Origin of the sequence: Haloterrigena sp. H1 (assembly GCF_005938085.1) — an archaeon.
Taxonomy (GTDB): domain Archaea; phylum Halobacteriota; class Halobacteria; order Halobacteriales; family Natrialbaceae; genus Natrinema.
The window spans coordinates 721213-778326 of record NZ_SMZK01000001.1 but is presented as its reverse complement, the minus strand read 5'-3'; the positions used below and the strand labels follow the sequence as shown (position 1 = coordinate 778326).

Here is a 57114-nt window from a genome sequence, read left to right as displayed (position 1 = left end):
CGTCGGCCCGTGGAATTGACCCCGAGAAGGAACCACCGCCCTCGTTGACCACGACCGCACCGCTCGGTGGGTCGTTCGTGAGCCTGCCGGGACGGACGATCGTGTACTCCAGGCCCGACCGGCGTAGCGCCGTTTCGGCGTCCCGCTTGGCCAACAGCGAACCCCGAATCAAGAGCCGCGCTGGCAGCGCCAGCCCCGCTTTCGAGTTCCCGACGCCGATCGCGCTCTCGAGGACGAAGTAGGAGACGCCGGCGCCGACAGCGGCAGTGATGAGATTGATCACGCCGGTTCGATCGACCAGTTTGGCGCCGATCGTGTGGCGAATCCCCGGCGGCGTTCCGAGCGCACAGTAGACGATATCGCAGTCGTCGACCGCTGCGACGGCGTCGGCCGACTCGAAGAAATCGGCGACGTGCACGTCGTCGGCCCCGTGTCGCTCGAGCATGTCGACGTTCGCGTACGACCGCGTGGTCGCGCGCACCGAGAGGTCGGTCGGCCGCAGGACCGACAGGAGTTCCTGTCCGGTCTCCCCGCTGGCACCGGCAACGAGGGCTCGATCGAAAGTGCGTGAGCGAGTCATCGAGCGAGTTACCGCACGGACACGGAAAACGCTCACCAGCAGTTGCCGATCACGACTGTCGACGCACCCAACACGAACGGCTGTCGGCGGTCGTATAATCGATGGTGGGTCTATGCGTCTTTGCCGTCGTCACCGTCGTCGGACTGGAGTCGCTTCGTCGTCTGGACTAACGGATGTCGCGCGTAGTCGACGACGTCGATGTCGTCGATCTTCTCTAACTCCTCTTTTTCCGCCGTGCGTGCCATCCCGAGGTCGATCTCGTGGTCGATAACGATGACGTAGGCGTCCATTTCGTCGATTCCGAGCCGATCGGCCGCGAGCACGCGGTGGTGGCCGTCCGCCAGCAGTAGCGTCCCGCCGTTGTCGATGACCACCAGCGGCTCTGCCAGCCCGTGTTCGAGTTCGTAGCGCCGCCCCTCGAGCTCGTCTGCGTACACCCGACCCTGCGTGGGTGTCAGTTCCGAAAGGGAGACGGTTCGGCGTTCCTCGGTCAGTTCGATTTCGTGGATCTGCTCGAGAGTCCGCGTCAGTTTGCCGACCTTCTCGGGGGTCGCGCGTTCGATCTGGCTGCGAATGACATCGGCGTTCGAGATAATTCCCACGAGGTTGCCGGCGTCGTCGACGACGGGGAGTTTCTGGATACCCGACCGGAGGATAACCCGTGCGGCATCGTTGACCTTCATATCGGGGTGGGCGACTAGCAACTCCGTTGCCATAATCTTGAAGATCGGATCATCGTCGTCCGCGAGTAGCAGATCGCGGGCGCTGATAAACCCCTCGACGCGGCGGCGCTCGCAGACGGGGAAGCCGCTGTGCTCGTCGCTCTCGGCGATCCGCTGTGCGACCTCGCCGACAGTTTCATCCGGCGACACCGTCGCCACGTCGCGTGTCATGTAGTCTTTGACCCGGGGCTTAGTCCGGTCCGACACGACTTCCATAGCTGATTATATGGGTGCCGTGCGCAAAAGCACTGTCTTCTATCTTTAGACAGCGAGAGAATTACGCCGTTTACCGTGAAGAGAAGGTCACTCGACGATGCCGTTTGCAGATCCCGTCTCTGTCCTGACAAGCGAAAGCGCGATACCACCGGCAGTGAGCAGCAGTGAAACGACTCCCAGCCTGGCTCGAGGTGGGAAGACCACGGTAGTGGCTCCGAGGACCGGCGCGATCGAGACAAGCGTTTCGACGGAGAGGGGAGCGTTACTGGCGAGATAGGTGACGGCCGCGTACAGGCCGAGAGCAGTCGCATGGACCGCAAAGACGGTAGTGAACTGGAGTTCTCCGTTCGCAGCGAGAACGAATCCGCTGAGGCCGGTGAGCGTCGAGACACCCGCGATCGTGTCGGTAAGCCACTGACGTGTTTTCGCCATGTGATTTATCGTATGAAAACAACGACGAAAGACGTTGTGCACCGACCACGAGCGGCTCGACAGCTGTCGACTTGAGTCGGGCAGTCACGCCGACTCGCCGTCTTCCGACCCACTGCGCTGGGTGAATAGCCACTCGCTGGTTTGCGTGTAGGCCCCGACCGGGACCCCCGGCCGCGTCTCGAGCGCCTCGAAAAAGCGGTTGATAATCACCTCTTCGACGATGCTGACGATCGATTCGACCTCTTCTTCGTCGTCGGCACTGCCTAGAATGCCGATCTCGAGTTGTGCGCCGGCCATGTCGGCGTGGCCGCCGGCGCTGCCGATCCGATCGAACGCGTCCCGAAGCGTCTCGCCGAGATCGACGTCCGCCGCTCGCGAGCGGGCCGAGAGATACACCATTTCCTCGTCGAATCCGAAGACCAGCGTCGTCTCGATACCCTCCATTGCCAGCAACTGATCTGCGGCCTGTGGTAACGCGTCCCGGTTGCTGACCCGGTTGACGCTGGCAATGGCGACCGATTCCCGCTCGATCCGGTTTTTGATCGCCCGCGCGATCGTCTCGAGAGTCTCACCCTCGAGCGACGGCTGTTCGATCTGCTGTAAGATCGAGGTGTCGACGTGGGGTGAGAGCACCGACGCGGCCCGGAAGTCGGCCGGCGAGACTTCCCGCGTGAAGTCGTTCGTATCGACGCGAATGCCGTACAACAGCGCCGTCGCCGTCGCCGGCTCGAACGCGAGATCGAAATGCTCGAGATACTCCGTGAGGACGGTACTGGTCGCCCCCGCCCCCTGCCGGAGGTCGACGAACTCGCCGGGGACCGGCCCGCGGGGTGGATGGTGGTCGATCACGATATCGACGTGGAGGTCCGCCGGCAACTGGTCGTTGACGCCGGGCCGGGAGTGATCGACTAGCGCGAACGCCGAATAGTCCGTCAACGGCTCGTCAGCGGCCAGGTTTCGCAGGTCCAGATCGAGTAAGTTGACCATCGCCCGGTTTTCCTGATGCGAGATTTCGCCGAAGTAGCAGGCCTCGGCGTCGACGCCGACGGACTCGGCGACGTCGACGAGTGCGACCCCGCTCGCGATCGCGTCCGGATCCGGGTTGTCGTGCATCATGACTGCCAGCCGACCGTCGATCCCCGTGAGCTGCTCGCGCAGTTCGATCGCCGCTTCGGCCGACTGACTCGCCGTCCCCTCGAGGGCGCGGTCGGCCATCGCGTCCACCGGGTCGATGACGTGATCCGCCAGCGCTGTGAACCGATCGCAGTCCGCAGCCGTCGCGTTTCCGCCCAGATAGGCCACGATCGAGACGGCGGGGAACTGGTCACGCGCGATCTCGAGTACAGTCCGATTCCCATCGGTCCGGTTGCCTGCGACGAAGATCACATCCGGTTGATCGACACTCGCGATGGTGTCGGGATCGGTCGGATCCGCGTGCCGAGCGGGCACGCTCTCGTCGCGCAACGTCTCGACAGCGCTTTCGTCGTCGGTGATGACGAGCACGCGGCCGTCGCGCTCGGCGACCTGTTCGGTCACCTTCCGACAGACGGTCCCGCAACCGAGCACGAGCCGGAAAACCATTTATCGCGGCTTGCGACCCCGAGGGGTAAAAGCTACCGGGTCACGTTAGCCCACGACCGCCGCTGCCGCCTCGAGTGCGGCAGTGGCGATCGGGTCGAACGCCGGCAGGATGACGACGGTCATCACAGCGGCAGCGATGATCGCCGCGTAGAGCCCGGTCGGCTGGGCGAGACGATCCCGGTCGAGAAGCGGCTCCTCGATCCAGAGCGCCTTGACCAGCCGCGAGTAGTAGTACAGCGAGAGCGCGCTGTTGACCACGAGCGCGGCGGCGAGGACGAGCAAGATCGTGTTGTCCGCGGCCGCGTTGACCGTCTCGGTGTAGAGCAGGTACTTGCTCCAGAAGCCGCCAAACGGCGGCACGCCGGCGAGGCTGAACATGAACACGGCCATCGCCGCCGAGGCGAAGGGTGCCTGTTTCGAGAGGCCGTTGTAGTCCTCGAACGTGGGACCGACGCCCCAGTACTCGGCCAGCGCGACGAACAGGAACGCGCCCGTGTTCATGAAGCCGTAGACCAGCAGGTGCATCATCGCCGCACCCATGACGAGGTCACCGGCCTCGGTCGAGAGGGCTGCCAGCCCGATCAGCACGTAGCCGGCGTGTCCGATCGAGGAATACGCGAGCATTCGTTTGACGTTCTCCTGGGTCGCCGCCGCGAAGTTCCCGAGCGTCATCGTGACGATTGCGAGGATGACGAACACCACCGTCCAGTCGACGCCGATGACGGCGGTCGTCGCCTCGAGCGGGAACGCCGTCGTGAACACGCGGATCGCGAGCACGAAACCGGCGGCCTTCGAGGCCGAAGACAGGAACGCCGAGATCGGTGCCGGCGCACCCTCGTAGGCCTCCGGGGCCCAGAAGTGGAACGGGACGCTCGCGGTCTTGAACGCGACCCCGCCGATCAGCATCAGGATGCCGAGTCCGAGGAGGCCGCCCATCTCGCCTGCCGTACTGAGGTTCGTCGCGATGTCCTCGAGTTGCAGCGAGCCGGTCGCGCCGTAGACCAGCGAGATGCCGTAGACGAAGATCGCCGACGACAGTGCGCCGATCAGGAAGTACTTCAGCCCCGCTTCGACGCTGCCGCGGTTGTCTTTCAGGATCGCAACCAGCGCGTACGACGGCAGGCTCGTCAGCTCGAGTGCGATGAAGATCGTCACGAGGCTGTTCGAAGCCGCGATCATCGACATCCCGGTCGCCGCGAGGATGACCAGCGAGTAGTACTCGGCCTGATAGGTGTGATCGCGCAGGTAGTCGTAGCTCGCCACCGCGACGAGGGCGGTGACGGTCGAGATGATGATCATGAAGTACAGCGCCAGCCGGTCGACGATGAACTGGCCGTTCATCACGTCGATGACGCCGTAGTTCTCGATCCCGGTCGCACCGACGCCGGCAGCGGTAAACCAGACGGCGACGGCGAGCGAGGCCAGCGAGCCGGCGACGGCGGTGCCAGCAAGCAACGCGCGGTTCGTCGAACGCGGGTTGATGCTATCGAACAGGAACAGGACGAGCGCCGTCCCTGCCAGGATCAGTGCCGGGGCGAGCGCCGCCCACTCGGGAAGCTGAAAGAGTGCCATCAGAGCCCACCTCCCTGGATGATCGGATCGATTGCGTCGGTTATCATGGTGAAGATCAGGTCAGGGGCCACGCCAAGGGTGATGATGAGTCCCAGCAGGACGATCATCGACGCGACGTCGTGGACGGGGGCGCGGCCGACCTCGTAGTCGGTCTCGAGTCGATACGGTCCGAACACCGTCCGCTGGAGCGCGAACAGCAGATAGCCCGCAACGATGACGATGCCGAACATCGCCAGCGAGGTAAACAGCGCCGAGTATGCGAGCAACTCGGAGCCGAACGAGCCGAAGAAGATGAAATACTCGGCAGCGAAGCCGCTCATCAATGGCAGTCCCATGTAGCCGAACGCGCCGGCGATCAACACGCCGACGGCGATCGGCATTCGGTCTGCCATCCCGGACATGTCGGTGACCATCCGGGTGTGGGTGGCGTTGTAGATGACGCCGACCGACATGAACATCAGTCCGGAGATCAGGCCGTGGGAAACCATCTGGAAGGTCGCGCCGCCGACACCGAACTGGGTGTACGCGACCAGTCCGAGAATGACGTAGCCCATCGACGAGACGGACGAATACGCGACGATCCGTTTGAGGTCGGTCTGGGCGAGTGCCAACATCGCGCCGTAGATGACGCTGATGACGGCGATCGCTGCGATCGGCACCGCGTAGGCTTCGACCTGCTCGGGGAACATCGTGAAGTTGAACCGAAGCAGGGCGTAGGTCCCCATCTTCAGCAGAACGCCGGCCAGCAGAATCGACGCTGGCGTGGGAGCCTCGACGTGAGCGTCGGGCAGCCACGTGTGGAACGGCACTACTGGCACCTTCACCGCAAAGCCGAGGAACATGCCGATGAACGCGAGCGACGCGAGCGTCGTCCCGCTCAGGCCGAAGAAGCCCTCGGGGCCGCCGGCGAGCATCGCGGTCGCGATCTCGGGCAGCGCGAAGGAGGTGACCGAGTCACCGAGTCCGAAGACGAGCGAGATGAACGACCCGAACATCACCAGCGACGCCACGTTCGTGTAGACGAAGAACTTGATCGCGGCGTACTTGCGACGCGGGCCACCCCAGATCCCGATCAGCAGGTACATCGGGATCAGGACCGCCTCCCAGAAGACGAACCACAGGAAGAAGTCAAGCGCCGAGAAGACGCCGATCAGGTTCGCCTCAATAAAGAGGATGAGCCCGTAGAACTGGGACTGGCGCTCGTCGATCGGCGTCCACGAGCTGACGATCGCCAGCGTACAGAGGATCGTCGTCAGGACGACTAGCGGCAGGCTGATCCCGTCGAGGCCGACGAACCACGAGATCGAGTAGTCGCCGATCTCGAGCCACGCCGCCTGTGATTCGAACGCCAGTTCGCCGTCGAGCAAGGCGTTTCCGCTGCCATCGAAGGCTGCGAACAGCCACACCGATAGGGCCGCCGGCACGAGGCTGATGGCGAAGGCGAGCTTGCCAGCGATACGATTCGGCGCGACGAACGTCACCAGCGCGCCGACCAATGCAACCGCGATCAGTATTTCGATCATCATACGAACCACCCTCCGAGAGCGCCGAGAATCAGCAGTAAGCCGATAAACCCGGCCACCAACAACGCCGCGTAGTTAGTCACGATACCTGTCTGGATGCGTTTCACCCAGTTACTGCTGAACAGGCTCACCGTCGACGTACCGTTGACGAGCCCGTCGATGACCGTCTGGTCGAACCGGTCGGCGGCTCGAGCCAGCGGCAGTGTGAAGCCTTGCGCGAGCCAGACCTGGTACTCGTCCTGGTAGTAGTTGCTGCGCAGGAGGCTGTACGCGCCGCCGAGTTTCTGCATGTGGCGGGTCGGTTCGGGCACGTTGTACAGCGTGTGTGCGGTAAACGCACCCGCGAGTGCGAGCCCGAGCGACAGACCCGCGCTCAACAGCATCGTCGTCGTCTCAGAGCCGCCGATGACGCCTTCCTCGAAGGCCACCATCTCGTGGTAGTGATGGTAGGTGAGTCCCTCGACGGAGCCATACTCGCCGTCGAGCCAGAACTCGAGGTAAGTGATGTCGATGTGGAGCAGCTCCGCGACGGGTGCCATGTTCGCGAGGCCGGTGACCGTCGCGAGGACCCCCAGCACGATCAGCGGGGCCTTGATGGCCCAGCCGACCGGGTGTGGGTCTTCGGCAGTCTCCGAGCGGGGCTCGCCGTGGAAGGTCAGGAAGACCATCCGGAACGTGTAGAAGCCGGTGAAGAACACCGCCAGCAGTCCCATCGCGTAGGCCGCGAGGATAACTGGCTGCTCCAAGCCGATGACGAGCGCGTCGAACAGCACCTCGTCTTTCGACCAGAAGCCGGAGAAGGGGACGATCCCCGCGAGCGCGAGCGCGCCGGCGAGGAACGTGTAGTAGGTGACGGGGGCTTTGTCTTTGAGGCCGCCCATCTTCCACATGTCCTGTTCGTGGTGCATGAGGACGATGACTGCCCCGGCACCGAGGAACAGGAGTGCCTTGAAGAAGGCGTGGTTCAGCAGGTGGAAGACCCCGGCGACGTAGCCGCCGACGCCCAGTCCAAGCATCATGTAGCCGTACTGGCTGATCGTTGAGTACGCCAGCACCTGTTTGACGTCGTCTTTGACGACGCCCATCGTCGCCGCGAACAGGGCAGTGAAGCCGCCGACGAAGGCGATGATCGAAAGCGCGGTCGGACTGAGCGCGTAGTAGCCAAACATCCGCGCGACCAGGTAGACACCGGCCGCGACCATCGTTGCCGCGTGAATAAGCGCGGAGACGGTGGTCGGACCCTCCATCGCGTCGGGCAGCCAGGTATGGAATGGGAACTGCGCGGACTTGCCGAGCACCCCACCGAGCACGAGCAGTCCGGTGATCGTCACCCACGTCTGGGCGTCGAAGCCGAACAGCGTCGCGCCGTCGTCAATGGCCGTCTCGGCGGCGGTGACGAACGATCCTTCGCCAGCGAAGCCGACCGTGCCGAACGTCGCGGCGATGGCGACGACCCCGATCAGGAAGAAGTAGTCACCGAAGCGAGTGACCAGGAACGCCTTCTTCGCGGCCGAGGGGGCCGATTCCGTGCGGAACCAGAACCCGATCAGCAGGTACGAACACAGCCCGACGAGTTCGAAGAACATGAACGCCATCAGCAGGTTGTCCGCGAAGACAAAGGCGAGCATGCTGAAGGTAAAGAGGCCGAGTTCGGCGTAGTACCGCGGGAGCCCGGTCTCACCTTCGGCGTTCATGTAGCCGAGACTGAAGACGTGGACGAGCAAGGCGACCAGCGAGACGATCACCAGCATCAGTGCAGAAAGCGGGTCGATCAACACGCCGAACGTGAAGGCGATCCCGTCAGCGCCGGTCTCGCTTGCGGCCGCGCCGGCCGTCCACTCATACAGTGTCGTGTGATATGTGTTCCCGCCGCCGACTGCCGCGAACATCACGAGCGAGATCAGTAGCGAGCCCGCCGTCGCGATGATACCCGGAAGCGCGCCTTTCTTCGGCAGATGCTTCCCAACGAGCAGCGTGACGACGAAGGCCACGAGCGGGAGCACTGCGATCGCCGGTGCGAATCCGAACGGTCCTGTTGCTGTTGCTGCCATCTTACCACCTCATCGTCGTCGGAACCGTGACGTCGATGTCACGGAAGTTACGGTACAACACCAGGATGATCCCGAGTCCGACGGCCACCTCGGCAGCAGCCAGCGCCATCGTAAACAGCGCGAACAGCTGCCCAGTGAGGTTGCCGTGATAGAACGAGAACGCGATCAGATTGATATTGGCCGCGTTCAGCATGAGTTCGACGGACATCAGGAACAACAGTGCGTTACGACGCGTCAACACTCCGAAGAGCCCGATACAGAACACTGCCATCGACAGCAGCACGTAATACTGCACGTCGACGGTCATCGACCGTCACCTCCAGCGTCTGCGGACTGCCCGGTCGTGTCGGCACTCGAGCCGTCGGTCCCACCGTCAGTGACGGCCGGCGCCGGACCACCAGTCGTGCTCGAGTCCTCGCCGGCGCTTGCAAGTGCCGCGACGGGTTCGCCTTCCTCCTCGCGTTTCGCGAGGACGAGGGAGGCGTCGAGTGCGGCGTCGAGTGCGACGGCGACGAGCAAGACGGCGGCGAGGAACGGTTCGGTGCCGCCGATCTGCTGGAGTTCGTCGAAGCCGAACAGCGCGTAGCCGAGTTCGGCCGTGATCGAGATATCGTTGGGGAAGCCGGCCCCTGCGGCCGTCGTCATCGGCTCGAAGGCCGTATTCAGCGTAATCAGCGCCATCACGCCGAATAGCCCGACGGCGAGCAGTCCCGGGACCAGCGTCTTGCCGAGTCTGAGTTTCGGGCCGGTCGTCATGCCTGTACCACCTCGTCCGTGTCGGATTCGTCGCGCTGGGTCAGCATGACGGCGAACGTGATGAGGACGAGGACCCCGCCGACGTAGACGAGGACCTGCATCATGGCGACGAACTCCGCCGCCAGCATCACGTAATGGATTGCCACGCTGAGCAGCGCCACGCCCAGCAGGAGCGCCGAATGCCACGGGTCCTGCATGAGCACGACACCCACCGCGCTGGCAAGCGTGAGTAACGCAAACAGCGCGAACGCGATCAGCTCGTAGTTCATGTATTGGTAGTTACTGCCCGTTTGCGGGACGGGCGGACCCGTTATTGGTAATCGACCTCCCCTTCACCTTCACCGACCCACGCGTCCCGATCGGGTTCGCGGGCGGCAAGTGGGTCGATGTCTTTGTACCACGGTACCGCTTTCAACTGCTCTTTGTTGTAGACGAAATCGTGTTTCGTGTCCGCGGTGAACTCGAAGTTCTCCGTCAGCAGGATGGCATCGACGGGGCAGACCTCCTCGCAAAGCCGGCAGTAGATACACTGGCCGATGTGGAGGTTATACTGTTCGCCCTGTCGTTGATCGTTCGTGACGATCTGAATCGTGTCGTTCGGGCAGACGTTTTCACACTGGCGACACCAGATACACCGCTCCTGACTGAACTTGTGGACGCCGCGGAACCGCGGCGAGACGTCCGGTGCGGTCTCCGGATACTCCACCGTGAACGTAGAGCCATCCAGTGCGTGTTTCATCGTCGTTGCCATCGATTTGAGTATCCCGATCATGCTATCAGCCCCACGATTACCGCAGTCAGAACGAGATTAGCGAACGAAAGGACGAGCAGTCCCTTCCAGCCGATCTCGATCAGTTGATCGATCCGGACGCGTGGCACCGCCGAGCGCAGCCACTGCGTCGCGAAGAACACCGCCCAGATCTTGATGATAAACCAGACGATGCCCGGCAGGACGGGGCCTGCAGGCCCGCCGAGGAAGATCGTCGCGATGATCGCCCCGCCGAGGAAGATGTGGAGGAACTCACCGAGGTAGATCAACACGAAGTGAACCGAGGAGTACTCGGTCTGATACCCCGCAACGATCTCGGTCGGTGCCTCCGGCGTATCGAAGGGGTTGCGCCCGACCTCCGCGAAGTTCGCCACCAGAAAGAGGACGAACGCGAAGGGGTTGACGAACGCGTACCACGTCGGAATCGAGATCCCCGCGATCTCCACCAGCGTCTCGTGTTGGGCCGCGACGATCTCGCCCATCTGTAGCGTGCCGGCGAAGATCACGACTGACATCCCGGTGATGACCAGCGGGATCTCGTAGGCGATGTTCTGTGCCACCGCACGGAGCCCGCCGAGCAGCGAGTACTTGTTCGCCGACGCGTAGCCGGCCATCACCAGCCCGAGGCTGGCGATCCCGGAGACGGCAAAGACGTATGCAAGTCCGACTTCGGGGTCCGCGAGGTGGAGGCCGCTTCCCATCGGGATGACGGCAAACCCAAGCAGCGCCGACGCCGCAACGACGATCGGCGCGAGATCGTAGGCCGGTCGATCGGCGTTTTCGGGAATAATAAGCTCCTTCGAGAGGAGTCGAACCGAGTCGGCGACGATAATGAACAGCCCTGCCGGCCCGAGCCGGTTGACCGCGATCCGGTCGGTGAAGGCGGCAGTGATCTTTCGTTTCGCCCACGGCCCTGCGACTCCAGTCATCGCGAGCATCAGGTTCCCGATGAGGAAGGCCGCAAGGAACGTCGCGAGGAGTTCCCCGCCGAGACCGAACCCGTCGAGGCCGGTCAGTTCACCGATTCGCTCGGGGAGCAAGACCGTATCCTGCAGCGGGACCGCCGGCAGCCCCGACGCCGCGTCGGTCGCGGCGACAGTTGTACCGGTCATACTAGCGGTCCACCTCCCCGAGCACGATGTCGAGACTGCCAAGCGAGGCGACCATGTCGGGGATGTACTCCCCTTCTGCCATCTCGGGCAGCGCCGAGAGGTTGTGGAAACACGGGCTGCGGATCTTGAACCGACCCGGCTTGTCCGTGCCGTCCGCGCGGATGTAGATCCCGAGTTCGCCTTTCGCACCCTCGACGGCGCGGTAGATCTCGGTGTCCGCATCCGGCTTCAGCGTCCGCGGAACGTTGCTCTGGACGGTCCGTTCGTCCTCGGGCCAGTCCTCGAGCAAGTCGAGACATTGCTCGATAATCTTCGCGGACTCCTCGACCTCCTGCATGCGCACGAGGACACGGCTGTAGTTGTCACAGCCGTCTTCGGTGACGACGTCCCACTCCAAGTTCTCGTAGTAGCCGTAGGGGTCGTCTCGACGGAGGTCGTAGTCGATGCCGGAGCCGCGAGCGACGGGGCCGGTACAGCCGTACTGTTTGGCGACCTCGGGCTCTAAGACCCCGGTGTCGTGGGTCCGGATCTGGAAGATCTCGTTTGCGGTCAGCAGGTCGTGGTACTCGTCGACCTTCGCAGGGAGGCCATCGAGGAAGTCACGCGTCTTCTCGATGAACTCCTCGCGGGGTTCGGGCAGATCCCAGGCGACCCCGCCGAGCCGGAAGTAGTTGAACATGAGCCGCTGGCCGGTCAGGTCCTCGAGAATGTCCTGTACGACCTCTCGGTCACGCATCCCATACTGGAAGATGGCGGTGAAGTCGCCGTAGACGTCCAGTGCGAACGTCGCCAGCGCGAGCATGTGCGAGGCGATCCGGCAGAGTTCGGCACCCATCGTCCGGATGACCTGCGCGTAGTCGGGCACGTCGATGTCTGCAAGATCTTCGGCGACGCGTGCGTAGGCCCACTCGTTCAGGAGGCCGGCCGAGACGTAGTCCCAGCGGTCCGGATACGGCATGATCTGGTGGCGATAGGTGCCCTGCTGGCAGATCTGCTCCTCACAGCGGTGCAGGTAGCCGATGTCGGGATCGACGTCGACGACCGTCTCACCGTCTAACACCGTCTCGATGTGGAGCACGCCGTGGGTCGCCGGGTGGTGTGGCCCGATGTTGAGGAACATCGTGTCCGACTCGTCGTCGTGGTGGTCGGGCTGGATCGGATTGGCGTGTTCCGTCAGCGTCACCAGCTGGGGTTTCTCCTGATCGTAGCCCCGCGAGAGCGGATGACCCTGCCACGTTTCGGGCAGCAGAATCCGTCGCGGATCAGGGTGGCCGTCGTAGTCGATGCCGACGAGGTCGAACGCCTCTCGCTCGTGCCAGTCGGCGGTGCGGAAGACCGGTTCGGCAGTCTGGCTGACCGGCTCGTCGGTCGTGGTCGGCACGACGACCGACACTTCCTGGGTCGGATCGGCGTACTTCCGGAGGTGGTAGATCGATTCGTACCGGTCCGGATACTCCTGTGCGGTCAGATTGGCGAGGTGGTCGAAGCCGGCCTCGTCCCGGAGGTCTCTGAGAACGTCCTGAACGTCGTCCGGCCGGATGACGAATCCAGGCGCGTTCAGATGATCGTCGCGTGCGAGCGCGCGATCACCGACGATCGCCTCGAGTTCGTCCTCGGTGACCTCGACTGGCGGCTGTCGTTCGAGTCCCGTGCTCATGGTGAATCAGCCCAGTTATAGCGCATCACGAGATCGTCTTCGTCGATGTCGTCCGCGAGCTTCTGGACGAGTTCGTCTTTCGGCAGGTCGCCGAACTCCTCGAGTTCGTACGGCTTGACCACGACTGGCGTCGACTCGCCGTTGCGGATCCGCTCTTGGAGTTTAGCGATGCCGTAGACGAGCGCTTCCGGCCGCGGCGGGCAGCCGGGGACGTGGATGTCGATGGGGATGATCTCTTCGGCACCCTTGACGACGTTGTAGCCTTCCTGGAAGGGGCCGCCGGAGATCGTACACGAGCCCATGCCGACGACGAACTTCGGTTCGGGCATCTGGTCGTAGACCCGCTTCATCCGGGGGCCGAACTTGGAGACGATCGTCCCGGGGACGATCATCACGTCGGCCTGGCGGGGCGAGGCACGCGGAACGCCGGCCCCGAAGCGGTCCAAGTCGTGTTTGATCGCGTACGTGTGCATCATCTCGATGCTGCAACACGCGATCCCGAACTGCAGCATGAACATCGAGTTGCCCCGCACCCAGTTCATGAACTTGTCGAACTTCGTGAGGATGAACGGGGTCGATCCGAAGGCCTCGCGAAGCTTAGAGTTGAAGCGGTCGTCGGCACCCTCCCCGATGCGCGAGTCGCGGGTGTCCGTCGACGGTGCGGTGCTGTCGTAGATCTGTTGGCGTGGTTGTTCGCTACTCATGGTCTATCAGCGTCCAGTTGGCGAGGTGTCCGTGCCCACTGTACCGCGCCTGTGCGCCACGCCCACGCGAGTCCGACGAGCAGGATGGCGACGAAGGCCAGCATCGGTCCGAGCGCGCGGACGAGCGGAATATCCGCCGCGAGCGCATCCTGATAGGCGACCGCCCACGGGAACAGGAGGACGGTCTCGATATCGAAGACGACGAACAGCAGCGCAACCATGTAGTACTGAATATTGAACCGGATGCGCGTTCCGCCGGTCGGAATCTCGCCACTCTCGTAGGTGGCACGTTTACTCGTTTCGGGAACCGTGGGCCGCAGGAGATACGATACCGTCATCATCCCGAGCGGTATCAGTACCCCGACGAGCGCCAGTGCCCCGATGGCGATCCAATCATTCATCTCGGTAACGTTCGGGGCTTCAAACCGCACGCACATAAGGGTTGATCCTTCGTTTTTCGGGGAAACACGGGCCACAACGGGATTTCAGCGTGAATAACTCCCATGTGAATAGTCACATGATCCTATATATAGGTACCTGGAGAGGTGTCGGACCGGTAAAAAAATATTACTCGCCGTCGAATCAGTAACGTTGGGCACTCGAGCGGGGCCTTCTTCATCCAGCCGAAAATATAAGTGTTTTGACAGGTGTTCTGCAACTGGGGTCAGAATGTTATCATGTCTATCGCGAACGGAACCGCGCTCGTTACTGCTCGCGCTCCCGGAACGCCGGTGTCCCCTCGTCGTGGAGCGCACGGGACACAGCCCCGACGCCTTCGCGTAGTCCCTCGTGGTAGTCGACCAATCGGTCGCGAACGTCGTCGTGCTGGCGAGCGAGGATCTGAGCGGCCGATAGCGCGGCGTTGAACGATTTGCCGGCGTCGACGGCGACCAGCGGCGCGCCGGTCGGCATCCCGATGACGCTGTCGACGGATTTTTCCTGGACCGGGACGCCGATGACCGGCAGCGGATACGCGATCGAGGCGGTCATATTCGGGAGGTCCGCGGACTTGCCGCCCGCGCCGGCGATCAGGACCTCGAGACCGCGATCCTCGGCCGCCTCGGCGTAAGCCGTCATTAAGTCGGGCGTCCGGTGGGCCGAAGTGACGTAGGTCTCGAACGTGAACCGTTCATCGGGCGCGTTCTCGTAGTCGGTCTGCTCGGCGAAGCCGAGTTCGTCGACGAAGGCGTCGTAGGCACCGCGGCGGCGGCCGCCGGTCATCATCGTCTCGAGGTCGGAGTCACTGCCCATCACGATCCCCACATCGGGGGTTTCCGCAGCCGGGCGGTCCTGGTCGGCTTCGTCGTGCAGGCGGTCGATCAAGTCGCTAACGCTGTCGCTCATAGGCGATGCTGGTCGGGCGAGTGACTTGAAACAGTGGTAAACGAGACCGAGATCGAATCGATCGCAGTCGAGCGACTACGACTGGAACGTCACGGCGTCCTCGAGGTCGCGCGCGGTCTCGAGCAGCTCGTCGATGGACGCGTCCTCGTCGTGCGCCGACAGCGTCACGTGGCCCATCTTGCGCAGCGGTCGAGCCTGCCGTTTGCCGTACCAGTGGAGGTTCGCATTGGGCGTCTCGAGGATTTCGTCGATATCCCCTAACTCTGCTGGCCCCTCTTCCTCGACGTCGCCGAGCAGATTCGTCATCACGGTCGGTGAACGCAATTCTGTAGCGCCGAGCGGCCAACCCAGTACGGCCCGGACGTGCTGTTCGAACTGCGAGGTCTGGGTTCCCTCGATCGTCCAGTGGCCCGAGTTGTGCGGGCGCGGCGCGATCTCGTTGAGCAGTATCTCGCCGTCAGTCGTTTCGAAGAGTTCGATCCCGTAGACGCCACGCCCGTCCATTACTTCGAGCACGTCCCGCGCAACGTCATATGCGCGCTCGGTAACGGCTTCGCTCGAGCGTGCCGGGACGATCGTCTCCCGGAGGATCTCGTCTTCGTGGACGTTCTCGCCCAGCGGGAAAGTGGCGACCTCGTCGTCACCCTTGACCGCAATGACCGACACCTCGCGCTCGAAGTCGACGAAGGACTCGACCATCGCGGGACCGGCGACCGACTCGAGGGCGTCCTCGGCATCGGCCTTGGATTCGACGGGGACGTTGCCACGCCCGTCGTAGCCGCCGGTCCGTGCTTTGAGCATCACCGGTGCGCCGTAGTCGTCGATCGCTGCACGGACATCGTCGGCATCGTCGACCTCACGGAACGGCGGGACCGGAACGCCGGCGGCCTCGAGCTCGCGTTTCTGGACGAGTTTGTCGTGGATCGTCTCGAGCGTCGACGGCTTCGGGTGAACCGCCGTCCCCGTCTCCTCGCTGATGCGGTCCATGACGTTCTGGTCGGCGAGTTCGATTTCGAACGTGAGGACATCGGCGCGCTCGGCGAGGTCGCGGATCCCCGCTTCGTCGTCGAAGTCAGCAACGATCTGATCGCGGGCCACGAGCGCCGCCGGACAGTCCGGCGTCGGATCGAGCACGACCACCTCGACACCCAGCGGCGCGGCCGCCTCGGCGAGCATCCGCCCGAGCTGTCCCCCTCCGACTACGCCGATCGTTGGTCCCGGCGTCCGTAGCGTCGTCATTACGCCGCGGTTGTCGTCGCCCGCGCTTAAGAATTCCCAAACGGCATGCTCGAGGTGAGGGAGGGATCTCATCCACGTGCGTCTCGTGTAGTGTCCGATCGAACGGGGCGACTCGAGACACACCAGCAGCGACCGAGAGCCAGGCTGCCGGCTTCCTATAAAAATCTTCGCGGCGACCATCCACGTCGGAAACTGACGGCGCCTACATATGTCGGTAGCAATACACAGTTACTGGTATGCGACGTGATAGTTCGCGACGTCAGGTGCTCGCTGGGGGGAGCCTCGGTGTGCTTGGTGCGCTCGCCGGCTGTCTCGCGACCGGCAGGAGCGCAACCGAGACCGTGACGGAAACCTACGAAATCACCGACCTCAGTTCGCTCTCACTCGAGACGGTCAACGGTTCGATCACCGTCGACGGCGACCAGGGCGACGCGATCGAGGTTCGGGCCCGCAAAGCGGCACCGACCGAAGACGCCCTCGAGTCGGTGACCCTCGAATCCAGCCGGAGTGACGGCCAACTGACGCTCGAGACGAACCACGAGCAGCTGCCGTTTCTGTTTGGCCCCAGTCCGAAACTCGACCTCGAGGTGACAGTCCCCCCGGAGGTTCGCCTCGCGCGAGCGAAGACGACCAATGGTGACGTCGAGACCCGGAACGTGACCGGCGAACTCGTCGCCGGAACGACGAACGGCCGGGTCGACGTCGATGGTGTCGACGGAGGACTGAGCGCCGAAACCACCAACGGCGAGATTCACGTTACTGGCGTCAGCGGCGACGTGGACGCAAGTACGACGAACGGGGATATCGACATCGCGCTTGCGGACGACGGCGGCAACCTGAGCGCGGAGAGTACCAACGGCAAAATTACGATCCGGGCATCCGCGTCGCTCGGTGCGACCGTCAGCATCGAGACGACGAACGGCGACATCTCGGTCGAGGGCTTCGGCGATTCGACCGCCTCGAGCGACAGTTCGCTCGAGATGACGCTGGGTGATGGGACGCGTCGTCTCCGTCTCGAGACGACCAACGGCGACGTGACGCTTCGCAGTACCGACGCATCGTAGCGATACCCATCCGGCTCGAGCACGAGAATCGGGTGCCGTCGAGCCCTGACCCGGTCGGCAATCGATAGCACGCGGCCACCGCAGAACGGTACCTCTTTTACCCATCCTCCCTACCGCTCGCCTATGACCACGCTCGGACTGGTGGTCGCGGAGTTCAACCGGCCGATCACCGAGCAGATGGAGCAGGACGCACTCGAGGCCGCAACGGCCGCGGGTGCAGACGTATACGAGACGGTCCACGTGCCGGGCGTCTACGACGCGCCGCTGGCTGCCGACCGCCTCGCACGTCGCGACGAGATCGACGCCGTCGCCGTGATCGGCACCGTCATCACCGGCGATACCGACCACGATCAGGTGATCACCGACGCCACCGCGCAGCGGCTCTCCGACGTGAGTCTCGAGCGCGATACGCCGGTGACCCTCGGCGTGACCGGCCCCGGTATGTCCGCCGCCGAAGCGCGCGAACGCGTCGAAAACGCGGCGAAAGCCGTCGACGGCGCGCTCGACCTCGTCGACGAACTCCCAGCCCCCAGTCCCGCAGCCGATTCCCAACAATGACGATGGAATTCACCGACCGTGTAACCCGAGTCGAACCGTCCGCAACGCTTGCGATCTCCGCGCTCGCCACCGAACTCGAGGCCGAGGGCGCAGACGTCGTCGACCTCTCCGTCGGCGAACCCGACTTCCCCACGCCCGAGAACATCGTCGAGGCCGGCAAGGACGCGATGGACGCCGGTCACACCGGCTACACGACCTCCGCCGGCATCCTCGAACTCCGCGAGGCGATCGCCGACAAACTCGCTGACGACGGCTTAGAGCACACCGCAGACGAGATCATCGTCACGCCCGGCGCGAAGCAGGCCCTCTACGAGATCGTCCAAGCCCTGATTCAGGAGGGCGACGAAGTCGTCCTGCTCGACCCCGCGTGGGTCTCCTACGAGGCGATGGTCAAGATGGCCGGCGGCGAGCTGACCCGCGTCGACCTCTCCGACTCCGATTTCCAGCTCGAGCCAGCCCTCGACGACCTCGAGGCCGCGGTCTCCGACGACACCGAACTACTCGTCGTCAACTCCCCGTCGAACCCCACCGGTGCGGTCTACTCCGACGCCGCGCTCGAGGGTGTCCGCGACCTCGCCGTCGAACACGATATCACCGTCATCTCCGACGAGATCTACAAGGAGATCACCTACGGCGTCGAACCGACCAGCCTCGGCACGCTCGAGGGCATGGCCGACCGCACCATCACGGTCAACGGCTTCTCGAAGGCCTACTCGATGACCGGCTGGCGGCTCGGCTACTTCGCCGGTCCCGAGGATCTGATCGACCAGGCCGGCAAACTCCACAGCCACTCCGTCTCTTCCGCCGTGAACTTCGTCCAGCACGCCGGCCTCGAAGCGCTCGAGACCGAGGACGCCGTCGACGAGATGGTCGCAGCCTTCGAAGAACGCCGCGACCTCGTCATCGATCTGCTCGACGAACACGACGTCGACGTCGCCGTCCCCGAGGGCGCGTTCTACATGATGCTGCCCGTCGACGACGACGATCAGGCCTGGTGTGAAGGCGCGATCGAAGACGCCCACGTCGCGACCGTGCCCGGCAGCGCGTTCGGCACGCCCGGCTACGCGCGCATCTCGTATGCGGCGAGCGAAGAGCGACTCGAGGAAGGCATCGAGCGACTGGCCGAGGAAGGCTACCTGTAAGTCAACACCGTCGCGAGCAGCTTTTCCGGTGCCGAATCGGGTTCTCTATGAGCGTACTCGAGCGCGTCGCTCGAAGCTGTTCGGATTACTTTCACTCTAGATAGATGTTGGGCTCGACGCACTCTCGCCATCTTCGCCTCGAAGTAAACAATAACTCATAAGCCACTCTATCGACTACCCCGAAGTGACGGCAAGTCCCGTGGTGTAGTGGCCAATCATATGGGCCTTTGGAGCCCATGACGGCAGTTCGAATCTGCCCGGGACTATTATGGTATTTCTTATACTTTTCACCCAGAGAGTTATTGGTGTGAGCTACCGCTGTGATATCCGCCAGTAGAACACAGCCCCACACAGAAGCAGCCCCTGAATACCCGCTACCTCGTCCTAACAACTCCATAGTAATCCCTGCGTCCTCGAGAGCCCATGCTATGTTCGGAACGAGCGGTATCCGCGGCACTGTCGGCGAAGAAGTAACGGCCGAACTCGCGCTCTCGATCGGGCGCGCCGTCGCATCCGACGGCTACGATTGCGTCGTCGTCGGGCGAGACGCGCGAGAGAGTGGCGCGGTCCTGACCGATGCAGTGACCGCCGGACTGCGAGAGTGCGGTGCGGACGTGCTCGAGGCCGGCGTCGCACCAACACCGACGATCGCCAGAGCGGTCCCGCGAACGAACGCGGATGCAGGCATTGTCGTCACGGCCTCGCACAATCCCGCGCCGGATAACGGGCTCAAACTCTGGTCGGCCTCGGGCAAGGCCTTCGATCCCGAGCAACTCGACGCGATTGCCGCTCGCGTCGAAGGCGACGAGTACGACCTCCGTCCGTGGGACGGACACGGCTCGCGCGAGCCGCTCCCGGATGCGACCGACCGCCATGCGGCGGCGTTGCGCGAGGCCGTCTCGATCGACGAGCCGCCGAGCGTCGCCGTCGACGTCGGGAACGGCACCGGCGCGATCACCGCGCGCGTGCTCTCGGAGCTTGGCTGTGACGTCGTGACGCTGAACGGACAGCGAGACGGACGCTTTCCCGGCCGGCCGAGCGAGCCGACGCGAGAGACGCTCGGCGACCTCTCGGCGCTCGTCGAGGCGACCGACGCGGCGGTGGGGATCGCCCACGACGGCGACGCCGATCGGATGCTGGCAGTCGACGAGACCGGTTCCTTCGTGCCGAAAGACGCCCTCCTCGCCCTGTTCGCGCGTGAGACCGCGACCGATGGCGACGTGATCGCCGCGCCGATCGATACGAGCATGGCCGTCGATGACGCGCTCGAGGCTGTCGGCGCGTCGGTGAGCCGAACGCGGGTCGGTGACGGCTTCGTGGCCGACCGCGCCACGCGGTCGGATGTCGTCTTCGGCGGCGAGCCCAGCGGAGCGTGGATCTGGCCGGACGAGACGCTCTGTCCGGACGGGCCGCTCGCAGCGTGCAAACTCGTCGAACTGGTCGCCGACCGCGGGCCGCTGTCCGATCTCGTCATGGATATCGAGACGTACCCCATCCGCCGTGCGTCGGTCAAGATCGAGAACAAAGACGCCGTAATGAATCTGGTCCGCGAGCGCGTCCGCGAGCGTTATGACGATGTTGAGACGCTCGACGGCGTCTACGTCGACGTCGACGACGGCTGGTTCCTCCTGCGTCCGAGCGGCACCGAGCCGGTCATCCGTCTCACGGCCGAAGCCCGAGACGAGTTTCGGGCCGAGCAACTGGAGGCAGATGCCGTTGGGGTCCTCGAGAACGTGATCGAAACGATATCGGGCATTCGCGCGTGACCGGGCCCGAGACACCATCCGATCGGCGGAATTCGGGCGTTATGGCGGGTTTAACGCATCGATAATGAAGTATCCCGTCACCATCGGTTGGCGTAGAGACGTGGTGCAACGAACGACACCGCTGCCATGGGCTGTCGGCTGCGGTCGAACGGACACACTGAGTAGACAACTAAAAGGATGACTCGGACGTTTCGCCGTGACGACACGGCATCGACTGGGGGTACGAACGAATCGAACGGGCTGGACACGCTGCTCATCGGGATCGATGCGGGGTGTCTGCCGGTTTTCGAACGGTTGTTCGAAGCAAACCGAATTCCGACCATCGAGCGGCTCTGTTCGGAGGGGGTCGCCGCGCCGCTCGAGTCACAGATTCCACCGTGGACGCCGAGCGCGTGGCCGTCGATTTATACCGGTGCTAACCCCGGAAAACACGGCGTGGTCGGCTTCGTCGGTTACGACGGCTACGACTGGCACGTAGCGAGCAACGACGACGTCCACGAGCACTCGCTGTGGACGCTACTGGATCACCACGACCGCTCGAGCGTCGTCGTCAACGCACCGGTCACGCACCCGCCCGACGAGTTCGACGGGGCGGTGATCCCCGGCTTCCTCGGGCCCGAGGACCCGCCATGTCACCCCGTCGGACTCTTAGACGAGGTCCGCGACGCGATCGGGGAGTATCGCGTCTACCCGAGCTACACGCGAGACGACGACTCGCTGTCCGATAGTGCGAAGATCGACGAGTATCAGAACCTCGTTCGGATGCGCGGCCAGGCGTTTCGCTATCTCGTCGGCGAGTTCGAGCCGGATTTCGGCTTCGTTCAGTTCCAGAAGACCGATACCGTCTTCCACGAGTTCAGCGGCAAGCAACGACACGTCGACCGCGTCTACGAGGCGACCGACGAACAGATCGGAAAGATCCTTGATGACTGTGACCCCGATCGCGTCTTCCTCGTGAGCGATCACGGGATGGGACAGTACGACGGGTACGAGTTCCGGGTCAACGAGTACCTCCGCGACATGGGCTATCTCGAGACGACGACCGGCGGCAAGGGGATGCCGTCGTGGACGCCGATGCGGAGACGACTCCGCGAGGGCGAAGAGTATGACACCTGGGAACCGGGCGTCGCTGCACGCGCAGCGTCGGTTGCCGCCCGATTCGGCATCACCGCCCGTCGCATCAGGACTGCTCTCGAGCGGGTCGGACTGGCCGAGATCGCCATCGAGTATGCACCGAGCGGGATCTCCCGGACGGCCAACGAGCAGGTCGACTTCGCCGAATCGGAGGCCTACGTCCGTGCACGGACCGAACTCGGCGTTCGAATCAATCTCGAGGGGCGAGAACCCAACGGTGTCATTCCACCAGAAGAGTACGAGGAACTCCGCGAGAACCTCATCCGGGCACTTCAGGCGATCGAGACGCCCGACGGCGAGCCGTTCTTCGAGACGGTCGCACCACGCGAGCAGTACTTCCACGGTGACGAACTCGAGGAGACGGTCGACATCGTCACGATCCCCGCTGGCTTCGATCACATGCTCTCCGAGCAGCTGGGCGACGGCGACTACTTCAGCCCGGCCGAACCCTGGAATCACAAACTCGACGGGGTCTTCGTGGCCGCGGGCGAGGGAATCGACGAGACAACCGCGCTCGAACGGGCCCACCTCTTCGACGTCGCACCGACGGTCATGGCCGCGATGGGCGTTCCGTACAGTGACCGCATGGACGGCAGCGTCGTTCCCGTCGTCGACCCGATCGAACCGACGTCCTATCCCGAGTACGACACGCACGATGACGGCCACCGACCGGCGACGGACGAAGCGGTCACCGATCGGTTGGCCGATCTGGGCTACATGAACTGACCGCCCTCACAGGCCCGATTCGAGTCGCTGCAACCCGCTTACCCGCGGTATAAGTATGGGCGGCCGCTCCCGACGACGGAGTACGACACCGATATCTCAATGGGATTTATTGCAGAAATCCACCTCAGACACGACGATCTTCCGCTGGTCCCGACGATGAAACGCTGTCCTGGCGTGACGCTCAGATACGAGTACGGGACGACGTTCGACGAGCAACGCCAACAGTTCGTCTCGGCGTTCAGCAACGCGGATACAGCACTCGAGGCGGTGATGGAGGCCGACCCGACCGTTTCGAACCCGACACGCGTCGCCGTCTTCGAGAACCGGACGATCTACCGTGTCGTCGTCGAGACGCCCCTCGAGATCGTTCCCGATCGCTGTGTCGAGACCGGGGTGTTCGCCTTCACGATCACGAGCGGCGACGGTGGGTGGGTCACACGGGTCCACGTCCCCGACCGCGACGCATTGTCGGCGTTTCGGGCACACTGTCGCGATCACGGCGTCTCGTTTCGCGTAAACCGACTGTACGACTCATCAGCGTCCGACGAGCGGACGTATTTCCTGACAGAACGACAGCACGAGATCCTCACGATGGCCTACTTCGCTGGCTACTTCGACGTGCCACGCGGAGCCACACAGGACGACCTCGCCGATCGACTCGGCATCTCGGATTCCGCGGTTTCCCAGCGACTTCGCCACGCCGTCTCCGAACTGATCGCCACCACGCTCGAGCGCGATCGGATGCCCGAGGAATGTCGATAATGAGACTAATAATCAGGTGCCGAACGTCACGATGGTCCGTCACGAGAGCAGCGATTAACGGGGTGGTAAACGCGCAGTTTGAACCGTGAGAATTCTCTCGTTCTCGCCGCTGGATCGGCGAGTTGTAACACGCGCAACCGTTTCGGAAATCGAATCACTTCGGCTGACTCGAGCGCGACGATCGGCTCTCGAACTTAAAAACTTGCTATCCGAATCCATAGCTACTGGACCCCATCATTACTCACAACGACTTGTATTTCAATGTCGGATGGAAGTGATCTGCAGCGCTTGAATCGTGACGCTTCTCGTGATTCTCACTCGACCGAGGGGGAGGCCGGTCGACCATCGCTCGACGGCTCGAGGTCACGGTCGAGGAGGGGGTTCTTGCAAGGAACCGTGGCGGCGTGTGCCGCCGGACTCGGCTTGACGTCGACCGCCGCCGCGTCGGATCCGTACGACCACTACTACGACGAGTACGCGACCGTCGTGGACGTGACCGAGGCCGGCGCGGACGATACCGGTACCGAATCGATTACGCCCGTACTTGAGGACCTTCGCAGTGACGACACGCTGCTCGTCTTTCCCGAGGGGGAGTACTTCATGGACGAGCAGTTTCGATTCACGGGCTTCGACAACTTCGGCGTCGTCGGCGAGAACGCGACGCTGATTCCGGCGGACTTCCACGAGTTCGACGGGCCGCAGTATCGGCTGTTCCGTCTCGGTGTCTCGTACAGTCCCGGGAGCCATCTCCGCTTCGAGGGCTTCGACGTCGATCAGTCGGCACCCGACACGGGGATCCGGACGATCGAAGCCTACGCCGACCGACTTGAGGTCCGCGACGTGACGATCGACGGCTTCCACGACAGCGGGACGTGGGGGCCGGGCATGTTCAACGTCACCGATCCCGACGGCTACGGGATCGTCGAACGGTTCCGAGCGCCGGACGGCGGTGCGTGGGTCGATAACACGCCCAGCGCCGGCAACCGCTGGCGCGGCCCGATCGGTATCGAAGCGAACCAGAACGTGGGGACGCTCGAGTTCAGACACTGCTGGCTCGGCGGCTTTCCGAACAACGGCCTCTACGCGGCGGGCGGCGAGGGGACGATCATCGTCCACGGTGGCTGGTTCCGAAACAGCAACGGCGCGAACGTGCGCGTCGGTGGCCAGGAGAGTGAAATCCGGTGGCCGACCGTCGAAGTCGATGCGACGCGGCCGGAGGACAGAGCTCAGCGTGGGATCCGGATCGAAGACGGGCAGGACATCGAAATCTACGGGGCCGCTATCGAGATCACCTCGCCGATGCCAACGAGTCACGCGATTTCGGTCATGAACACCTGCGAAAGTGCCCGGATCGACAACACTCGCCTGGAACTCCGGGGGTCGGACATCAACCACGGAATCGTCCTCTCGCCCGAGTGCGGCGAGACGACGATCGTCGAGACGGATATCACCCACGAAACCGCCGGCGGCTATCCGCTCTGGATTCGAGAGAGCGATCGGACCGAGCAGATACTCGCCGAGCAGCTGTCGATCTCGGGACGGGCAGGCGACGGTGGCGGCTTCCGCGACGGGATTCGGTGTGAGCGGGATAACTGTCGCTTCAGCTACGTCGATGTCACACAGCAGGGCCGAGACGGGACGGACCGGAACGCCCTCGTCAACACAGGTGCGGATTTGACGGTCTACCAGAGCGAACTACGCGCCAGTCAGCATCCGTTCATCGACCTCGGGTCCAACGCACTCGTTCGCGACTCGGTACTCGAGTCGTTGGGCGGCGAGGAGGCAGTCTGCCTCTACGACTCGTCGACGAGCCCGGCGTTCAAGAAGAACCGGCTGGTCGACGGAATCCGTGACCTCGGAGCGAGCGACGTCACGACCTGGGAGAACACGTACGCGTAGCCGCGTCTCGACCCGTTTAACCCCCGTATAATAACGCCACCCAGTCGCCACTGTCTTGCCACAGTGAGTACGTCGTATCGTGAGCGATCGTCGTCGATGGCGGCTGTCGATTGTTTCAGGGTGAAACCGTGAATCGGAGTATTGCGAGTGGCGTCTTCTCGGTCGTCAGTGCGAAAGTCGTCGTGCTCGTCGTCACTGCGCTCTCGACGCCGCTTTTGTACCGGCTTCTCGGCGCATCGGCGTTCGGCGAATACGCGTTTTTGCTGTCCGTCTTCGCGATCTACATGATCTTCGTCAGCTCCGGGATCACTGACGGCGTCCGAAAGTTCCTCGCGGAGGATCGGGCCGCGGCGAACTGGAGCGAACACGTCGTCGGCTTTTATCTCCGGCTGGCGATCGTGCTCTCCGTCCTCGGGGCCCTCCTGCTGGTGCTTGCGACACGGTTCGGACTCGTCGGTCGTGCGTTCGGGTCCGAGCTGACGGGTTATTTCTACGTCCTCGCCGCACTCGTCGTGACGGCGCAGTTTCGCGATTACGCGCGGAAGACGCTCATGGGATTCGGCCTCGAGCGGTACTCGGAGCCGCTGAAGATCCTCGACAAGGTCGGGTTCGTCGTCGTTGCCGTGCCGCTGGTGTACCTCGGCGCCGGTGTGATCGGCGCGCTTGCGGGGCATCTGGTCGCGAGTGCGCTCGTCGCCGTGATCGGACTGGCGCTCGTGCATCGTCGGGTGTCGCTGTCGTGTCTGTTCAGTCGGCCGACGAAGCGGTTCCCTCGGAAACAGATGCTCACGTTCAACTCGATGAGCATCGCGCTGGTCTTCCTGCTGATGTCGCTCTATCATATCGACATCGTGATGCTCCAGCACTTCCGGGAGAGCGCCGCGGTCGGGAACTACAAGGCGGCGCTTACGCTCGCCGAGTTCCTCTGGTTCATCCCGATGGCCCTTCAGACGGTGTTCGTCCACTCGACGTCGGAACTGTGGTCGCAAAATCGGCTCCGAGAGATCTCGGAGCTCGCGTCCAAGACGACGCGGTACACGTTCCTGCTGACGGCCGTCATGGCGGTCGGACTCGCGGCGTTGGCAGACATCGCCGTCCCGATTTACTTCGGCCAAGGGGCCATGCCGGCGATCACGCCCCTGCTACTGCTGCTTCCCGGATCGCTCGGCTTCGCGCTCGCGCGTCCGGTGCTGGCGATTTCACAGGGGAAGGGCATGCTCCGATATCCAGTCGCGGCTACTGGCGCTGCGGCCGTGATTAACCTCGTGCTCAACGTCGCGCTCATCCCTCGCTTCGGGATGCACGGTGCCGCCATCGCAACCAGCACTGGATACGGGTCGATGTTCGTCTTCCACTGCTGGAGCGCTCGACTGGTCGGCTTCGATCCCCTTTCGGACGCGCGACTCGGACGGTCGATACTGACGACCGTCCTCGCAGCCGTGCCGATCGTCGCCCTCTCGACCGCTCTCACGAACCCGTGGCTCGCACTCGCAGCCGTCCCGCCCGTCGGATTCGTGATCTTCGTCACGTTCGCGCTGCTCGTCGGCGCACTGGATCCCGCCGAACCCTTCGAGGTGCTGTCGATGTTCCCCGATCCGCTCGGCGCGAAGGCGGACGCGATCGGTAGTCGGCTCGCGGCCGGCGGGAGGGAGCGAGGGGAGCGCAACTGGCTCCATAGTTTGCTGTTCGTCGCCGGACTCTCCCTGCTCGTCTCGGGGCTCACGCTGGGAATATTGGGATCCGGAATACAGACCGTCACTCCGTGACAGAACCGGTACGCGCCGCTGGCCCCTTCTCGTACGCGGATGACCGAAGAAACAGGAGTGGTCGGTCTTCAGGCCGGACGAGCCATCCCTCACGGAGACTGAACTGACGCCGAAACCAAGGAAACTTGCCAGTAAATAATAGTACGACTTCTTTATTTAGAATATGTTGTGAAACTCGCGACTCGCGGTACGTTCAGGGGAAGGAGTAATCAGTTACTGCTGTGACCCGCTTTTTCACACCCTATATGTGTGGCACGATGAACTTTACCGGTAGCAGATGCCACATCTCTATGGAGAGTGAAAATTGTCCAAACTGCGGAACAGAAAATCCCAGTACACTACTTGAACCGGGGAGGAAGGTCCGGATCAGATGTACAAGCTGCAATCATACATGGCTCATTGAATATCCACCTTGACCATCGATCAAGTGTGGAGTTCAGTAAGCATCAGCCGTTACCGGTTCCGCCCGTCCCAGTTTCAAACCCGACTCTGAATAACGAAATCGTAGTCCCAACCCGAACGACCCTGCGGGCGAATTTGCGCTCGCACGGCGCTATCGCACCTGCCGCTCGAGCGATTCGCTTTCGGCCATGTCGAACACCATCGCCAGCAGGAGGAACGCGATACCGGCGACGAGCAACAGTAGACTCGTCGCGCCCTGGACGGCCGGTGTGCCGGGACTCGGAAGCGCCGAAAACACCGCCACGCCGGTTCCGAGGACGCCGATCGCAGCCGTCGCCGCACCGAAGAGGTAAAACAGGGCGAGCGGGTGGAAATCCACCGCGAGGTACTTGGTTTTCAGCCGCCACAGGAAGTCGCGAAGCAACATCACCGAGACCTTTGGGATATACTCCGCGTACGCGATGCTCGACTCCTCCTCGCCGTAGACCGCCGGCATCGCCACGTCGGCGACACGCATCCCGTGGACGTTCAGTTTCACCAGCAGGTCGTTGCAGTAGCCGTAGTACTCGTAGAGGTTTTCGACGTCGATCGCCGCGAGCGCGTCGTGGGAGATCGCCGTGTACCCGTTCTGGGGATCCATCGTCTTCCAGTAGCCCGAGGCAATCTTCGTCAGGAACGTCAGCATCGCGTTGCCGATGAACCGAAACCGCGGCATCGCGGCCCGGTACTCCCGCGACAGGAGCCGGTTGCCCTTCGCGTAGTCGGCGCGGCCCTCGACGATCGGATCGAGGAGCCGTGGCAGCTGGGAGAGGTCCATCTGCCCGTCCGCGTCGACGGTGGCCGTTGCGTCCACGCCGTCCGCGAGCGCGGCGAGATAGCCGGTCTTGATCGCACCGCCGGCACCGCGGTTCTCCCGGTGCTCGATCGGGACGACCCGACCGATCGTGTCGCGAACCGTCGCCCGATTCGCCAGCGCGGTCGCGCCGCCGTCGGCCACGAGTTGCTGGACGGTCGTGCCATCGTAGCTTCCGTGCTCGCTTGCGTCCGCCCGCGCGGCCTCGAGGATTTCACCCCAGGTGCCGTCCGTCGACCGGTCGTCGATCACGTAGATCCGATCGATGTACGCGGGCATCTCGCGGATAACGTCGCCGACGAACCCTTCCTCGTTGTAGGCGGGTATCACGACGCCGACGCTCGAGCCCCGGTACATCAGCGGTCACCCAGGAGGTCGGTGGCGGTGACGACGTCGACGTTCTGCGCGTCGATATACTCGAGCAGACCGTCGAACGCCTGTTCGCTCATGCCGTCCTCGCCGATGTATTCGAAGTGCAGGACTGCGAGTTGTCCGTACGTGGCAGCGTAATCGACGTACGTTTTCGTCTCGTCGCCGGCATCGCCGGCGAAGAAACCGACATTGTGGGGGTCCGTCAGCGGGAGCCCGTTCGGGCCGCCGCCGAACCGGAACGCCTGCTCGTGATACTCGCGGACGAGGTCGTTCGCCGTCGACCCGAGGACGTTCCGCGGCGTGACGAAGTGCTTCGCGCCGTCTTCGAAGCCACGATTCTCGAGATACGCTTTCGTCCGCCGGATCATCCCCTCCTGTTGCTCGGGGGTGAACTCGTGGAGGAACTTCGAGCCGGTTCGCGGCCGGGCTGCGAGGTCCCAGCCTGCGCCGTCCAGTTCGGTGAGCTTGTCGAGCGTGAGCCGGCCGCCCTCGCCGACAGCCTCGGGGATGACCGCTTCGACACCCGCGAACCCGTACTCCTGCATCCGGTCGAAGGCGTTCGTGTAGTGGCTCTCGAGCGTCCCGTCGAACAGGAGCATGACCTGGCCCGTGCCGGGCCGATCGGCTGCTCGAAGGTCGTCGACCCGACAGTCGATCGGCCCGCTCAGGTCACCGCGACGGCGGGCGATCAGTCGAACCTCGCGTACGTCCGAGAGATCGGGCTGGGTCTCGATCCGGTCGGTACCGAAATCGACGCGCACCCACCGATCGGCCGGGCCGGTGAGCGTGCGTTGCATGGCGTGTACGTTGCGCGAGTTCGGCGCGAACAGCTCGAGCGTGAGGTGCAGCTGCTCGCGGCCGGTGAAGTTGACGGCCAGCGAGAGGCTCTTCCCGGTCAAATCCAGTCCGTCCGGAATCGTCCTATAGATGGCCGCATACTCAGTGTTCTCGGACGCCGTGAGATGTGCCGATTGCGATCCGGCGTACGGATCAGTCGTCGTGGCCTCGAGATCGCCGCCGCCGATCATCGCGGTCCACTGATCGAGGTCCTCGAAGCGATCGATCGGGTCTCCCGGGAGGTCCAAGCTGTCACCAGCTCCCGACTGGGAAGTTCCGTCGCCCGACTGGGTGGCCGTCGGTTTGCCGTCCGTCCCGCGCCACTCACGTACCTGCGAGAGACAGCCCGCGAACCCGAGTGTGCCGACCGCCGCAGCCGTAGTCATGAACGATCGTCGGTTTCGGTCCGTCATTGACCGCGTGGACGAACTGTTCGCTTTTCCTTATACAGGCATTAGGAGGGCTGTCGACGACCAATTCTTGTTGGACACGAGTCCGTCATATTGCCGACCGGCCGGACTACTCACCTCCTACTGGCGGTGACGCCGTTTATCCACGCGATAATAATCCGGGCCAGACTGGAAGCCCTGAGAAATGACTCGCGTCAGCGTCATCATTCCGACGTACAACAGAGCGAAGACGCTTCTACGCGCGATCGATAGCGCGCTCGCCCAGACGATCGACGATCTCGAGGTAGTCGTCGTCGACGACGGCTCGACCGACAACACCGAGTCGGTGCTGGCCGCCTACGATGATCCGCGGGTTCGACCGGTCATCCACGAGACCAATCAGGGTGCGAACGTCGCCCGGAACACGGGCCTCGAGCACGCATGCGGAGAGTACGTCGCGTTCCTCGACTCCGACGACGAATGGCATCCCGAAAAACTCGACCGCCAGCTCGCGGCCCTCGAGGATCGCTCGAGCGACTGGGTCGGCGTCTACTGTGATACGGGCTACGAGCTGTCCGGAACGGACGGACGGCTCCGGTCGGCCGCCGCGTCCGTGCTCGCACGCTTAGACGACGACCCGACGCGGGAAGGAAACAACGAACTGGTCGGCGAGATCCTCGCTGACAACGTCCAGCCGGGTGCCGGCTCGACGCTGCTCGTTCGGACCGCCATCGCCAGGGACGCCGGCGGCTTCGACGAGGACCTCGACCGGTTTCAGGACCCCGAGTTCTGCCTGCGTGTCCTCGAGCACGGAAAGCTCGCCTACGTCGACGAGGAACTCGTCGTCCGCGAGGAGACCGGGAGTCCGCCGGCAGACGTCATCGCGGCCGCCAGCGAGCAGTATCTCTCGGCGTACGAGCCCGACGTCGAGCACTTCGAGGAGCGGGGCTACGAGATCCGCTCGAGCCACGCACTCATCCTCGCAAAGCAGTACTTCGCGGAGGGACGCTTCCTGCAGGGGCTGTGGCACCTGCGAACAGCGTCGGTGTCGCCGCGGACGTGTCCCGGTGTCTGCTGGGTCGCCGGCGCTGGCATCCGGCGGCGACCACGTCCGGTCGTCGCGGCGCTCGTCGTTTCGCTCGTCATCGCGACGGTCGGTTGGCGCGCGCTCACTCGGTAAGTCGGGGGCCACGTCGGTCCGTTGGGATCGGTCGCCAGCGCCTGAGCGCGAGCGTTCGATCGACGCAGACCGTTGCAGAAGCGAAAGTATCCCGTTTCTATCGTTATCACACTTGTAGTAAAACCGCCCGACCCCGACGGGGCGGACGAATGCAACGCGATACGCTCTCACGGCGGACCGTTTTGGCTGTCGCAGCCGGATGCACACTCACGAGCACTGGCGTCGCCAGCGTGGTCGGCGACACGGCCGACACCGACGGGAGAACAGTCACGCGAACGTCGTTCCCGATTCGCGAAGGAACGGACGAGGAAACGACCGTCTCCGTGACCACTGCGGACGCCGAGGGACCGACGGCGGTCGTCGTCGGTGGGATCCACGGAAACGAGGTGGCAGGCTACACGGCCGCAGGTCAGATCGCCGACTGGACGATCGACGCCGGCACGCTCGTCGTGATTCCCGAGGCGAACGCCGTCGCGATCGAGCGCGGAACCAGAACCGACGAGGAGGGGACCAACCTCAACCGACAGTTCCCCGAGGGGGAGACACCGCAGACGGAACTCGCACGCGCGATCTGGGACGTCGTCAGGGAGCACGACCCCGACGTTCTGATCGATCTCCACGAGTCGACGGACATCTACGCGGGCGATCCCACGGACGGCGTCGGACAGGCGATCTTCCACTCGAAAAGCGAGAGTGCCGAACCCGCTGCCGCTGACGCCGCCGAGCACGTCACTAGAAACTACGTGGACGATCCCGACCTCGCGTTCCAGCCCGGACCGTTTTCCTCGCCCGATACCGAGCCGAACGGGCTGCTCGTCCACAAGGCCGCCCGCGATCTGAACGCCAACACGTTCCTCGCGGAGACGCTCTCGGCCGACGTCGAACTCGAGACTCGCGTCCAGTGGCACAGGGCGATCGTCGAGCGACTTTTCGAGAGTCTAACAGAAGCCCAACTATCCGCTGACGACGGCGACGAGACATCCGACACTGAGCCACCGGTCGCACGAATTGAGACGGTGCCGACGGACGCGGCCGAAACAACGCTCGAGCCAGGCCAGACGGTGACGCTCGACGCGTCCCAGTCGCGCGATCCCGACGGCGAACTCGTCCGCTACGAGTGGAAAGTCGGTGACGACGGCACGTTCGACCGAACCGGCGAGACGATCGAGGTGACGGTCAGCGAAAACGGGGATCACCCGGTGGTGCTCCGCGTCGTCGATGCCGAGGGAGCGACTGACACCGACCGGCTCACGCTCTCAACGGGCTGCTGACTGAGTCGGCGTCAAAATTATACGTGGCGGTCGTCGGTGAACGGGCGGCGGTCGCCTCGAGAACTAGTTGTGCGCGCAGGCCGCGCCGAAATCAGCGGTTGCTCGTCCGCAACTCCCAGAGGTCGTCGAAGGTGATGACCTCGACATCGGCGCTGTCGATGTACTCGAGCAGCGCTTCGTAATCGGCCTTTGGCATCGTATTATGGGCTTCGAAGGTGTGGAAGTTGAGGATCGTACACTGGTTGTGCTGGGCGGCGAGGTCGACACACCGTTTCGATATCTCGAGGTCGTGGCCGATCGTCCGCGGTAACGCCAGCGGATCGAAACCGTAGACGCTCGTCGTGTTGACGTTGCCGGCCTGGTTGAAGCCGCCACAGTAGTGGTAGGCGGTCGCCTGCTCGAGGCTCGTCTTGTCGAAGCTGTTGTGTGGATGGACGATGTAGTTCGCGCCTTCGAACCCGTTGTCGATGAACCACTGTTTGTCCCGTCGAAGCCGTTCATTGATCGTGGCTTCGTCGTCGAGTTCGTGAATCGGCTCGTGCGTCCCGTGGACGACGATCTGATCGCCAGCCTCCTGTCGGTCCAGCAGTTCCGAAATCGACATGATCCCGTCTCGACCCTGTTCGGCCCACCGCGGTATCGCCGCCTGAACTGCCGGGAATCCGTACTCGTCGTGGAGCGGCGCGGCTGTCTCGTAGTAGTCGAGCGTCCCGTCGTCCCAGCTCAGCATGACGTACCCCTGATCGGGCGTCGGATGGGTCCGCAGATCGTCGATCCAGATCTCCGCCTCCGGCATTGAGTGGAGCACTTGAATCTCGAGCCGATCGAGGTGGTCGAGTGCGGGTTCGTACTCGCTTTGCTGGAAGACGCCGGGACTCGCGCGGAACCAGCCGACATCGGGCGCGCGGTACCGGATCTGCCGCAGCGAGTAGACTTTCGAGCTCCCGAACTGGTCGACCACTCGTAGGTTGACCGTGATGCTGTCGGGCGTCGTCGTCCGCACCGCGAACGACAGGTCCGTTTCCGTCAGATCCTCACCCTCGAGGCTTCGCTCGGCGATGACGTTCCTGCTGCCGTTCGACCGGAGTCTGAAGCTCTGCTCGCCGTCGAACACGACGTCCTCGTCTGCCCCGCCCGATCCCTGAACGATGGTCCAGGCGTCGAGATCGCTGAAGTCGTCGAGCGAGTCGCCCGGCTGTCGATACCGCTCTCGACTGTCGAACTCGGTCTCGAGCGGCGGAACGCCGTCGGTGAGCCCCGGCGTGGAGCCGCTCGCATCACTCGGCGTCTCGTTCGACGACTGACCGGCGACCTGGTTGGCTGCCGACTCGAGTTGCTCTGCACAGCCGGCCATGCCGGTGAGTCCGGCTGCACCCGAGAGTGCGAGGAACCGACGTCGCGTCGTACGTTTCCGTGACATTAGTGCGCCGAAGCTACCGACAGTGATCCCATTATTATGGATTCAATAGGTCGAATCGGTAGCCGTCTGACCCGGCCCATCCCCACCGTCTGAGCGCTTAACGATCGCATAGTAATTGAGCGGCCGTTCGACGGTGGTCCACGGAGGCGTACGCGAGCGAAGATCGGGCGGAGCTCGGCTCTTCCATACGGTCGTACGCCGTCTCAGGTGGTCTTCGACGATGAATAGGGAACTCTTCGGTGTAATGGGTGGTATCGACACGTTCGAGCGGTTCAGATCCAGCGACGAATTCGACGAGATCCTCGCCGGATCGACTCTTACAGTCGGCATCAGGGACGCTGATCTCGGCGTCCCCGGCTGGAGCGCCACGTACACTGGCGACGAGGGCTGTTGTCTCGTCTGGGGTGAGGCGTACGTTCCCAATGACGAGTCGAACGCCGCGCGCTGGCTCCTCAAACGCTACGAGACGATCGGCATCGAGGCGCTGCGAGAGCTCAACGGCTCGTATCTGGCCGTGATCGACGCCGAGGTGAGCGGCGACGCGTTCGTCGCCACGGATCCGGTCCGTTCTCGAGAGTGTTTCTATACCGACGAACCAGGCACTCGCGTCTTCGGCACGGACGCCGCTGCGGTCGGCCGCACGATCACGGACCCGACGCTCGACCGGGACGGCGTCCTCGAGTTCCTGCATCTGGGTGTGATACTCGGCGAGAAGACGGCCGTTACTGAACTCGCTCGGCTCCCGCTCGACAGCCGGCTCACGCCCGCGTCGGTCGATTCGCTGGGACGGTTCGTCTACGAGCCGCTGTCACCCCGAGAGTTCGATCCCGTCGACGAGCTCGCCGACCGCCTCGACCGGGCGTTCCGACGGCGGTCGTCGCTGCCGGGGCGAACGGGCGTCCTCCTCTCGGCCGGCTACGACTCGCGGATCGTCCTCTCGCAGGTCGACGATGTCGACCGGAGTTACACGGTCGGCTCGCTGGACGCTCAGGAGGTCCGTGGTGCGCGAGCGCTCGCCGCCCAGTACGGTGCGAGCCACACCGCTTTCCCACCGGACGAGCGATACCTTCGGCCCGACGAGTCGAAAATCCGCTACTCACAGGGGATCAAGGAGTCCTTGCACATCCACCACGCCGGCTACACGGATGAAATCGAGGTCGACACGATGTTTCATGGCCTCCTCTGTGACACGTTCTTCCGTGGCCATTTCACCGCCTCGGAGACCGTCGACGTACTCGGCAAACGCGTTCCGACCGGCCGACTCGAGTCCGATCCGGATCCTGTCGAATCCCTCCTCGAGAAGTTCGGCTACAGCCACGAGGCCAGCCTCGAACTCGCCGCACAGATGTCTTTCGACGTCGATCCAGACACGTTCGTCAGAGAGGCAGTCGCCGACGAGTTCGCGGCGCGACGGGACCGCGCAGACACGGTACAGAACGCGCTCACCTGCTGTGGCATCGCGAACCAGCCGTCGATGCCGTTTCACAACCACCTTTCCGATCACTTCGTGACATCGTTTCTGGCGACGGATCGCGAGCTGATCGACTGGCACCTCCGGACACCACCGGAACACCGAACGACGGAAACGTTTCTCCGTGCGTGCGAGCACGTCGACGACGACATCCTGCGACACAGACCACCCGACCGACCGTACGATGCGCGGCTATTCAACGAGGTCGAGGGATTCGTCCGTCGGAAGACGCCATTTCTCGCGTCGTTCGAACCGCCGTGGCCGGATCGGGAGACTCTCTTCGAGCGACACGATTTCGATCAGCGGCTATTAGGCGACCTCGAGCACGTCCATAGTCTGCCGGCCAGACACAAACTCAGACTCACTGACCTCCGTGGGTGGCTCGGATGCTGGTCGGGGTTACCGGAGCAGCTCCTTCCGTGGCTTCGCCCATCGGACCCCGTGGTCGCATAACGGATCCCACATATATACGGGAGGTTATAGGTGTCTCGAGAGCGTTTTGCAACTATTATCACTCGTGAAACCCGCTCTCGCCGCGATTTATTCTGTTCATTATCGATAAACCGTGAGAAACCTTATATACCAAGGTATTTTAGCGTGGAATATGCGTCTGACGCCGTCTTGGCTGCGCTCTTCGTCTGGGGGGGACACCGACGAACGGTCGGGGGATTCGGAGACGACTTCTGGGTTTACGCTGGTCTACTCACCGGAGAGTGATTTTTCGACGACCGATACGGACGAGACACGAGCACGGGAGTTCATTCCAGAATCCGATACTGCGCTCGTGGCTGTCCTCGACGAGATGAACACGCCCGTCACCGTCGACGAAGTCACCGATGAACTGACCGAGCCGGCCCGGCTCCCGATCGAAACCTGGGCAACCGTCCACGAGCGACTCCATCAGGACCGCCTGCCAGCACTCGACGCGGCTGGAGCAATCGAGTTCGATGAGACACAGGGGGTGATCGAGCGATCCATGGCTCGCACGAACGAGAATCGGCTCCGCTCATCGGCCGTACTTGTAGCGATCTCTCTTGGGTTGCTGTGTGTCGTTATCGCGCTCATCTCAGTTTCCGTCCTGATTTCATAACGGGGACGCGTCGTCTCTCCTGATATAGGCCACTGTCACTAGGTACCGGCGCACCCACAGGACGGTCGCGGTCCTAGGCGCTGACTGACAGCAAACCTATGTATCGTTGTTCAGAGACGTTTACTACTCATTGTTAATTGACAAGCCGGCTGATCGTGAGCACCGTAAAGATCGACAGAATGAGCGCGCTCAGGCCGATCCCAGAGAGGAACGAGACAACCGGCAGCTCCATCACCGCACCGATGAGGACCGCATAGGAAACAACCGTTGCACCGATGTAGTAATCTTCCCACTCGGGGCTCTCAGCGCGTTGCTCGTCGGTCGAGTCGTCGGCCGAGTCGAGCTGTAGATACTGGTCGACCTGGTCGGCAAGCGGCTTTCGCTCGACGATACCGCGGTTCTGCTGGTACTCGATGAGACCTGCTTCATCGAGTTTCGAGAGATGTGACTGATACAGTGGGATGTAGACCCGCTGGCGCTGTGTAGACGTGAGCTCTTCGACGGTGGTGTCGTGTTCCCACGCTGCGACCTGCTCTGCGACATCGCGCATGCGTACGGGGCTGTCAGTATCCCGGAGATACCGAAGGACCATCCGGCGGCGTTCGTTTTGCAGGAGATGAAAGATTTCGTCTTTCGAAAATGGAGGCTCCTCGGAGAGACGATCAGCTTCAGTGTCCGTGTCCTGACTATCGTCGGTAGCACCCTGGTCGTCTATATCATTGGAGCTGATATATTTCGCTTTCATTGCACCAGTATCCCCTATCCAGAGGTAGGTAATAAAGGATAGAAATCGTGTATTCGAGAATCACTTGTTTCAAGTAATTTCATAGGATCCTCCTTCTTTTTGTGCTATTTTAATACTGCCAAATACTGGTTCAGAGTACTTGAGAGTCAAAAATCTCGGAACGAATTCGTCGTTTATTTCGAGAAGATACTCTACGCTGATTTCGGACACTCAATTCGAATTTTGGATCGTTCATGCTCTCACGACACTCAATAGCAGAAGAAGATGACTCGAGCGAATTCTGTGTCGAGATCGTTATACTTCACCGTCAGACAGCCGTCAGACCAACCCGTAAGTGTGGGGCTTATTCGGGCGATAATAAACCGCCACTGGCCCCTAGAGACGACGAAATGAGCGACACCAACTGGTGGTTTTTCGATTTGGCGGCCGTCATCGCGGTCACTGGCGCTCTCACGTTCGGGATCATTTCAGGGATAACTGGTGTTGGACGAACCGTGCTGGCGATTCCGCTCGTTCTGGTTCTTCCCGGGTATGCGCTCGTCTCGGCCCTCTTTCCTGACAAGCCGAACGACGACTATCAGTCGTTCGACACCGAAAAAACGGGGCTTGGTAGTCCGTTGCTGGTCAGTGGTGGACTCAAGGCGATCGAACGGATGGTCCTGTCAGTCGTTTTTAGCGTTGCGCTCGTTCCCGCGATTACCCTTTTCGCCGCCATAACCCCGGGGGGAGTGACGCTAGAACCGGTCCTCATTGGGCTCTCGATGCTCACCGTTATTCTCGCACTCCTTGCAATCGGCTCACGCTACCGCTGTCCGGCCGATCGCCGATTCGTTCCGTCGGTCGCATCGATTTCACCGTTCTTCACGCAGGGCCGACCGAGTCCGTACGATCGGGTCAACCATCGACCGTACAACGTTGCAATCGCAGCCGGACTGATCATGTTGCTCGCAACCGGTGGCTTCGCCCTCGCGAGCCCACCCCAACACGACGGGTTCACGGAACTGTCGGTCGAGACGAAGAACGTCACCGGTGATATCGATACGATGTACGACTCGACCTATGCCGCGGGAGAGTCACAGGAATTGACGGTGACGATCACGAATCAGGAACACGAAACACAGCGCTACACGACCGCCGTCCTGCTCCAGCGGGTGAGCGCCGAGGGAGACTCCGTGGTCGTCCACGAATCGACCGAGTTAGACAGGACGACGGCGACGGTTTCCGACGGCGAATCGACACGGCAGCCCCTCGAGATCACGCCGACGATGCGGGGAAGCGATCTGCGGCTGATAGTGTTGCTCTACGAGGGCGACCCACCAGCGGAGCCGACGGCCGACAACGCCTATCGCGTCGTTCGGCTCCCGATCGAGGTGGAATAGATGTGGCCGTGGGAGCACCTCGCGTTCGCGTACGCCCTGTACTCGGTGACGAGGAACGTCGGCTTTCGAACGTCACCCTCGGCTCGCGAAACGATCGCCGTCGCCGTCGGGTCGCAGTTCCCGGATCTCGTCGATAAACCGCTCGGGTGGACGTTCGGGTTCGCGGAGAGTGGCTACTCGATCGGGCATTCGATCTTCGTTGCGCCGGCCGTCTGTCTCGTCGCGTACGCAGTAGCGGCTCGATGGGGAAATCGAGCACTTGCCGGTGCCTTTTCGCTTGCCTATCTGTCGCATCCGATCGGCGACATGCTCAGCCACTTGTTCAGAGATGGAACGGTTGATAGCCGGATCGTGCTCTGGCCAATCGCATCACCGCCGGCGACCGATTACGGTGGATTTCTCGATCACCTGATCTTGTACCTCGCTCGGTACGTGTACCACCTGCTCGCTGGCGGAGTCACACCACAGATTGTGGTCCAGTCACTGCTGGGCCTCGCTGTCGTAGCGCTCTGGCTGTCCGACGGCGCACCACCCGCTGCTGACATCTGGCGGTTCCTGCGCACCCGAAGCCGCCAGTGACCGGCGAGCGACCGCCGTCGAACTGACGATGCAGCGCCCCACTTTTGAAGAACGGCGACGACGCTGCAACGCTCTCACGATCGTTCTGCAGCAAGGCAATCGAGAAGACACGGACAATCGCTTCGAGCCCATTGGCCACCAACGCGGAACCACGTTACCGCCACTGCTGGCTCCTCAAGCGCGTATCAACCATCGTCTCGACCATGGCGACCACGGCAGTATCGTGGTCGTCTGACGCTCGAGAGAGCGCCGTGATCGGCCTGTTGGAGACCCACGACAATTGTCTGCCTAATCGGTTCGAGATGACAGAGAGGCGGGCAGAAACGGGCACAATCGACTGTCCCAGTAACGCTCGAGATGGGCACCGCTTGTCGGGTCAATTGATAATGGCTCGAAAGAGCGACCGGCCGGTTCCGTCGACGATTAGCGGCCTGCCGGAGAGGGCGTACACATTGTCACGTCTCCGTTCGTGTAGACCGTGGCCTGATCCGGCCGACAGAGCTGTGTCGGGGAGAGGTCTTCGATCCGCGCAGTTCCGTCCGTATCCGTGACGTACGTCGCCTCGGTCGATTGTGCCGACCGATAGACCGTGTAGTCGTGGGCTGCGACGCCGCCGTCGGGTACCGTCGCGGTCGTCGTCGACGGATACGCGCCGGTTCGACTGAACAGCGTCTGATAGGGGTGATCGGTGTGGAGTTGCTGGTCGGGGCGGATCTCATCGCCGTCGGGCGAGCCGGTCAGTTCGGCGATCGACTCGGCTGCGGCGAGTTCCGTTTCGTCGTACGCGAGGCGCTCGTGCTGGTCCGAGAAGACCGGATTCTCGACATTACTCTCGACGGCGAGGACCATCGCACCCGGATACACGAGCATGCCCACCAGTAATACGACGACGACGAGCGAGGGGGTCAAGCTCCCACGTAGCGTCCGCAGCCCGATCGCACCGAGGATAGCCATCGGCGCATAGAGGAACGCGAACCAGCGCGTCGGAATGAACGTCCGGATGCCGAACATCGGGAACCCGAGGATGAACACCAGCATGAACGCCGCCGCCAGCAGGAGCGTGAACACCGACTGTTCGGCACGTCGCCGGTGGACGACGTACAGACAGCCGGCGAACGTGGCACCGAGCAACAGCAGGAAGCCGAGATTGTCCACGTAGGGAACCACCTGTTCCATTAGTGTCGGCGTGGCTTCGGCCCCCGCTTGCGCCGTCTCGGACTCACTTGCGGTGTTGAGGAAGCCGGCGCTGTCCTCGAGCGTCTGCGTGAAGTAGCTCAAGACCGTCCCCAGAAACGAGTCCTGGTTGTACGGCGTCAGCGACCACACGAAGATCGTCAGCCCGAGATTGAAGACGACGAGCCCGACGAGGTTGACCGGCTTTTTCGTCCGGAAGACGCTCGTGTCGAGTCGCGTGAGCCCGAACGGGCCGATCACGAACACGAGTTGCGCGATAAACGCCGCGAGTAACAACACGAGCATGATGAACGTCGACACCTGATGCGTGAGGATGACGGCAACGCTCAACAGGAGCAACAGCGCGAAGTCCCGGATCGTGTACTCGATCCGCATCACGCGGATCAGCGCATACAGCATCGCGAGGAAGAAGACCAGCCCCAGACTCGTGGGGATGATATGAATCCCCCATCGCGCGACGTGATTGCCGAACGCGTAGAGCGCCGTCGCCAGCACCGCCCACCGCGTCGTGACGAGCAGGTTCGTCGTCGCGTAGACGAGCAGGACCGACAGGGGCATCACGAGGCCGACGGAGAGGTACAACGCGGCGCGGATCGGGACGTCGTACAGCAACGACGAGGCGGCCACCAGCAGGTGGTAGAACGGCGAGCCGTAGTGTTTGTTATCGGAGATGGCGCTCAGCGACTGCTCCGTGAGGATCGCGTCGACGAGTTCGCGGTGGGTCCAGATGTCGATCCCGATGTATCCTGGCGTCGTATAGAGCGCGGCGAATCGGAAGACGAACGCGAAGCAGACGATCTGGAGCAACAGCAGGCCGGGATGGAGATCGCGATCGTTCGCGAAGACGATCTGGCCGATAACGAGCGTGCCGACGACACTCGCCAGTCCGAAGAACGCGAGCGTTCGCTCCCCCTGTAGGACCGGTAACACGACGAGGCCCGACAGCCCGACGAAGACGACGCTCGGAAGCGCCATCGACACTGACGAGGGAAGCGTCGGAACTGCCCGCGCGTCGTCGCGCTGATACAGGGAGACGATATACAGCACACACGCGGTGCCAAGGATGACCGGCACGGTATTGATGTAGATCTGTGACGTGAGAAATCGCAGCGGGAACAACGCCAGCGCGAGCAGGAGCCCACCGATCGCCGCGACGGTATCGAGTCGCAGCGGTCGCAGTTCCGACAGTGAGCTATACTTCATGACTGACCCCCGTTGGATAGCTCGTCCCATCGTCTCGCTCGAGTACGCGACGATACAGTCCGTAGAGACGCTCACCGAGCGAGTCGACGGAGAGTCCGTCGATCGACTCGCGGCCGTCGGATCGGCCGCCGTCTTCGATTGCTCGCTCGAGACCACCGAGGAGGGCACCGTCGTTATCGCTGACGGTGCAGTTCGTCAAGCCACGGATCGTCTCGCGGACGAAGCCGACGTCAGTCGAGACGACCGGCAGGTTACACGCGGCGGCTTCTTTGACGACCATCGGCCCGCTCTCGCGTTTCGACGTGACCAGGAGGACATCGCTCGCGTTCATGTAGTAGGGTATCTCGTCGTGATCGACGCCGGAAACCGTACGCAGCTCGAGGTCGACATCGGCTCGCTCGACGAGTCGGCGAGCGCGCGGGTAGTCCTTCACCGAACGGGTCCGGTCGTACGGGAAGAGTGCGATCGGCTGCTCAGTTTCCCAGCCGAGGTACTCGCGGGCGTCCGCCCGCGCTATCGGCCGAAACAGGTCGGTGTCGACGCCGAACGGGATCAGTTCATGATCGGTCTCGAGGTCGCGTGACATGACCTGACTCGGCACGACCGCGGCGTCCGCCCGGCGAGCACCGTACCGACTGCACGATCGCAGCCACGTCCGGTCGCTCATGAGATCCGTCCCCCACAGGGTCAGTACCACCGGGCGGGTCGGCTGGGCGAGTGCAAACGGTGCGACGAGCCCGTAGTTCGCGTGCACCAAGTCGTACGACGACGACCGGACCGCCGAAAGCACGTTCGAGTAGTATCGTGCGTAATCCGCCGGCGACCGACCCGAATCACCGCTGTGTTCGCCGGGAACCTCGAGAACCGTACAGTCGATACCGCGCGCTTCGAGGGCCGAGACTTGCTGGTCGAAAAACGGTCGTGACGACGTGACCAGTTGGAGTACCTTCATGGATGATCCGGATTCGCCACAGGGGTCGCTCGATCTGACGTGCGCGCCTGCGCGAGCGTTTCGACCTGCCGAACGACGAGCTCCGTCACGTCGATCCGATCCGCGAGCAGGCGCTCACGACGACGCTCCCACGTTTCGGCAGGTTCTTGGACGACTGAGACGGTCTGCTCGAGCCCGCGTGTGTGTCTTTCATCGCCGGTATATTCGAACAGCAGGCCGTACTCCTCCTCGAGTTCCGCCGTGTAGCCGAGCGAGAGCGGGTTCACGTAGACCGCCGGCGTGCCGAGCACAGCGGCTTCCGCCGCGGTCGTCGCACCTTCGCTCAGAACGACGTCGGCGTAGGCGAGCAGGTCGTGCATCCGATCCGGCGAGGTCTCGAACTGGTACGACGCGAGATCGGACGGCGGCTCCCCCTCGGCGGTCAGCAGGACGTGTAGGCCCGCGTCCTCGAGCCGATCGATGACTGCTCGGGGATCGTCGAATCCGCCGTGGCCGACGTCGTGGGAGGCGTCCCAGCTACTGAGTCGAACGACGGCGAAGGACGTCTCGGGGTCCAGTCCGACTTCCTCGAGAACGGTCGGATCGGGCTCGAACCGATCCGGATGGAGGTAGGCGAGTTCGTGATAGCCCGGATACGTCACCTGTTTCGGGCCGATCTCGTCGCGATAACACGCCGGCGTGGCGATCGTGTCCGCGAACGGGTAGCTGAGCGTCGTGATGAGACTCGCGTGCTCGGTGTCGTAGAAGACGAGGCTCTTCGCGCTCGTCACCGACGCGACGTGGGCGGCGGCGACGCCGCCGATCGCCGTGATCACGTCCGGATCGATCCGCCGTGCTCGCCGGAGGAGTCGCAGTTCGTACGTCGCCTGCACCGCCGCCAGCGAGACCAGCGAGTCGGATTCGCCGGCGAGCACCTCGTGGTCGATGTCGTACGCCTTGAGGAGCTGAACGGCGACGTCACTCTCGCGAGCGAAGACGTGGACCTCGTGCCCACGTGCCTCCAGTTCCGCGATCGGGTGCCGGAAGAAATGGACGTGTCCGGGATGCTGGATCGTGATCATCACGCGCATCGGCGCTCCACCTCCGCAGTGGGCTGTCGGCTTGAGATCGGACCCACATTCGAGGGTGCTCGGCTTCCCACCCGGGCGACGGCCATCTCGAATCCGTACTGCTGGTCTCTCATCCCCTCACAACCTCCGATAAACGAATCCCGCATCGACGGCCGCGTTCTCGTCTATCGTGCCGGTTACGTCGATCAGCGCGGGCTCGTCCGCAAGTTGGCTCGCCACCGCCGGGAGGTCAAGGTGCTCGAACTCCGCGTGCGGCGTCGCGAGCAAGACCGCGTCGAAGCCCTCGAACGAGAGCCGATCCTGCACGTCGATCCCGAACGCGTCGCGGGCCGCGTCGTCGTCAGCGAACGGGTCGAATCCCTCGATATCGATGTCGTACTCCCGAAGCTCGTCGATGACGTTGTTGATCTTCGAGCTACGAATGTCCCCGACACCCGGTTTGTACGAAAGCCCCAACACCAGCACGCGGCTCTCGCGAAGCGTCTTGTGACACTGGTTGAGAGCCTTGATCGTCAGTTCGGCGACGTGGTCGGGCACCGACTCGTTGACCTGCCGGCCCGTCTGCATGAGCTCCGGCTCGAACCCTTCCTGGGCCGACCGGTACGCGAAGAAGTACGGATCGACCGGAATACAGTGGCCGCCGACCAGCCCCGGTCGGTAGTCGTGGAAATTCCACTTCGTGCCCGCGGCATCGAGGACGGCCTGCCCGTCGACATCCATGTGGTCGAGCGCCATCGAGAGCTCGTTGACGAACGCGATGTTGAGATCGCGCTGGGCGTTCTCGACGACCTTGCATGCCTCGGCGACCTCGATCGAGGGGGCGCGATGGACGCCCGCATCGACGACCGACTCGTACAGCGTCGCCACGTCCTCGAGCACCGTCTCGTTCTGTGCGCTGACGACTTTGGTCACGTCCGCGAGCCCGTGTTCCTCGTCGCCCGGCGTGGCGCGTTCCGGCGAGTAGCCGACGAAAAAGCCTTCGCCCGCCGTCAGACCGGACGCGTCCTCGAGCGCCGGCACGAGCACGTCGCGCGTCGTGCCCGGATAGACTGTCGACTCGAGGACGACCGTCGTCTCGGGGGTCAGCTTCGACCCAACCGTGGTCGCCGCGCTTTCGACGTAGCCGAGATCCGGCCGCTCGTCGTCGTCGATCGGCGTCGGCACGGCGATGATGACGTAGTCGGCCTCGGAGATCGCAGTCGCGTCGGTCGTATAAGAGATCTCACCGTCCTGAATCGCATCGTCAGTGAGGTCACCGGTCGTATCGATCCCGTCCTGAAGTCGGTCGACCGTCACGTCGTCGACGTCGTATCCGATGACGCGGTAGTCCGACTGCGCGAACCCGACTGCAAGCGGCAGCCCGACGTAGCCCAGTCCGACGACGCAGATCGTCGCTTCGCGCGTCGATCGCTCTGTGGTGTGCTCGAGGCTGGTCTCCTCACCGCTCGATTCGGCCTCGTACTGGCCGCTCACTCGCTCGTCCGATTGCGTCTCCGTATCGCTGATTATCGTGGTCATGGGTGGTGCGTTATGGCTGGGCCGTCACACGACCGAGTGCGACGGTGACTGTCCGGAACTGTCGGGCCCGCAACCAGCGGGCCGTGCTACAAACTCGGCAAGTCGGTGTCGGGGGATTACTATACCGCGGGTAAACGGGTGCAAGTGTCTCGCGCAGTGAAACGGAGCGGCGACCGGCGCTGCCAGCAGCAGTACCTCGGTCGACGGCTACACGCCGGGATGAGCGCTTAAATCGTTGTTAAACGCTCCTATACGGATTCATAATGAAGGTCACGGGAACTGGATCTCCAGTGCGGTCGGCGAGGTCACGTCCACCGTGACTCGGTCACACCGGCCGCAGCAGAACCGCGTCAATCATGGTGTCACATTCCCCGCTCGGAGTCAGAGCCCCGCTCGCATCGATTCATAGCACCGTCTCGATCGATATGGGTCTGACTTCACCCCACCAGGGCGTCCACGCGAGTCCCTTGCAGACAGGTAGTCTCTGGATCGGTGGTCGATCTGGTGGCCCGTTGCAACTGCTTCGCACGACATCATTCGGGGATGTAGCCCTGGTCGCGGTTCTGTTCGTGCTCATCAGTGTGCTCATCGGGATTCGCACGGCGAACGTGTTGTCGGAACGCGAACTCGAAATCTCGTCGCTCCCGCTCCCGCTCGTCGCGAATACGGCAGGAAATACAGCGGACGCAGCTCACGCACACGCTGACGGTCCTCGGGCGTACGAATCGTATCTGTCGCCCGAGACGCCACCGAGACTCCTGAGTGACGAAGGAAAAGTCGTCCGGCTGCTGGTCGCGAATCACGGTCGCATTCGCCAACACCGGATCGCGGACGAGACCGGCTGGTCGAAGTCGAAAGTGAGCCGCATCTGCTCACAGATGCACGCCGACGGCACGATCGAAAAGCGATCTGTTGGTCGGGAAAACATCATCGTCTTCGCCGACCGACCGGCCGACGACGAACTGCAGTCGGACGACGCCGAAAATCCGCTTCCGTAAGCACCCATCGGCTCCGTTGACATCCACAATTGCACCAACTGAAACGCGGTCGACGTCTCCGAGCCATCGTGCGATGATGGCGACCGATTCTGTCGGCCGTGTTTCGACTTCCATCGACCAGAGCGCGTTTACTCCGTTCGTAAACCGACCGACGAGCCGTCCAGCAGCTTCGTTCTGACGCTGTGGCTACGTATCGGGCGGACGCCACTGTCGTGCTTCATTGGATAGGATCAGTTGTGCCCTCGGTTTGGATGAGGTCTCGTGAACGTCGTGTGCTACTGGGACAGGGAACGAAGCGAGACGTGAACATTGCGAAACCGAACACGGATTACACAGTCGATAGCTCGCGTCGCGTTCGTGGTATCGTCTTATTCGTGGTATAGTAATGGCCGCTGTTGTCCGTGATGGAAGTGAGGCCCGGTCCGACAGCAGAGCGCGGACGGGTTCGACGATACCAATGACACGGAACAGTACTGCACTCACCGCAGTGGTCTCGAGCCGACTCGATACGTCCGTCACAACCGTCGATTGCCCCGCCGCATCCGACGTAACCGATGCAGCGTGGTCGCCGGCCGTACAGCCGGAGGTGATCGGCTGATGTGCGGGATTATCGCGCGGATCGGTCACGGGAGCGCGGCGGAGACGCTCCTCTCGGGGCTCGAGAACCTCGAGTACCGGGGCTACGACTCGGCGGGGATCGCCGTCCAGAACGGCTCCGGCGTCAAGGTGCACAAGTGCTCGGGAGAGGTCTCCGACCTCAAATCGACGTTGAGTACGCAGCCACACGGAAACATGGGGATCGGCCACACTCGCTGGAGTACCCACGGCCCACCGACCGACGAGAACGCCCACCCGCACACGGACACGGCAGGCGACGTCGCGGTGGTCCACAACGGCGTCATCGACAACTACGACGAGCTCCGGGCGAATCTCCAGGAGAAGGGCCACGAGTTCGACAGCGACACCGACACCGAGGTCATCCCACACCTCATCGACGAGTATCGAGACGCGACCGGTGACACCGAACAGGCCGTTCGCCAGGCCGTCGACACGCTCGAGGGGAGCTACGCGATCGCCGCGATCGTCGACGGCGAAGAGGCGGTCTACGCCGCACGGAAGGGGTCGCCGCTCGTCCTCGGGCTCGACGACGAGGAGTGGTACCTCGCCAGCGACGTCCCGGCGTTCCTCGATCACACCGACGAGGTGATTTACCTCGAGGATGGCGATCTGGTGGTCCTCGAGCCCGATTCCTACGAGATCACCGACCTCGCCGGCGACCCGGTCGAGCGATCGGTCGACACCGTCGACTGGGACCCGGAAGATGCGGGAAAAGGCGAGTACGACCACTACATGCTCAAGGAGATCCACAATCAGCCGACCTCCCTCGCCAATACGATCGAAGGCCGGGTCGAGGACGGTGATGTCTCCTTCGAGGCCCTCCCGCCGGGCTCGTTCGACGGGATCGAGTCCGTCCAGTTCGTCGCCTGCGGGACGTCGTATCACGCGGCGATGTACGGCAGCCAGCTGATCCGCGAGGCCGGGATTCAGGCCGACGTGCTCCGGGCCAGCGAGTACGAGGCGACGACCGCGCCGGTCGACGAAACCACGCTCACCGTCGCAGTCACGCAAAGCGGCGAGACCGCCGATACCCTCGATGCGGTCCGGACCGCGGCCGACCGCGGCGCGCGGACCCTCGCCGTCACCAACGTCGTCGGCTCGACGGTCGCCCGCGAAGCCGACGATGCGGTCTACATCCGTGCCGGCCCAGAAGTCGGCGTCGCCGCGACGAAGACCTACTCCTCGCAGGCGGTCACGCTCGCGCTCCTCTCCCAGCGCATCGCCGGTGACGTTCCTGACGCGACCCCCGCCGACGACCGAGCGGCGATGCTCGAGACACTCGCAGACTTGCCACAGCACGTCGAGACTGTCCTCAAGTCGACCCACGCCGAGACGCTCGCTCGAGACACCCTCGACAGCGAGTCGTTCTTCTTCATCGGCAGCGGGCCCGGTCACTCCGTCGCGCTCGAGGGTGCGCTGAAGTTCAAGGAGATTACCTACGAGCACGCGGAAGGGTTCGCCGCCGGCGAACTCAAACACGGCCCGCTCGCGCTGGTGACCGAGGAGACGCCGCTGTTTGCGGTCTACACGAGCGGTGACGACGAGAAGACGAAGACGAACGCGATCGAGGCCCGGTCCCGCGGTGCGCCGATCGTCGCTGTCGGACCCGACGACCACCCTCTCGTCGACGTCGCTGACGCACACCTGTCGGTCCCTGAGACCCACCCCGTCTGGGCGGGGCTGCTCGCGAACGTCCAGTTGCAGTTGCTGTCCTACCACGCTGCGAAGCAACTCGGGCGGCCGATCGATAAACCACGCAATCTCGCGAAAAGCGTGACGGTCGAATGATCGGCCCGTCTCACGGCTAACGTTTTTTCGCGGTCAGTTCGACGCCGCCGGTTTCCGTCTCGAAGCCGCGCATCGTGTCCCCTCGTACCGTCAGTGGCTACAGCGGTGGAGAGAAGCGGCGAGTTCGGACGCGCTTCAGTGTAGCGAGTCGCACCGCTCGAGCGGCAGAGCAGGATCACCATGACCGATTGCCTACTCTCGAACGGCGATCGGACAGGCTCTTCTCTCGGTACCCCTTCCCCCTGAACAGCTCGGCCCGTTGCCTGACCCAGCACTCGGCGAGACAGTTCGTGGAGAGACCGGGTCGACGGAGGGCCGGTTGTCGACTCGTGACTGTTGGATCGGCCTCGTCTCCGATAGCCCGCTCGAGGCCACCGAGGAGGTCCATCGGTGTCGCTGACGGTACAGTTCGTCAGGCTATGACGCGTTTCGCTGACGCCACCGCAGGTACCCTGCCGGTCGTCTCGACCGACGTGGGGGTCGTCTCCAACTGGGGAAGAACCAGCGTCCGGCGCTCGGTCTTCGCTACCGATCGGGGCTGATACGGTCTGCTGTACCGATTTACCGGCGTATCCGCGCCCCGTCCTGCGGATACGCCGGCAATGACTGACAGTAGTCCGTATGAACCAACAGCAGTCCGGTGTATCGAGACCGATAGCGATGATCGGTGTTCGAGACACGGCCCATCCGACGTACTCGAGCGGTCGATCAGCGACGTCTCGAACGGAGATGCGTACAGCCCGCCGTCTCGTAGAGCAGTATTCGGGCGAGGTCGAGGCCGTACTGCCGCCGACAAAACGAGAACCACGTCTTCACACGAACGACCGCCAATATACCACGGCTGGCGGTGCGCTGTGGTTAGCCGTCTTTCGACGCGAGTGTCAGCGTGATCGACTCGTCTCCGCCATCGATCGTTACAGTCTGCTCCGTGAACGTGTATCCGTCCGCGTCTGCGGAGACCGTGTACTCGCCGTCCTCGAGTTCGAACGTCGCCACACCATCGTCGTCGACCGCTTTCCCCTTTACCTTGCTCGAGCCGAGGAGGATGACCTCTGCGACCTCGACGGTCGCATTCTCGACTGCAGTGCCGTTCTCGTCCTTGACAGTCACCGCCAGCGTGTGCTTCCCACCGCTGTCGTCGGTGTCACTGTCGGCTTGGGTCTGTTGCTCGAGCGTCAGCGTGATCGTCTTATTTGCACCATCGACCTGAACGGTGGTTTCCGCGGGGTTGTATCCATCCGCGTTCGCAGTAACTGCGTACTCGCCGTCCTCGAGTACGAATTCCGCCTCGCCGGTCCCGTCGACCGATTTCGAGACGTTCGAGCCGGATCCGGGATCGACGGTAACGGTGGCGTTATCGATCGGAGTGCCGGTCTGCGATTCGATGACCGCCGTCAGCACGTGCGATTCGTCCGTATTGGTCTCATCGCCGCCGTTCTCGGTGTCTGTATTGTCGGATCCATCCGTTTGGGTGTCCGTGTTATCAGAGCCATCGGTTTGGGAGTCTGTGTCGTCAGATCCATCAGCCTGGGAATCTGTGCTGTCGTCCGTGTTGTCGGTCCCGCCGGTCTGGGTGTCTGTGCTGTCGGTACCGTCCGTTTCTTTCGTTTCGTTACTCGTCCCGCCGGCCCCGTCGGTGTCGGTCCCACCGCCATCGCCTATCGAGTCGCTGTCGGCCGTATCACCTCCGCTGTCAGTCGGCTGTCGGGCATCGTCGATTCTGTCGCTGACCGATCCGACGGCGCTGCTAACGGAGGCACCGCTTGCGGCAAGTACCATACCAGCCAGCAGGAACACGATGCCACAGACGGTGAGCAAGATCTGGACGCTACGCTGAATCGATCGGGTCTCCGTTCGGTGTTGTTGGGCATTGCGGCGCATTATCAGTGATTTTAGATTTAGAATCCAGTGTCGGTGGGTTACACGCCTGCCGGCTTGTCGACTATCGATGCTGGTCGGAGCCGATCAACTGGCGGCCAGCCGGTCGTGTCCGTGGTCTGGATACCAGCCACTGCTGTCGGAACTAGAACGCTGTCCGGACGATTCCGGGTTAGCAGTCTGCTCGAGGTGTGCTGCTTACTATGCCGTCCGTCAGACACTGGTCTGCGAGATTTCATTAGGCGGCGATTCTACTGTTTGGGGGATCACTATAGGCATCATAAGGCTGTTTCAATTACACAACCGGCTGCCGTCACGCGCTGACGGACGCGAAATGTCGATCCGCCTGCTGACCGTTCGCGGTGTGTAGACGGAACTGCACACCAGACATACTGTCGTGCGATCTTGGCACAGCAGCAAGAACCACTGCAAGTCACCAGCCGTGGCTGCGCTCGGCCGGTCAGTCACGGTAGACCATATACCCTCTCGTCTCGGCGAACTCGAGTTCGGTATCGCCGACGACCTCGAAGGCGTACTCAGGTCCGTCGTAGTTGACGACGACCTGCGTGTTCTCGACGGTCAGCTCCATGTCGGATCGGCTCGTCCGACACTGGCGGTCGGGATAACTGCGAACGTGATGCTGCGTACTACCAGATGGGTGATCGCAACAGGGTGGAGAGACAGCGACTTACTCGTTGAGATGGGACCGGTACCCTTTGGGCTCGAAGCCGCGGCGACAGATCACGCGCTTGCGACCGACAGTGATGGCGCTGATCTGGTCGTCGGCTTCCATACGATCGATGACGTCCTCGAGATGATCCTGTGACCAGTCAGTTTCGTCTAGAATGGTGGATTGATCGACGCGGCCGCCGCGTTTGACGAGCAGTCGGAGAACCTTGTCTTCGTCCGGGAGGTCGTGTTCGTCGACGCCGTATTCGATTTGCTCGGCATAACTCAACGTTTCGTCGTCGGCTGCCGGACTCGAGTCTGCGTCTGCGTCCGGTGTCGTCCCGGACTCGTCCGATGTGGACTCGTCGGTCGAACTGCGCCAGAGAGACGAGAGACGGGCCCGGAGTGCGTCGAATACCATCTATTGATCACCGTCCATTGGGTCTGTCACAACTTGTACGCCCACCTACCTTGATTTTATGTTTTATGAATGGCATGGGTAGTGTCCGTCGGAGATGTCGTAGCTATCGTGACGGTGCGGGTATCAAATAGCGGCCGCCTTGCGACCCGCAAGTCGGTTATCACATTCGACAGCCGACAGGTCCGCCGACATCACGAACGGCGGCTCACTCGAGTCGGGAGCCGTCGTAGTCGTCGGCGAGCGCATCGAGAGCCTCGTGGTGGTTCGTCGAGTGGGGCGCGGTCAGCGGCGAGACACTTACTTTCCCCTCGACGACGGCCCGGCGGTCGGTTCCCGGCGGGTCGGGGAGCGCGTCTGGCGTCATGTCGTCCCAGACGCGGTCGTGAAGCGTGACGTGTGTGCCGTCGCGTTCGGCGTCCATCTCGTAGCGCTTCGAGGGACGGGTGATCTCGAGTGGCGCGGGCTCGCCGTCGGGCAGCGGGACGTTGACGTTGAGGTAGGCGGCGTGCTCGAAGACGCCGGCCTCGAGCGCACGCTCGGCGAGATAGGACGTGACGCGGGTCGCTTCGGCGTAGTCGTCGGCCGTGATCTCGACGTCCTCGAACGGGGTGTCGTCGACGGGGACGTACAGCGAGGTCGCGATCGCGGGCACGTCGAAGAAGGCGGCTTCGACGGCCGCGCTGATCGTCCCCGAGCGCCCGAGGACGTACTCGCCAAGGTTCGCGCCCTTGTTACAGCCCGCGACGACGAGGTCGGGAAACGGGCCGAGTTCCGCGAGGCCGGCGACGACGCAGTCGGCTGGCGTCCCGTGGACGGCGTAGCCGAGTTCGTGGTCGTCGACCTCGACTTCGTGTGAGATCGACCGCCCGCACGCGCTCTGGTCGCCGGCGGGCGCGACGACAGTCACGTTTGCGTGTTCGGAAAGGGCGTCGTACAGCGCCCGGATACCGGTGCTGTCGATCCCGTCGTCGTTGGTCAGCAGGATCTCGAGGTCGTCGCTCATGTCAGTGCCGTCGGGCAGCGATGCGAAAAGGTCACCGCTTCCGGCACTTGAGTTATACGGACTCCTGTACGTCAGTGCCAGTAGGACCGCAGGACGGTCGCAGTCCCACCGGTCACTCGGTACAGCAGACCGTATCAGGCGAGTCGGTCGACAATCGTCTCCTCGTCGACGACCAGATTGTAGGCTTCCTCGTCGTCGTTCCAGAGCGCGAGGATCCGCTCGAACGAACAGACCTCGCCGTAGTCGGCCTCGAGCAGCGGCCGGTTGAGCGACGTTTCGTTGGTCACGACGGCGTAGTGGTCGATCTCCTCGCTGCCGTCGCTGATCTTGAAGATGGGGTTCGACCGACCGCCGTAGCCGCCGTCGTCGGCCTCGCTCAGCGATCGGCTGAGCTTCGCCGCGACGAGGTCGATCCGGTTGGTAACGTGGCGTTCCATCTCGGCCATCTTCGCCCACTTGCTGGTCTCGAGGGCCATATCGATCCGCCGACGGCCGTCCAGGCGCAGCATGGAATAGGAAAACTGGACGTCGACGTTGACGAACTCGCCGGGTGCGTGTGCATCCTCGTCGGCTGGCGTGGCCTCGTCGAGACGGCGCTGGAATCCCGGCACGGCGAGATCCGGCCGCACGTCGAACGACCAGCCGCGATCCGAGGGCGTGTCGCCGGACCAGAGCCGGACGGTAGGGCCGTAGACGGTCACCTCGCCGAGGCAGTGGTCGGCTACGTCTGTGCCATCGTCCGTGTCCCCAGTGCTCCCGAGGTCGACCGCATCTCGGTCCCATAGCCGCTGACCCTCGAGGTCGCGTTCGACCTCGCGCAGCCCCACGCTGGTGTTTTTGTCCGCAGGAGCCATCGCGAGCAACGTCCCGTCGGGTGCGAGCGTCTCGAGGAACGACCGTGTCACTGCAGCGGGCTCGTCGAGTTCGCTCAATACGTTACAGGCGAGGACGAGATCGAACCCGTCGTCGGGGGCAGTCGGATCGAATCCGTCGCTGGCGGCGTCGCTCGGGTCGAACGCTTCCGCGGTGGTCCGGTGAATCGTCGTGTGGACGTTTCGCCCGGTTTCGGCGAGCAGATCCTCGAGGACGTCCGCGACCGCGCTGGGTTCGATCGCGTGGTAGTCGACCAGCGCGTCGTCGGGGAGGAAGTCACAGAGCCCGAGTGCGGGGCCGCCGACGCCAGCGCCAACGTCGAGAACGCGAAGCTTTCGGCCCAGCAGCCCACGATCCGCGAGGTCGTCGAGCGCGTACTGGACGGCGGCGTAGTAGCCCGGCAGGTGATAGATCGCGTAGCCTGCCGCCACGTCGTCGTCGTACTCGACCGAGCGGCCGTCGAGGTAGTCGGCTTTGAATCGCCGGATTGTCGACCGGAGCAGATCGCCAGACGCCCCTTCGTACCAGTTTGGCCCATAGCGGTCGGCCAGCAGGTCCTCGAGCCGGCGTTCGTAGTCGGCCGGGAACCGCTCAACTGGCCCTCGAGAAGGTCGAACCGAGTCGTCGTCGACAGGGACGAACGTCCCATCGTCTTGCTCGAGCAAGCCGAGGTCGGGAGCTTCCTCGCGAAGGAGCTGTTTGACGACCGCCGGATGCGGCGCTCCCTCGATGTAGTCGGCGATCTCGTCGGGGTCGATCGGTCGGACGTTACGTAGATACTTCGCGTTCGAGCGCACGACCTCGCGGTGGTCACTCATGTCGTCTTCCCCTCAGTGTTGTGCCGCTCGTCGTGTCCATCGTGCCAGTTCGCAGCCGCCGCTTGGTACAGCGCCTCGAGGTCGTCAGCATCGGCAGCAGCGATCTCGGCCGCAGCGTCGGCGACGGCGTCGGCACCGTCGAAGGTCGCCTGAATATCGGCGTAGACTCGCGGCGTCCCCGCCGTCACCTGTGTGGCGAGTCGTTCCATCGTCTCGTAGATCGGCGTCTCGAACCCCTCGGGGACCGACTCCGCCGCGAGGGCAAAGGAGAGAACCGCAGCGTGGGTCGCCGCTTGCACGGTCTCCATCGCCTCGTCGTGCTCCGCAGCCGTCGTCTCGAGTAAGTCGTTGCCACGGGCCTCGAGCGTCGCGAGTACCTCGTCGGTCATCGGCCCCGATCGATCGCGAACGACGGCGATCGAGCCGGGTGCCCGTTCGGGTGCAAACAACGGGTGGAGGCTGGCCCGTTCGACAGCTGGCGCGTGGCGTTCCATCGCTTCGAGCGCGGGTTCCATCACGCCCGAGACGTCGACGATCGCTCGCTTGGCCCGCGTGGCCTGGGCGGCGATCACCTCGGCCACGTGGGTCATCGGCACCGCGAGACAGACGACATCGTAGGTCGTCTCTCCCTCGAGATCGGCGACAGCACCGCCGACGGCGTCCGCCGCAGCCGCCGCGGCGTCGCCGTCGATATCGGCGAACGCGACCTCGGCGTCGACGGCGTCGCCGAACCACGTTCCCATCGACCCTGCGCCGACGATCAGTACGTCCATTGCTTGCTCCTACCTGCCGGCGTTGCAAAAGCCGTTCGATCGATACGCATGCAGGAGCAGCGATACCCGTCGTTGTCGCATTCGGTACTGGCTCACATCATCTCAGCTGAACGTCAGAATATACAAGTTATTTGAATCGAGACTGTCTGTATGGATCCCGGCCAGTTGCTGTCCGTATTGCTCATCGCGGGGGCCGGCCTCATCGTGCTCACGACCTATCCGTATCTAGCGACCGGTATCGCGTACCGCGATCGTGATAACGGCCTGTCGTATATCCTGTTTCTCATGGGCGTCGCGGTCTGGAACGGACTGTTCGCCGCACAGGCCCTCGATCCACGGCCGATCGTGAAGGGGTTTTTCTTCAGCATCGCGACGCTGGGCGCCGTCCTGGCCGGACTGGGCTGGCTGCTGTTTGCCAGTACGGCGAGTAGCACACCGCTTCTCGATCGCCGCCAACTGGTCTATCGCGTCGTTGCCCTGCTCGCTGGGATCGACATCACGCTCGCGATCACCACCCCGACACACTCGCTGTACTGGACCGTTACGGACACGCCACCCGTCTCGCTCGCCTTTACTGGCATCGTCCCGAACGTCGGCTACTGGCTGCACACGGTGTTTCTCACGGCCCTGTTCGGTGTCGGCGCGGCCCTGTTCGGTCGTGCATGGCAGAACGGAACCGACGTTGCATACACGCGTCTGTATGCGCTTGCCGGGTTCACGACGGCAGTGGCGATCCTTGGGAGCAGTGTCCTGCTTCCCGGCACCACGTCGATCGCGCCGCTTGCTGCAGGGTGTCTGACGACGATCGGCTGGATACAGGCCCAGCAAAAACGATATCTTCGGCTCCCACGGCCATACCGGTGGCTGAGCAACTTGCTTCGGTGACGGTCCGCTACTTCACCCTAACAGTGTCAGCCAACAGTCTACTGTAGGGCCGGATCAAAACTACGCCCATGACACGCATCGGGATCGTCGGGGCTGGTGTCGGCGCAGCAGCCGCGACGTACGCCCTTGAGGAAACGCGCGACGACGTGACCGTGACAGTATTCGAGAAATCGGGCGGGCTCTGTGGCCGGGCCGCGACCAGACGCCGCGACGAGATCGTCTACGACTACGGCGCGAACTACGTCAAATCCGACGACGAGCGAATTGTCGAGTTGCTGACAGAGACGCTCGACACCGAGGGGCTGGTCGACGTGACCGAGCCGGTGTGGACGTTCGACCACACGGGCGAGGTGTCGCCGGGCGATGGCCGCGACGAGCACAAGTGGACCTACCGCCAGGGATTGACCCAGATCGCAAAGCGGCTCTTTGCACGCACCGACGCGACCGTCCACCGCAAGACGCGCGTCGAGACGATTAGCCGGACCGCGGACGAGACGTGGGAACTCGAGGACACCGCTGGAACCCGTTGGGGCCCCTTCGACGTCCTGCTCCTCAATCCGCCAGCCCCCCAGACCGCCGATCTGCTGCGGACGGCCGATTGGGAGAGCGACGCCCGCGATGCCCTCCTCTCGGCCGTCGACGGTGTTCCCTACCGAACGGTCTGGACCGGGATCTTCCACTACCCGTTCGAACTCGAGCGTCCCTACTACGCGCTCGTGAACGCGGACAAAGCACACGCGGTGGGCTGGGTCGGTCGCGAGGAGTGCAAACCCGGCCACATCCCCGATGGCGAGTCGCTACTGGTCGTCCAGGCTACCCACGAGTGGTCGGTCGACCACTACGACGAGCCACCGGCCGAGACTCTCGAAGAACTCGCGGCGCTGACCGCCGACCTCGTCGGCGACGAGCGCCTGCGCGACCCGGACTGGACGGACCACCAGGGCTGGCGGTACGCGCTTCCGGAGGGCGGGGTGTCCCGCGAGCCACTCGAGCGGGCCGAACGCGACGGCCTGTACTGTCTCGGCGACTGGGTCGCCGGCGAGGGACGCATCCACGCCGCGCTCCGAAACGGCCTCGCGGTCGGCAAGCGAGTCGCCGACACCGACCTATAGCGCGGCGGTCGCTTCGTCGATCACCTCGGTATCGACGAAGACGACCACGTGATCGTCGCCCTCGACAACAGTCTCACCCCGTGGCGTGATCAGTTCCTCGTCGCGGGTGATCGCCCCGATGACGATTCCATCCGGGAGGTCGGCCATCGCCTCCTCGATCTGCGTCTCGAAGAGTACGCTGTCGCGGCCGACCTCGATCTCGAGGACTTCGGCGCGGTCTGACTCGAGCATCGCGACGTTTTCGGTTCGTCGGGCGCGGGTAAAGCGGGTGATCTCCT

At 63.3% G+C, this 57114-nt stretch carries 52 protein-coding genes and 1 tRNA gene (2 of these 53 cut by a window edge); 21 read left to right on the top strand and 32 right to left on the bottom strand.

Annotated elements, in window-relative coordinates; genetic code table 11:
* From E2L06_RS03975 to E2L06_RS03895, 17 genes are all read right to left on the bottom strand, one after another.
* Window positions 1–580: the 5' portion of an NAD(P)-binding oxidoreductase gene (locus E2L06_RS03975; protein ID WP_138778814.1), read on the bottom strand. Its footprint begins 161 nt before the window's first position; the window shows 580 of its 741 coding nt (coding positions 1–580); its start codon is at window positions 578–580; its stop codon lies beyond the left edge, outside the window.
* A 110-nt stretch (window positions 581–690) separates the two neighbouring features.
* Window positions 691–1518 (bottom strand): CBS domain-containing protein, encoded by an 828-nt coding sequence (locus E2L06_RS03970; protein ID WP_138778812.1) that lies wholly within the window; start codon window positions 1516–1518, stop codon window positions 691–693.
* Between the two features lie 87 nt (window positions 1519–1605).
* Complete coding sequence (locus E2L06_RS03965) at window positions 1606–1950, bottom strand: hypothetical protein (RefSeq protein ID WP_138778810.1); 345 nt, start codon at window positions 1948–1950, stop codon at window positions 1606–1608.
* An 84-nt stretch (window positions 1951–2034) separates the two neighbouring features.
* Window positions 2035–3531, bottom strand: coding sequence for a DHH family phosphoesterase (locus E2L06_RS03960; protein ID WP_138778808.1), 1497 nt, complete (start codon window positions 3529–3531; stop codon window positions 2035–2037).
* A gap of 45 nt (window positions 3532–3576) precedes the next feature.
* Window positions 3577–5103, bottom strand: coding sequence for an NADH-quinone oxidoreductase subunit N (locus E2L06_RS03955; RefSeq protein WP_138778806.1), 1527 nt, complete (start codon window positions 5101–5103; stop codon window positions 3577–3579).
* The gene (locus E2L06_RS03950) at window positions 5103–6629 is read right to left on the bottom strand and encodes a NuoM family protein (RefSeq protein WP_138778804.1); all 1527 of its coding nucleotides are present in this window, start codon (window positions 6627–6629) and stop codon (window positions 5103–5105) included. The genes E2L06_RS03955 and E2L06_RS03950 overlap by 1 nt, the downstream gene beginning before the upstream one ends.
* Window positions 6626–8677, bottom strand: a complete 2052-nt coding sequence (gene nuoL / locus E2L06_RS03945; protein WP_138778802.1) for an NADH-quinone oxidoreductase subunit L — start codon at window positions 8675–8677, stop codon at window positions 6626–6628. The genes E2L06_RS03950 and nuoL overlap by 4 nt, the downstream gene beginning before the upstream one ends.
* A 1-nt stretch (window position 8678) precedes the next feature.
* A complete protein-coding gene (nuoK, locus tag E2L06_RS03940; RefSeq protein WP_008009954.1) occupies window positions 8679–8984 on the bottom strand; it encodes an NADH-quinone oxidoreductase subunit NuoK in 306 nt (101 codons plus the stop codon).
* Window positions 8981–9433 carry a hypothetical protein gene (locus tag E2L06_RS03935; RefSeq protein ID WP_138778800.1) on the bottom strand — a complete coding sequence of 151 codons (453 nt, stop codon included), beginning with the start codon at window positions 9431–9433 and terminating at the stop codon, window positions 8981–8983. The genes nuoK and E2L06_RS03935 overlap by 4 nt, the downstream gene beginning before the upstream one ends.
* Window positions 9430–9702, bottom strand: coding sequence for an NADH-quinone oxidoreductase subunit J (locus E2L06_RS03930; RefSeq protein WP_008009958.1), 273 nt, complete (start codon window positions 9700–9702; stop codon window positions 9430–9432). Before E2L06_RS03930 ends, E2L06_RS03935 begins: the two co-directional genes overlap by 4 nt.
* 41 nt (window positions 9703–9743) lie before the next feature.
* Window positions 9744–10205 carry an NADH-quinone oxidoreductase subunit I gene (locus E2L06_RS03925; RefSeq protein ID WP_008009959.1) on the bottom strand — a complete coding sequence of 154 codons (462 nt, stop codon included), beginning with the start codon at window positions 10203–10205 and terminating at the stop codon, window positions 9744–9746.
* Window positions 10202–11314 carry a complex I subunit 1 family protein gene (locus tag E2L06_RS03920; RefSeq protein ID WP_138778798.1) on the bottom strand — a complete coding sequence of 371 codons (1113 nt, stop codon included), beginning with the start codon at window positions 11312–11314 and terminating at the stop codon, window positions 10202–10204. The genes E2L06_RS03925 and E2L06_RS03920 overlap by 4 nt, the downstream gene beginning before the upstream one ends.
* Window position 11315: 1 nt before the next feature.
* A complete protein-coding gene (locus E2L06_RS03915) occupies window positions 11316–12971 on the bottom strand; it encodes an NADH-quinone oxidoreductase subunit D (RefSeq protein ID WP_138778796.1) in 1656 nt (551 codons plus the stop codon).
* Window positions 12968–13675: an NADH-quinone oxidoreductase subunit B gene (locus E2L06_RS03910; protein WP_008009965.1), complete on the bottom strand. Its 708-nt coding sequence runs from the start codon at window positions 13673–13675 to the stop codon at window positions 12968–12970. Before E2L06_RS03910 ends, E2L06_RS03915 begins: the two co-directional genes overlap by 4 nt.
* Window positions 13672–14076 (bottom strand): NADH-quinone oxidoreductase subunit A, encoded by a 405-nt coding sequence (locus E2L06_RS03905; RefSeq protein ID WP_138778794.1) that lies wholly within the window; start codon window positions 14074–14076, stop codon window positions 13672–13674. Before E2L06_RS03905 ends, E2L06_RS03910 begins: the two co-directional genes overlap by 4 nt.
* 304 nt (window positions 14077–14380) lie before the next feature.
* The gene (locus E2L06_RS03900; protein ID WP_138778792.1) at window positions 14381–15019 is read right to left on the bottom strand and encodes an AIR carboxylase family protein; all 639 of its coding nucleotides are present in this window, start codon (window positions 15017–15019) and stop codon (window positions 14381–14383) included.
* A 75-nt stretch (window positions 15020–15094) separates the two neighbouring features.
* Complete coding sequence (locus tag E2L06_RS03895) at window positions 15095–16258, bottom strand: 5-(carboxyamino)imidazole ribonucleotide synthase (protein ID WP_138778790.1); 1164 nt, start codon at window positions 16256–16258, stop codon at window positions 15095–15097.
* Between the two features lie 236 nt (window positions 16259–16494).
* Here E2L06_RS03895 and E2L06_RS03890 point away from each other — a divergent pair, with 236 nt between their 5' ends.
* The 9 genes from E2L06_RS03890 (at window position 16495) to E2L06_RS03850 (ending at window position 27075) form a co-directional block, all read left to right on the top strand.
* Complete coding sequence (locus E2L06_RS03890; RefSeq protein WP_138778788.1) at window positions 16495–17322, top strand: DUF4097 family beta strand repeat-containing protein; 828 nt, start codon at window positions 16495–16497, stop codon at window positions 17320–17322.
* A gap of 123 nt (window positions 17323–17445) precedes the next feature.
* Window positions 17446–17880 carry a 6,7-dimethyl-8-ribityllumazine synthase gene (ribH, locus tag E2L06_RS03885; RefSeq protein WP_138778786.1) on the top strand — a complete coding sequence of 145 codons (435 nt, stop codon included), beginning with the start codon at window positions 17446–17448 and terminating at the stop codon, window positions 17878–17880.
* Window positions 17877–19022: a pyridoxal phosphate-dependent aminotransferase gene (locus tag E2L06_RS03880; RefSeq protein ID WP_138778784.1), complete on the top strand. Its 1146-nt coding sequence runs from the start codon at window positions 17877–17879 to the stop codon at window positions 19020–19022. Before ribH ends, E2L06_RS03880 begins: the two co-directional genes overlap by 4 nt.
* Window positions 19023–19215: 193 nt before the next feature.
* Window positions 19216–19288, top strand: a tRNA-Gln gene (locus E2L06_RS03875).
* 162 nt (window positions 19289–19450) lie between these two features.
* A complete protein-coding gene (glmM, locus tag E2L06_RS03870; RefSeq protein ID WP_138778782.1) occupies window positions 19451–20788 on the top strand; it encodes a phosphoglucosamine mutase in 1338 nt (445 codons plus the stop codon).
* A gap of 177 nt (window positions 20789–20965) precedes the next feature.
* The gene (locus tag E2L06_RS03865) at window positions 20966–22648 is read left to right on the top strand and encodes an alkaline phosphatase family protein (RefSeq protein ID WP_138778780.1); all 1683 of its coding nucleotides are present in this window, start codon (window positions 20966–20968) and stop codon (window positions 22646–22648) included.
* A gap of 99 nt (window positions 22649–22747) precedes the next feature.
* A complete protein-coding gene (locus E2L06_RS03860; RefSeq protein WP_138778778.1) occupies window positions 22748–23410 on the top strand; it encodes a helix-turn-helix domain-containing protein in 663 nt (220 codons plus the stop codon).
* Between the two features lie 396 nt (window positions 23411–23806).
* Complete coding sequence (locus E2L06_RS03855) at window positions 23807–25309, top strand: right-handed parallel beta-helix repeat-containing protein (protein WP_171052393.1); 1503 nt, start codon at window positions 23807–23809, stop codon at window positions 25307–25309.
* A 128-nt stretch (window positions 25310–25437) separates the two neighbouring features.
* Window positions 25438–27075: a flippase gene (locus tag E2L06_RS03850; RefSeq protein ID WP_138778776.1), complete on the top strand. Its 1638-nt coding sequence runs from the start codon at window positions 25438–25440 to the stop codon at window positions 27073–27075.
* A gap of 553 nt (window positions 27076–27628) precedes the next feature.
* On the opposite strand, the gene E2L06_RS03845 is transcribed toward E2L06_RS03850, so the two are convergent.
* Window positions 27629–28687: a glycosyltransferase family 2 protein gene (locus E2L06_RS03845; protein ID WP_138778774.1), complete on the bottom strand. Its 1059-nt coding sequence runs from the start codon at window positions 28685–28687 to the stop codon at window positions 27629–27631.
* A complete protein-coding gene (locus E2L06_RS03840) occupies window positions 28687–29952 on the bottom strand; it encodes a hypothetical protein (RefSeq protein ID WP_138778772.1) in 1266 nt (421 codons plus the stop codon). Before E2L06_RS03840 ends, E2L06_RS03845 begins: the two co-directional genes overlap by 1 nt.
* A 181-nt stretch (window positions 29953–30133) precedes the next feature.
* Between E2L06_RS03840 and E2L06_RS03835 the strand changes: the two genes are divergently transcribed.
* Both E2L06_RS03835 and E2L06_RS03830 read left to right on the top strand, forming a co-directional pair.
* Window positions 30134–31108: a glycosyltransferase family 2 protein gene (locus tag E2L06_RS03835; protein ID WP_138778770.1), complete on the top strand. Its 975-nt coding sequence runs from the start codon at window positions 30134–30136 to the stop codon at window positions 31106–31108.
* A 149-nt stretch (window positions 31109–31257) separates the two neighbouring features.
* Window positions 31258–32379, top strand: a complete 1122-nt coding sequence (locus E2L06_RS03830) for a PKD domain-containing protein (protein ID WP_138778768.1) — start codon at window positions 31258–31260, stop codon at window positions 32377–32379.
* Window positions 32380–32470: 91 nt separating this feature from the next.
* On the opposite strand, the gene E2L06_RS03825 is transcribed toward E2L06_RS03830, so the two are convergent.
* Window positions 32471–33799: a polysaccharide deacetylase family protein gene (locus E2L06_RS03825; protein ID WP_138778766.1), complete on the bottom strand. Its 1329-nt coding sequence runs from the start codon at window positions 33797–33799 to the stop codon at window positions 32471–32473.
* Between the two features lie 220 nt (window positions 33800–34019).
* Here E2L06_RS03825 and E2L06_RS03820 point away from each other — a divergent pair, with 220 nt between their 5' ends.
* Together E2L06_RS03820 and E2L06_RS03815 are read left to right on the top strand one after the other, a co-directional pair.
* Window positions 34020–35723 (top strand): hypothetical protein, encoded by a 1704-nt coding sequence (locus E2L06_RS03820; RefSeq protein ID WP_138778764.1) that lies wholly within the window; start codon window positions 34020–34022, stop codon window positions 35721–35723.
* 151 nt (window positions 35724–35874) lie between these two features.
* The gene (locus E2L06_RS03815) at window positions 35875–36360 is read left to right on the top strand and encodes a hypothetical protein (RefSeq protein ID WP_171052303.1); all 486 of its coding nucleotides are present in this window, start codon (window positions 35875–35877) and stop codon (window positions 36358–36360) included.
* 133 nt (window positions 36361–36493) lie between these two features.
* Here E2L06_RS03815 and E2L06_RS03810 read toward each other — a convergent pair whose 3' ends face one another.
* Window positions 36494–37105 carry a hypothetical protein gene (locus tag E2L06_RS03810; RefSeq protein ID WP_138778762.1) on the bottom strand — a complete coding sequence of 204 codons (612 nt, stop codon included), beginning with the start codon at window positions 37103–37105 and terminating at the stop codon, window positions 36494–36496.
* Window positions 37106–37494: 389 nt separating this feature from the next.
* Between E2L06_RS03810 and E2L06_RS03805 the strand changes: the two genes are divergently transcribed.
* Together E2L06_RS03805 and E2L06_RS03800 are read left to right on the top strand one after the other, a co-directional pair.
* Window positions 37495–38484 (top strand): DUF1616 domain-containing protein, encoded by a 990-nt coding sequence (locus E2L06_RS03805; protein WP_138778760.1) that lies wholly within the window; start codon window positions 37495–37497, stop codon window positions 38482–38484.
* The gene (locus E2L06_RS03800; RefSeq protein ID WP_138778758.1) at window positions 38485–39063 is read left to right on the top strand and encodes a metal-dependent hydrolase; all 579 of its coding nucleotides are present in this window, start codon (window positions 38485–38487) and stop codon (window positions 39061–39063) included.
* Window positions 39064–39486: 423 nt separating this feature from the next.
* On the opposite strand, the gene E2L06_RS03795 is transcribed toward E2L06_RS03800, so the two are convergent.
* The 4 genes from E2L06_RS03795 to E2L06_RS03780 form a co-directional block, all read right to left on the bottom strand.
* Window positions 39487–41460 (bottom strand): glycosyltransferase family 39 protein, encoded by a 1974-nt coding sequence (locus E2L06_RS03795; RefSeq protein WP_138778756.1) that lies wholly within the window; start codon window positions 41458–41460, stop codon window positions 39487–39489.
* A complete protein-coding gene (locus tag E2L06_RS03790; protein ID WP_138778754.1) occupies window positions 41450–42412 on the bottom strand; it encodes a glycosyltransferase in 963 nt (320 codons plus the stop codon). Before E2L06_RS03790 ends, E2L06_RS03795 begins: the two co-directional genes overlap by 11 nt.
* The gene (locus tag E2L06_RS03785) at window positions 42409–43482 is read right to left on the bottom strand and encodes a DUF354 domain-containing protein (protein WP_138778752.1); all 1074 of its coding nucleotides are present in this window, start codon (window positions 43480–43482) and stop codon (window positions 42409–42411) included. Before E2L06_RS03785 ends, E2L06_RS03790 begins: the two co-directional genes overlap by 4 nt.
* Before the next feature lie 117 nt (window positions 43483–43599).
* Window positions 43600–45000 (bottom strand): nucleotide sugar dehydrogenase, encoded by a 1401-nt coding sequence (locus tag E2L06_RS03780; RefSeq protein ID WP_138778750.1) that lies wholly within the window; start codon window positions 44998–45000, stop codon window positions 43600–43602.
* A gap of 356 nt (window positions 45001–45356) precedes the next feature.
* Here E2L06_RS03780 and E2L06_RS03775 point away from each other — a divergent pair, with 356 nt between their 5' ends.
* The 4 genes from E2L06_RS03775 (at window position 45357) to E2L06_RS22720 (ending at window position 48946) form a co-directional block, all read left to right on the top strand.
* Window positions 45357–45998, top strand: coding sequence for a MarR family transcriptional regulator (locus tag E2L06_RS03775; protein ID WP_138778748.1), 642 nt, complete (start codon window positions 45357–45359; stop codon window positions 45996–45998).
* A 457-nt stretch (window positions 45999–46455) separates the two neighbouring features.
* Entirely contained in the window at window positions 46456–46596 is a 141-nt protein-coding gene (locus E2L06_RS21710; RefSeq protein ID WP_171052302.1) for a hypothetical protein, read from the top strand.
* A complete protein-coding gene (gene glmS, locus E2L06_RS03770) occupies window positions 46596–48404 on the top strand; it encodes a glutamine--fructose-6-phosphate transaminase (isomerizing) (protein WP_138778746.1) in 1809 nt (602 codons plus the stop codon). The genes E2L06_RS21710 and glmS overlap by 1 nt, the downstream gene beginning before the upstream one ends.
* Window positions 48405–48823: 419 nt before the next feature.
* Complete coding sequence (locus E2L06_RS22720) at window positions 48824–48946, top strand: hypothetical protein (RefSeq protein WP_283241345.1); 123 nt, start codon at window positions 48824–48826, stop codon at window positions 48944–48946.
* Window positions 48947–49262: 316 nt separating this feature from the next.
* On the opposite strand, the gene E2L06_RS03765 is transcribed toward E2L06_RS22720, so the two are convergent.
* The 6 genes from E2L06_RS03765 to E2L06_RS03745 all read right to left on the bottom strand — a co-directional run bounded on the left by E2L06_RS03765 (window position 49263) and on the right by E2L06_RS03745 (window position 54839).
* On the bottom strand, window positions 49263–50285 hold the full coding sequence (locus E2L06_RS03765; RefSeq protein ID WP_138778744.1) for a carboxypeptidase regulatory-like domain-containing protein: 1023 nt from the start codon (window positions 50283–50285) through the stop codon (window positions 49263–49265).
* Window positions 50286–50742: 457 nt separating this feature from the next.
* Window positions 50743–50871: a hypothetical protein gene (locus E2L06_RS22715; protein WP_283241344.1), complete on the bottom strand. Its 129-nt coding sequence runs from the start codon at window positions 50869–50871 to the stop codon at window positions 50743–50745.
* 99 nt (window positions 50872–50970) lie between these two features.
* Window positions 50971–51372 (bottom strand): hypothetical protein, encoded by a 402-nt coding sequence (locus E2L06_RS03760; RefSeq protein ID WP_138778741.1) that lies wholly within the window; start codon window positions 51370–51372, stop codon window positions 50971–50973.
* A 205-nt stretch (window positions 51373–51577) separates the two neighbouring features.
* Complete coding sequence (gene surE / locus E2L06_RS03755; RefSeq protein ID WP_138778740.1) at window positions 51578–52375, bottom strand: 5'/3'-nucleotidase SurE; 798 nt, start codon at window positions 52373–52375, stop codon at window positions 51578–51580.
* 134 nt (window positions 52376–52509) lie between these two features.
* On the bottom strand, window positions 52510–54066 hold the full coding sequence (locus tag E2L06_RS03750) for a small ribosomal subunit Rsm22 family protein (RefSeq protein ID WP_138778738.1): 1557 nt from the start codon (window positions 54064–54066) through the stop codon (window positions 52510–52512).
* On the bottom strand, window positions 54063–54839 hold the full coding sequence (locus tag E2L06_RS03745; protein ID WP_138778736.1) for a prephenate dehydrogenase/arogenate dehydrogenase family protein: 777 nt from the start codon (window positions 54837–54839) through the stop codon (window positions 54063–54065). The genes E2L06_RS03750 and E2L06_RS03745 overlap by 4 nt, the downstream gene beginning before the upstream one ends.
* 150 nt (window positions 54840–54989) lie before the next feature.
* Here E2L06_RS03745 and E2L06_RS03740 point away from each other — a divergent pair, with 150 nt between their 5' ends.
* Together E2L06_RS03740 and E2L06_RS03735 are read left to right on the top strand one after the other, a co-directional pair.
* Window positions 54990–55724: a histidine kinase N-terminal 7TM domain-containing protein gene (locus E2L06_RS03740; RefSeq protein ID WP_138778734.1), complete on the top strand. Its 735-nt coding sequence runs from the start codon at window positions 54990–54992 to the stop codon at window positions 55722–55724.
* Window positions 55725–55792: 68 nt separating this feature from the next.
* Window positions 55793–56836: an NAD(P)/FAD-dependent oxidoreductase gene (locus E2L06_RS03735; RefSeq protein ID WP_138778732.1), complete on the top strand. Its 1044-nt coding sequence runs from the start codon at window positions 55793–55795 to the stop codon at window positions 56834–56836.
* Here E2L06_RS03735 and trkA read toward each other — a convergent pair.
* Window positions 56831–57114, bottom strand: partial view of a Trk system potassium transporter TrkA gene (trkA, locus tag E2L06_RS03730; protein WP_138778730.1) — the final stretch only. 1054 nt of this gene lie beyond the right edge of the window; the window shows 284 of its 1338 coding nt (coding positions 1055–1338); its start codon lies beyond the right edge, outside the window — the gene reads right to left on this strand; its stop codon occupies window positions 56831–56833. The genes E2L06_RS03735 and trkA overlap by 6 nt on opposite strands.

What these genes read in the sequence shown, in the direction of transcription:
- nuoK (WP_008009954.1), bottom strand. Translation starts at nt 8,984, where the DNA reads ATGACCGTCGACGTGCAGTATTACGTGCTGCTGTCGATGGCAGTGTTC.
- E2L06_RS03920 (WP_138778798.1), bottom strand. Translation starts at nt 11,314, where the DNA reads ATGACCGGTACAACTGTCGCCGCGACCGACGCGGCGTCGGGGCTGCCG.
- E2L06_RS03845 (WP_138778774.1), bottom strand. Translation starts at nt 28,687, where the DNA reads ATGTACCGGGGCTCGAGCGTCGGCGTCGTGATACCCGCCTACAACGAG.
- E2L06_RS03910 (WP_008009965.1), bottom strand. Translation starts at nt 13,675, where the DNA reads ATGAGTAGCGAACAACCACGCCAACAGATCTACGACAGCACCGCACCG.
- E2L06_RS03925 (WP_008009959.1), bottom strand. Translation starts at nt 10,205, where the DNA reads ATGATCGGGATACTCAAATCGATGGCAACGACGATGAAACACGCACTG.
- E2L06_RS03740 (WP_138778734.1), top strand. Translation starts at nt 54,990, where the DNA reads ATGGATCCCGGCCAGTTGCTGTCCGTATTGCTCATCGCGGGGGCCGGC.
- E2L06_RS03760 (WP_138778741.1), bottom strand. Translation starts at nt 51,372, where the DNA reads ATGGTATTCGACGCACTCCGGGCCCGTCTCTCGTCTCTCTGGCGCAGT.
- E2L06_RS03965 (WP_138778810.1), bottom strand. Translation starts at nt 1,950, where the DNA reads ATGGCGAAAACACGTCAGTGGCTTACCGACACGATCGCGGGTGTCTCG.
- E2L06_RS03780 (WP_138778750.1), bottom strand. Translation starts at nt 45,000, where the DNA reads ATGACCACGATAATCAGCGATACGGAGACGCAATCGGACGAGCGAGTG.
- E2L06_RS03785 (WP_138778752.1), bottom strand. Translation starts at nt 43,482, where the DNA reads ATGCGCGTGATGATCACGATCCAGCATCCCGGACACGTCCATTTCTTC.
- E2L06_RS03905 (WP_138778794.1), bottom strand. Translation starts at nt 14,076, where the DNA reads ATGAATGATTGGATCGCCATCGGGGCACTGGCGCTCGTCGGGGTACTG.
- E2L06_RS03805 (WP_138778760.1), top strand. Translation starts at nt 37,495, where the DNA reads ATGAGCGACACCAACTGGTGGTTTTTCGATTTGGCGGCCGTCATCGCG.
- E2L06_RS03930 (WP_008009958.1), bottom strand. Translation starts at nt 9,702, where the DNA reads ATGAACTACGAGCTGATCGCGTTCGCGCTGTTTGCGTTACTCACGCTT.
- E2L06_RS03835 (WP_138778770.1), top strand. Translation starts at nt 30,134, where the DNA reads ATGACTCGCGTCAGCGTCATCATTCCGACGTACAACAGAGCGAAGACG.
- E2L06_RS03880 (WP_138778784.1), top strand. Translation starts at nt 17,877, where the DNA reads ATGACGATGGAATTCACCGACCGTGTAACCCGAGTCGAACCGTCCGCA.
- E2L06_RS03825 (WP_138778766.1), bottom strand. Translation starts at nt 33,799, where the DNA reads ATGTCACGGAAACGTACGACGCGACGTCGGTTCCTCGCACTCTCGGGT.
- E2L06_RS21710 (WP_171052302.1), top strand. Translation starts at nt 46,456, where the DNA reads ATGACACGGAACAGTACTGCACTCACCGCAGTGGTCTCGAGCCGACTC.
- E2L06_RS03815 (WP_171052303.1), top strand. Translation starts at nt 35,875, where the DNA reads ATGCGTCTGACGCCGTCTTGGCTGCGCTCTTCGTCTGGGGGGGACACC.
- E2L06_RS22715 (WP_283241344.1), bottom strand. Translation starts at nt 50,871, where the DNA reads ATGGAGCTGACCGTCGAGAACACGCAGGTCGTCGTCAACTACGACGGA.
- E2L06_RS03765 (WP_138778744.1), bottom strand. Translation starts at nt 50,285, where the DNA reads ATGCGCCGCAATGCCCAACAACACCGAACGGAGACCCGATCGATTCAG.
- E2L06_RS03890 (WP_138778788.1), top strand. Translation starts at nt 16,495, where the DNA reads ATGCGACGTGATAGTTCGCGACGTCAGGTGCTCGCTGGGGGGAGCCTC.
- E2L06_RS03860 (WP_138778778.1), top strand. Translation starts at nt 22,748, where the DNA reads ATGGGATTTATTGCAGAAATCCACCTCAGACACGACGATCTTCCGCTG.
- surE (WP_138778740.1), bottom strand. Translation starts at nt 52,375, where the DNA reads ATGAGCGACGACCTCGAGATCCTGCTGACCAACGACGACGGGATCGAC.
- glmM (WP_138778782.1), top strand. Translation starts at nt 19,451, where the DNA reads ATGTTCGGAACGAGCGGTATCCGCGGCACTGTCGGCGAAGAAGTAACG.
- E2L06_RS03790 (WP_138778754.1), bottom strand. Translation starts at nt 42,412, where the DNA reads ATGAAGGTACTCCAACTGGTCACGTCGTCACGACCGTTTTTCGACCAG.
- E2L06_RS03970 (WP_138778812.1), bottom strand. Translation starts at nt 1,518, where the DNA reads ATGGAAGTCGTGTCGGACCGGACTAAGCCCCGGGTCAAAGACTACATG.
- E2L06_RS03810 (WP_138778762.1), bottom strand. Translation starts at nt 37,105, where the DNA reads ATGAAAGCGAAATATATCAGCTCCAATGATATAGACGACCAGGGTGCT.
- E2L06_RS03915 (WP_138778796.1), bottom strand. Translation starts at nt 12,971, where the DNA reads ATGAGCACGGGACTCGAACGACAGCCGCCAGTCGAGGTCACCGAGGAC.
- E2L06_RS03775 (WP_138778748.1), top strand. Translation starts at nt 45,357, where the DNA reads ATGGTGTCACATTCCCCGCTCGGAGTCAGAGCCCCGCTCGCATCGATT.
- E2L06_RS22720 (WP_283241345.1), top strand. Translation starts at nt 48,824, where the DNA reads ATGACGCGTTTCGCTGACGCCACCGCAGGTACCCTGCCGGTCGTCTCG.
- E2L06_RS03750 (WP_138778738.1), bottom strand. Translation starts at nt 54,066, where the DNA reads ATGAGTGACCACCGCGAGGTCGTGCGCTCGAACGCGAAGTATCTACGT.
- ribH (WP_138778786.1), top strand. Translation starts at nt 17,446, where the DNA reads ATGACCACGCTCGGACTGGTGGTCGCGGAGTTCAACCGGCCGATCACC.
- E2L06_RS03935 (WP_138778800.1), bottom strand. Translation starts at nt 9,433, where the DNA reads ATGACGACCGGCCCGAAACTCAGACTCGGCAAGACGCTGGTCCCGGGA.
- E2L06_RS03960 (WP_138778808.1), bottom strand. Translation starts at nt 3,531, where the DNA reads ATGGTTTTCCGGCTCGTGCTCGGTTGCGGGACCGTCTGTCGGAAGGTG.
- E2L06_RS03840 (WP_138778772.1), bottom strand. Translation starts at nt 29,952, where the DNA reads ATGACGGACCGAAACCGACGATCGTTCATGACTACGGCTGCGGCGGTC.
- E2L06_RS03735 (WP_138778732.1), top strand. Translation starts at nt 55,793, where the DNA reads ATGACACGCATCGGGATCGTCGGGGCTGGTGTCGGCGCAGCAGCCGCG.
- E2L06_RS03900 (WP_138778792.1), bottom strand. Translation starts at nt 15,019, where the DNA reads ATGAGCGACAGCGTTAGCGACTTGATCGACCGCCTGCACGACGAAGCC.
- E2L06_RS03830 (WP_138778768.1), top strand. Translation starts at nt 31,258, where the DNA reads ATGCAACGCGATACGCTCTCACGGCGGACCGTTTTGGCTGTCGCAGCC.
- E2L06_RS03820 (WP_138778764.1), top strand. Translation starts at nt 34,020, where the DNA reads ATGAATAGGGAACTCTTCGGTGTAATGGGTGGTATCGACACGTTCGAG.
- nuoL (WP_138778802.1), bottom strand. Translation starts at nt 8,677, where the DNA reads ATGGCAGCAACAGCAACAGGACCGTTCGGATTCGCACCGGCGATCGCA.
- E2L06_RS03950 (WP_138778804.1), bottom strand. Translation starts at nt 6,629, where the DNA reads ATGATGATCGAAATACTGATCGCGGTTGCATTGGTCGGCGCGCTGGTG.
- E2L06_RS03800 (WP_138778758.1), top strand. Translation starts at nt 38,485, where the DNA reads ATGTGGCCGTGGGAGCACCTCGCGTTCGCGTACGCCCTGTACTCGGTG.
- E2L06_RS03795 (WP_138778756.1), bottom strand. Translation starts at nt 41,460, where the DNA reads ATGAAGTATAGCTCACTGTCGGAACTGCGACCGCTGCGACTCGATACC.
- E2L06_RS03865 (WP_138778780.1), top strand. Translation starts at nt 20,966, where the DNA reads ATGACTCGGACGTTTCGCCGTGACGACACGGCATCGACTGGGGGTACG.
- E2L06_RS03745 (WP_138778736.1), bottom strand. Translation starts at nt 54,839, where the DNA reads ATGGACGTACTGATCGTCGGCGCAGGGTCGATGGGAACGTGGTTCGGC.
- E2L06_RS03955 (WP_138778806.1), bottom strand. Translation starts at nt 5,103, where the DNA reads ATGGCACTCTTTCAGCTTCCCGAGTGGGCGGCGCTCGCCCCGGCACTG.
- E2L06_RS03895 (WP_138778790.1), bottom strand. Translation starts at nt 16,258, where the DNA reads ATGACGACGCTACGGACGCCGGGACCAACGATCGGCGTAGTCGGAGGG.
- glmS (WP_138778746.1), top strand. Translation starts at nt 46,596, where the DNA reads ATGTGCGGGATTATCGCGCGGATCGGTCACGGGAGCGCGGCGGAGACG.